Source organism: Streptomyces sp. NBC_00094 (assembly GCF_026343125.1).
Lineage (GTDB): Bacteria > Actinomycetota > Actinomycetes > Streptomycetales > Streptomycetaceae > Streptomyces.
Map to the genome: position 1 here is coordinate 1,722,262 of NZ_JAPEMB010000001.1, position 57,671 is coordinate 1,779,932.

At 70.3% G+C, this 57,671-nt stretch carries 47 protein-coding genes, 3 rRNA genes and 1 pseudogene (1 of these 51 running past the window's edge); 12 read left to right on the forward strand and 39 right to left on the reverse strand.

Features of this window, described 5'->3' with window-relative positions:
- A protein-coding gene (locus tag OG580_RS07380; protein ID WP_267042829.1) for a nucleotidyltransferase domain-containing protein crosses the window boundary here: on the forward strand, positions 1–18 show its 3' end. Its footprint begins 672 nt before the window's first position; the window shows 18 of its 690 coding nt (coding positions 673–690); its start codon lies beyond the left edge, outside the window; its stop codon occupies positions 16–18.
- A 70-nt stretch (positions 19–88) separates the two neighbouring features.
- Here OG580_RS07380 and OG580_RS07385 read toward each other — a convergent pair whose 3' ends face one another.
- From OG580_RS07385 to OG580_RS07435, 11 genes are all read right to left on the reverse strand, one after another.
- Positions 89–1,126 carry an ADP-ribosylglycohydrolase family protein gene (locus tag OG580_RS07385; protein WP_267042830.1) on the reverse strand — a complete coding sequence of 346 codons (1,038 nt, stop codon included), beginning with the start codon at positions 1,124–1,126 and terminating at the stop codon, positions 89–91.
- Entirely contained in the window at positions 1,123–1,872 is a 750-nt protein-coding gene (locus OG580_RS07390) for an NUDIX domain-containing protein (protein WP_267042831.1), read from the reverse strand. Before OG580_RS07390 ends, OG580_RS07385 begins: the two co-directional genes overlap by 4 nt.
- Positions 1,873–1,997: 125 nt before the next feature.
- Positions 1,998–3,353 (reverse strand): pseudouridine synthase, encoded by a 1,356-nt coding sequence (locus OG580_RS07395; protein ID WP_267042832.1) that lies wholly within the window; start codon positions 3,351–3,353, stop codon positions 1,998–2,000.
- Complete coding sequence (gene scpB / locus OG580_RS07400) at positions 3,353–3,946, reverse strand: SMC-Scp complex subunit ScpB (protein ID WP_267042833.1); 594 nt, start codon at positions 3,944–3,946, stop codon at positions 3,353–3,355. The genes OG580_RS07395 and scpB overlap by 1 nt, the downstream gene beginning before the upstream one ends.
- Positions 3,943–4,959, reverse strand: a complete 1,017-nt coding sequence (locus OG580_RS07405; RefSeq protein WP_267042834.1) for a ScpA family protein — start codon at positions 4,957–4,959, stop codon at positions 3,943–3,945. Before OG580_RS07405 ends, scpB begins: the two co-directional genes overlap by 4 nt.
- A gap of 46 nt (positions 4,960–5,005) precedes the next feature.
- On the reverse strand, positions 5,006–5,506 hold the full coding sequence (locus OG580_RS07410; RefSeq protein WP_267042835.1) for a hypothetical protein: 501 nt from the start codon (positions 5,504–5,506) through the stop codon (positions 5,006–5,008).
- Positions 5,491–6,516 (reverse strand): ParA family protein, encoded by a 1,026-nt coding sequence (locus OG580_RS07415; protein ID WP_267047927.1) that lies wholly within the window; start codon positions 6,514–6,516, stop codon positions 5,491–5,493. The genes OG580_RS07410 and OG580_RS07415 overlap by 16 nt, the downstream gene beginning before the upstream one ends.
- A gap of 449 nt (positions 6,517–6,965) precedes the next feature.
- Entirely contained in the window at positions 6,966–8,081 is a 1,116-nt protein-coding gene (gene ald / locus OG580_RS07420; RefSeq protein ID WP_267042836.1) for an alanine dehydrogenase, read from the reverse strand.
- Positions 8,082–8,228: 147 nt separating this feature from the next.
- Positions 8,229–10,214 carry an AAA family ATPase gene (locus OG580_RS07425; protein ID WP_267042837.1) on the reverse strand — a complete coding sequence of 662 codons (1,986 nt, stop codon included), beginning with the start codon at positions 10,212–10,214 and terminating at the stop codon, positions 8,229–8,231.
- 259 nt (positions 10,215–10,473) lie between these two features.
- Positions 10,474–11,100, reverse strand: a complete 627-nt coding sequence (locus tag OG580_RS07430; RefSeq protein ID WP_267042838.1) for an NUDIX hydrolase — start codon at positions 11,098–11,100, stop codon at positions 10,474–10,476.
- 120 nt (positions 11,101–11,220) lie between these two features.
- The gene (locus tag OG580_RS07435; protein WP_267042839.1) at positions 11,221–12,879 is read right to left on the reverse strand and encodes a CTP synthase; all 1,659 of its coding nucleotides are present in this window, start codon (positions 12,877–12,879) and stop codon (positions 11,221–11,223) included.
- Positions 12,880–13,455: 576 nt separating this feature from the next.
- Here OG580_RS07435 and OG580_RS07440 point away from each other — a divergent pair.
- On the forward strand, positions 13,456–15,219 hold the full coding sequence (locus OG580_RS07440; protein ID WP_267042840.1) for a glycoside hydrolase family 15 protein: 1,764 nt from the start codon (positions 13,456–13,458) through the stop codon (positions 15,217–15,219).
- A gap of 162 nt (positions 15,220–15,381) precedes the next feature.
- Positions 15,382–16,764: an FAD-binding oxidoreductase gene (locus OG580_RS07445; protein ID WP_267042841.1), complete on the forward strand. Its 1,383-nt coding sequence runs from the start codon at positions 15,382–15,384 to the stop codon at positions 16,762–16,764.
- A 23-nt stretch (positions 16,765–16,787) separates the two neighbouring features.
- Here the strand turns inward: OG580_RS07445 and OG580_RS07450 are convergent, their stop codons facing one another.
- Positions 16,788–18,443 carry an NAD(P)/FAD-dependent oxidoreductase gene (locus tag OG580_RS07450; RefSeq protein ID WP_267042842.1) on the reverse strand — a complete coding sequence of 552 codons (1,656 nt, stop codon included), beginning with the start codon at positions 18,441–18,443 and terminating at the stop codon, positions 16,788–16,790.
- Positions 18,444–18,471: 28 nt separating this feature from the next.
- Complete coding sequence (locus OG580_RS07455) at positions 18,472–19,986, reverse strand: APC family permease (protein ID WP_267042843.1); 1,515 nt, start codon at positions 19,984–19,986, stop codon at positions 18,472–18,474.
- 162 nt (positions 19,987–20,148) lie between these two features.
- Here OG580_RS07455 and OG580_RS07460 point away from each other — a divergent pair, with 162 nt between their 5' ends.
- Positions 20,149–21,771: a PucR family transcriptional regulator gene (locus OG580_RS07460; protein ID WP_267042844.1), complete on the forward strand. Its 1,623-nt coding sequence runs from the start codon at positions 20,149–20,151 to the stop codon at positions 21,769–21,771.
- A 142-nt stretch (positions 21,772–21,913) separates the two neighbouring features.
- Here OG580_RS07460 and OG580_RS07465 read toward each other — a convergent pair whose 3' ends face one another.
- The 6 genes from OG580_RS07465 to OG580_RS07490 form a co-directional block, all read right to left on the reverse strand.
- Positions 21,914–23,014, reverse strand: coding sequence for a glycosyltransferase family 4 protein (locus OG580_RS07465; RefSeq protein WP_267042845.1), 1,101 nt, complete (start codon positions 23,012–23,014; stop codon positions 21,914–21,916).
- Positions 23,015–23,122: 108 nt separating this feature from the next.
- Positions 23,123–23,866, reverse strand: coding sequence for a hypothetical protein (locus OG580_RS07470; protein ID WP_267042846.1), 744 nt, complete (start codon positions 23,864–23,866; stop codon positions 23,123–23,125).
- Positions 23,863–25,614: a DNA repair protein RecN gene (gene recN, locus OG580_RS07475; protein ID WP_267042847.1), complete on the reverse strand. Its 1,752-nt coding sequence runs from the start codon at positions 25,612–25,614 to the stop codon at positions 23,863–23,865. The genes OG580_RS07470 and recN overlap by 4 nt, the downstream gene beginning before the upstream one ends.
- A gap of 90 nt (positions 25,615–25,704) precedes the next feature.
- Positions 25,705–26,628, reverse strand: coding sequence for an NAD kinase (locus OG580_RS07480; protein ID WP_024757739.1), 924 nt, complete (start codon positions 26,626–26,628; stop codon positions 25,705–25,707).
- Complete coding sequence (locus OG580_RS07485; protein ID WP_267042848.1) at positions 26,625–27,440, reverse strand: TlyA family RNA methyltransferase; 816 nt, start codon at positions 27,438–27,440, stop codon at positions 26,625–26,627. The genes OG580_RS07480 and OG580_RS07485 overlap by 4 nt, the downstream gene beginning before the upstream one ends.
- A 7-nt stretch (positions 27,441–27,447) precedes the next feature.
- Positions 27,448–27,696, reverse strand: coding sequence for a hypothetical protein (locus tag OG580_RS07490; protein ID WP_267047928.1), 249 nt, complete (start codon positions 27,694–27,696; stop codon positions 27,448–27,450).
- Between the two features lie 72 nt (positions 27,697–27,768).
- Between OG580_RS07490 and OG580_RS07495 the strand changes: the two genes are divergently transcribed.
- Positions 27,769–28,116: an SCP2 sterol-binding domain-containing protein gene (locus OG580_RS07495; protein WP_267042849.1), complete on the forward strand. Its 348-nt coding sequence runs from the start codon at positions 27,769–27,771 to the stop codon at positions 28,114–28,116.
- Between the two features lie 26 nt (positions 28,117–28,142).
- On the opposite strand, the gene OG580_RS07500 is transcribed toward OG580_RS07495, so the two are convergent.
- The 4 genes from OG580_RS07500 to OG580_RS07515 all read right to left on the reverse strand — a co-directional run bounded on the left by OG580_RS07500 (position 28,143) and on the right by OG580_RS07515 (position 32,345).
- Complete coding sequence (locus tag OG580_RS07500; RefSeq protein WP_267042850.1) at positions 28,143–29,027, reverse strand: ABC transporter ATP-binding protein; 885 nt, start codon at positions 29,025–29,027, stop codon at positions 28,143–28,145.
- Positions 29,024–30,058 (reverse strand): iron chelate uptake ABC transporter family permease subunit, encoded by a 1,035-nt coding sequence (locus OG580_RS07505; RefSeq protein WP_267042851.1) that lies wholly within the window; start codon positions 30,056–30,058, stop codon positions 29,024–29,026. Before OG580_RS07505 ends, OG580_RS07500 begins: the two co-directional genes overlap by 4 nt.
- A complete protein-coding gene (locus tag OG580_RS07510) occupies positions 30,055–31,110 on the reverse strand; it encodes an iron chelate uptake ABC transporter family permease subunit (RefSeq protein ID WP_267042852.1) in 1,056 nt (351 codons plus the stop codon). Before OG580_RS07510 ends, OG580_RS07505 begins: the two co-directional genes overlap by 4 nt.
- A 146-nt stretch (positions 31,111–31,256) precedes the next feature.
- Positions 31,257–32,345, reverse strand: coding sequence for an HAD hydrolase-like protein (locus OG580_RS07515; protein ID WP_267042853.1), 1,089 nt, complete (start codon positions 32,343–32,345; stop codon positions 31,257–31,259).
- An 82-nt stretch (positions 32,346–32,427) separates the two neighbouring features.
- Between OG580_RS07515 and OG580_RS07520 the strand changes: the two genes are divergently transcribed.
- Positions 32,428–33,723 carry a DUF1015 domain-containing protein gene (locus tag OG580_RS07520; RefSeq protein ID WP_267042854.1) on the forward strand — a complete coding sequence of 432 codons (1,296 nt, stop codon included), beginning with the start codon at positions 32,428–32,430 and terminating at the stop codon, positions 33,721–33,723.
- A 64-nt stretch (positions 33,724–33,787) separates the two neighbouring features.
- Here OG580_RS07520 and OG580_RS07525 read toward each other — a convergent pair whose 3' ends face one another.
- The 6 genes and pseudogenes from OG580_RS07525 to OG580_RS07550 all read right to left on the reverse strand — a co-directional run bounded on the left by OG580_RS07525 (position 33,788) and on the right by OG580_RS07550 (position 42,617).
- The gene (locus OG580_RS07525) at positions 33,788–34,606 is read right to left on the reverse strand and encodes a tetratricopeptide repeat protein (protein WP_267047929.1); all 819 of its coding nucleotides are present in this window, start codon (positions 34,604–34,606) and stop codon (positions 33,788–33,790) included.
- 105 nt (positions 34,607–34,711) lie between these two features.
- Positions 34,712–36,157: pseudogene (locus OG580_RS07530) on the reverse strand (hypothetical protein); the annotation flags it as partial.
- Between the two features lie 136 nt (positions 36,158–36,293).
- A 5S ribosomal RNA gene (gene rrf, locus OG580_RS07535) occupies positions 36,294–36,410 on the reverse strand.
- A gap of 103 nt (positions 36,411–36,513) precedes the next feature.
- Positions 36,514–39,636 (reverse strand): 23S ribosomal RNA (locus tag OG580_RS07540).
- Between the two features lie 288 nt (positions 39,637–39,924).
- Positions 39,925–41,450: ribosomal RNA gene (locus OG580_RS07545) — 16S ribosomal RNA — on the reverse strand.
- Together the 16S, 23S and 5S rRNA genes form the textbook arrangement of a ribosomal RNA operon.
- 504 nt (positions 41,451–41,954) lie before the next feature.
- Complete coding sequence (locus OG580_RS07550) at positions 41,955–42,617, reverse strand: DNA-3-methyladenine glycosylase (protein WP_267042855.1); 663 nt, start codon at positions 42,615–42,617, stop codon at positions 41,955–41,957.
- Between the two features lie 87 nt (positions 42,618–42,704).
- On the opposite strand from OG580_RS07550, the gene OG580_RS07555 reads away from it, so the two are divergent.
- From OG580_RS07555 to OG580_RS07565, 3 genes are all read left to right on the forward strand, one after another.
- The gene (locus OG580_RS07555; RefSeq protein ID WP_267042856.1) at positions 42,705–43,487 is read left to right on the forward strand and encodes a sporulation protein; all 783 of its coding nucleotides are present in this window, start codon (positions 42,705–42,707) and stop codon (positions 43,485–43,487) included.
- Between the two features lie 56 nt (positions 43,488–43,543).
- Positions 43,544–44,083, forward strand: a complete 540-nt coding sequence (locus OG580_RS07560) for a YbhB/YbcL family Raf kinase inhibitor-like protein (protein WP_267042857.1) — start codon at positions 43,544–43,546, stop codon at positions 44,081–44,083.
- A 166-nt stretch (positions 44,084–44,249) separates the two neighbouring features.
- Positions 44,250–44,756, forward strand: coding sequence for an HNH endonuclease (locus tag OG580_RS07565; protein WP_267042858.1), 507 nt, complete (start codon positions 44,250–44,252; stop codon positions 44,754–44,756).
- Between the two features lie 91 nt (positions 44,757–44,847).
- Here OG580_RS07565 and OG580_RS07570 read toward each other — a convergent pair whose 3' ends face one another.
- From OG580_RS07570 to OG580_RS07585, 4 genes are all read right to left on the reverse strand, one after another.
- The gene (locus OG580_RS07570; RefSeq protein WP_267042859.1) at positions 44,848–45,621 is read right to left on the reverse strand and encodes a sulfite exporter TauE/SafE family protein; all 774 of its coding nucleotides are present in this window, start codon (positions 45,619–45,621) and stop codon (positions 44,848–44,850) included.
- A gap of 92 nt (positions 45,622–45,713) precedes the next feature.
- Positions 45,714–46,652, reverse strand: a complete 939-nt coding sequence (locus OG580_RS07575) for an SPFH domain-containing protein (protein ID WP_267042860.1) — start codon at positions 46,650–46,652, stop codon at positions 45,714–45,716.
- Between the two features lie 101 nt (positions 46,653–46,753).
- Positions 46,754–47,185, reverse strand: coding sequence for an NfeD family protein (locus OG580_RS07580; RefSeq protein ID WP_267042861.1), 432 nt, complete (start codon positions 47,183–47,185; stop codon positions 46,754–46,756).
- Between the two features lie 76 nt (positions 47,186–47,261).
- The gene (locus OG580_RS07585; RefSeq protein WP_267042862.1) at positions 47,262–48,059 is read right to left on the reverse strand and encodes an ABC transporter ATP-binding protein; all 798 of its coding nucleotides are present in this window, start codon (positions 48,057–48,059) and stop codon (positions 47,262–47,264) included.
- A gap of 136 nt (positions 48,060–48,195) precedes the next feature.
- On the opposite strand from OG580_RS07585, the gene OG580_RS07590 reads away from it, so the two are divergent.
- Positions 48,196–48,987, forward strand: coding sequence for a hypothetical protein (locus OG580_RS07590; RefSeq protein ID WP_267042863.1), 792 nt, complete (start codon positions 48,196–48,198; stop codon positions 48,985–48,987).
- A 115-nt stretch (positions 48,988–49,102) separates the two neighbouring features.
- On the opposite strand, the gene OG580_RS07595 is transcribed toward OG580_RS07590, so the two are convergent.
- The 3 genes from OG580_RS07595 to OG580_RS07605 form a co-directional block, all read right to left on the reverse strand.
- Positions 49,103–49,345: a chaplin gene (locus OG580_RS07595; protein WP_030322753.1), complete on the reverse strand. Its 243-nt coding sequence runs from the start codon at positions 49,343–49,345 to the stop codon at positions 49,103–49,105.
- 163 nt (positions 49,346–49,508) lie between these two features.
- Complete coding sequence (locus OG580_RS07600) at positions 49,509–50,153, reverse strand: response regulator transcription factor (RefSeq protein WP_267042864.1); 645 nt, start codon at positions 50,151–50,153, stop codon at positions 49,509–49,511.
- Entirely contained in the window at positions 50,146–51,291 is a 1,146-nt protein-coding gene (locus OG580_RS07605) for a GAF domain-containing sensor histidine kinase (protein WP_267042865.1), read from the reverse strand. The genes OG580_RS07600 and OG580_RS07605 overlap by 8 nt, the downstream gene beginning before the upstream one ends.
- Before the next feature lie 484 nt (positions 51,292–51,775).
- Here OG580_RS07605 and OG580_RS07610 point away from each other — a divergent pair, with 484 nt between their 5' ends.
- Positions 51,776–52,588, forward strand: a complete 813-nt coding sequence (locus OG580_RS07610; protein WP_267042866.1) for a transglycosylase SLT domain-containing protein — start codon at positions 51,776–51,778, stop codon at positions 52,586–52,588.
- 88 nt (positions 52,589–52,676) lie between these two features.
- Here the strand turns inward: OG580_RS07610 and OG580_RS07615 are convergent, their stop codons facing one another.
- On the reverse strand, positions 52,677–55,265 hold the full coding sequence (locus OG580_RS07615) for an FHA domain-containing protein (protein WP_267042867.1): 2,589 nt from the start codon (positions 55,263–55,265) through the stop codon (positions 52,677–52,679).
- A 199-nt stretch (positions 55,266–55,464) separates the two neighbouring features.
- On the opposite strand from OG580_RS07615, the gene serB reads away from it, so the two are divergent.
- Positions 55,465–56,679, forward strand: a complete 1,215-nt coding sequence (serB, locus tag OG580_RS07620) for a phosphoserine phosphatase SerB (RefSeq protein ID WP_267042868.1) — start codon at positions 55,465–55,467, stop codon at positions 56,677–56,679.
- 70 nt (positions 56,680–56,749) lie between these two features.
- Here the strand turns inward: serB and OG580_RS07625 are convergent, their stop codons facing one another.
- Both OG580_RS07625 and OG580_RS07630 read right to left on the reverse strand, forming a co-directional pair.
- Positions 56,750–57,268 carry a histidine phosphatase family protein gene (locus OG580_RS07625; RefSeq protein WP_267042869.1) on the reverse strand — a complete coding sequence of 173 codons (519 nt, stop codon included), beginning with the start codon at positions 57,266–57,268 and terminating at the stop codon, positions 56,750–56,752.
- A gap of 35 nt (positions 57,269–57,303) precedes the next feature.
- On the reverse strand, positions 57,304–57,507 hold the full coding sequence (locus tag OG580_RS07630) for a hypothetical protein (protein ID WP_267042870.1): 204 nt from the start codon (positions 57,505–57,507) through the stop codon (positions 57,304–57,306).
- Positions 57,508–57,671 lie beyond the last annotated feature (164 nt).

Below are 57,671 nucleotides of genomic sequence, written 5' to 3' on the forward strand. Positions count from 1 at the left end.
GCCCTGACCGAGCTCTAGAACGCCCTGGCCGAGCTCTAGGCCGGGTCCGGAAAGTCCCGCCTGAGTCGCGGCGTCCACGACCCATGGCTCAAGCGTCCCAGAGCGCGCCGAACGTCAGCAGGTCGCTCCGGTACTCGACGTGCTCCGCCCATTCCTTCGGCCAGGCGTCGGCGCCCAGGTGCGCGCCGGCGAAGGCGCCCGCGAGGGCGGCGATCGAGTCCGAGTCGCCGCGGGTGCAGGCCGCCCTGCGCAGGGCGGTGAGGGGCTCGTCGGGGAAGAGCAGGAAGCAGAGGAGGCCGGTCGCGAGGGCCTCCTCGGCGATCCAGCCGTCGCCGGTGTACGCGCAGGGGTCGAGCTCCGGGTCGGCCGTGCGCTGGACGGCGTCGAGGCGTTCCAGGACGGCCAGGCACTCGTCCCAGCCGCGCCGGATGAAGGAGAGCGCGGAGGGGTCCTGCGAGCGGGTCCAGAGGTCGCCGAGCCAGTGCTCGTGGTAGCGGGAGCGGTTCTCGTACGCGTACGAGCGCAGCTGTCCGACGAGTCCGGCCGGGTCCACTCCCTGGGCCAGGAGGTACACGGCGCGGGCGGTGAGGTCGGAGGCGGCGAGCGCCGTGGGGTGGCCGTGGGTGAGGGCCGCCTGGAGCTGGGCGGCGCCCGCGCGCTGCTCCTCGCTCAGCCCGGGGACGAGGCCGATCGGCGCGACCCGCATGTTGGCGCCGCAGCCCTTGGATCCGATCTGGCTGGCGTCCTGCCAGGGCCGGTCGCCGTCGAGGAGCATGCAGGCGCGCAGGCAGGTGTTGCCGGGGGCCCGGTTGTTCTCCGGGGAGTGGTACCAGTCGACGAACTCGTCCCGGACCGGCCGGGCGAGCCGCAGCGGGGCGAGCACGCCCCGGTCCATGGCCGTGCGGACGCCCCGGGCGAGGGCGAGGGTCATCTGGGTGTCGTCGGTGACGTACGCCGTCCCGCGGGTGAGCGGGAGCGGCATCTCCCGCCAGGGGCCGAACGCGGCGAGGATCGCCGGCACGTCCTTGAACTCGGTCGGGAAGCCCAGCGCGTCGCCGAGCGCGAGGCCGACCAGGGATCCGGTCGCGGCCTGCTTCACCGCGGTACGGGTCGGGGGCAGGGTCATGAGGAGTGTCCTTCCGGTCGCAGGAGGGGCGGATGGAGGGCCGTGGCCTCGCCCGCCCGGTAGAGAGCGGCCGGTTTCCCCCGTCCGCCGGTGCGGCGCGGCGGCCCTTCCACGGCCCGGACGAAGCCGGGCGTGGTGAGGACCTTGCGCCGGAAGTTGGGGCGGTCGAGTGCGACGCCCCAGACCGTCTCGTACACCTGCCGCAGCTCGCCGAGGGTGAACTCGGGCGGGCAGAAGGCGGTGGCGAGGCACGAGTACTCGAGCTTGGCGCCGACGCGTTCGCGGGCGTCGGCGAGGATCCGGTCGTGGTCGAAGGCCAGCGGCCCGTACGAGCCGTAGGGCAGCCACCGCGCCTCCGCCGCGTCGCCGCCGCCGCGCGGTTCGGGCAGGCCGGGGACGAGCGCGGTGAAGGCGACGGAGACGACCCGCATCCGCGGGTCCCGGTCGGGGTCGCTGTAGGTGCGGAGCTGTTCGAGGTGGAGTCCCGCGACGGTGGCCTCGGGCAGCCCGGTCTCCTCGGCGAGTTCGCGGCGGGCGGCGGACTCGGCGGACTCGCGGGGCAGGACGAAGCCGCCGGGCAGCGCCCACTCTCCCGCGTACGGCTCCTGGCCCCGCTGGACGAGGAGGACGTGCAGGCGCTCCTCGCGGACGGTGAGGACGGCGAGGTCGACGGTGACGGCGAAGGGCTCGAAGGCGTACTTGTCGTACCCCTCCGGCGTGGGAGGGGCGGCGTCCGCGAGACTCATGCCCGCCTCCTTAAAAGTCACTCTGACTATAAATGCCGAGGCGCCTCGGCCACAAGCACCCTCGAACACGCGAAAGGCCCGTGACCGACCTGCGGTCACGGGCCTCTCGCGGAGAGGGGTGGGAACTACATCCCGACTTCCTTCATCAGCATGCCGACCTCGGTGTTGGTCAGACGGCGCAGCCAGCCCGACTTCTGGTCGCCCAGACCGATCGGGCCGAAGGCCGTACGGACCAGCTTGTCGACCGGGAAGCCGGCCTCGGCCAGCATCCGGCGCACGATGTGCTTGCGGCCCTCGTGCAGCGTGACCTCGACCAGGTAGTTCTTGCCGGTCTGCTCGACGACGCGGAAGTGGTCGGCGCGGGCGTACCCGTCCTCCAGCTCGATGCCGTCCTTGAGCCGCCTGCCGACCTCGCGGGGCAGCGGGCCGGTGATGGCGGCGAGGTAGGTCTTCTTCACGCCGTACTTCGGGTGCGTGAGGCGGTGGGCCAGCTCACCGTGGTTGGTGAGCAGGATGATGCCCTCGGTCTCCGTGTCGAGCCGGCCGACGTGGAAGAGCCGGGTCTCGCGGTTGGTGACGTAGTCGCCGAGGCACTGGCGGCCGTCCGGGTCCTCCATGGTGGAGACGACGCCGGCCGGCTTGTTCAGCGCGAAGAACAGGTAGGACTGGGTGGCGACGGTCAGGCCGTCCACCTTGATCTCGTCCTTCTCCGGGTCGACGCGCTTGCCCTGCTCCAGGACGATCTCGCCGTTGACCTCGACCCTGGCCTGCTCGATGAGCTCCTCGCACGTACGGCGCGAGCCCATGCCGGCGCGGGCGAGCACCTTCTGTAGGCGCTCACCCTCCTGCTCGGCACCCGGGAACGTCTTCGGGGTCTTGATCTCGGGCCGGTCCGCGTACCGGTCCCGGTTGCGCTGCTCGATCTTGGCGTCGAGCTCGCGCGAGCGGGCCGGAGCCTGCCGCTGGCCGTGCGGCCCGCGACGGGGAGGGAGGCCCTGAGGGGCCTTGGGGCCGCCCTTGGCGCCTCCGCGGGCCGCGGCGCCGCGACCCTTCTTCGGGGCCTCGGTGGGCTCGCTCACGTCGTAGGAGCGCTCCTCGGGGCGAGGCCGGCGCGTGTTGCTCGGGCGCTTCTGGTCGTCACGACCGCCACCGCCCTGGTAACCACCGCCGCCACCGCCCTGGTAGCCGCCACCGCCGCCACCCTGGTAGCCGCCACCGCCGCCGCTGCCGCCGCGACCGGCACCGCTGCCGCCGCGACCGCCACCGGCGCCGCCGCCACCCTGGTAGCCGCCACCACCGCCGCTGCCGCCGCGACCGGCACCGCTGCCGCCGCGACCGCCGCCGGCGCCGCTGCCACCACGGCCGCCGCCGCCGGCGCTGCTGCCACCACGGCCGCCACCGCTGCCGCCGCGGCCGCCGCTGTTGCCACCACGGCTCCCGCCGTTGTTTCCGCTGCTGTTCCTGCCGCTGCTGCTTCGCATCAAATTTCCGTCTTGTCGTCTGCGTCTACGTCCGGATCGAACGACGGGACGCCTTCGAGGGAGTCCGGCTCGACCGCCTCCGCCTCGGGGAGGAAGGGCGCGAGCTCGGGGAGTTCGTCCAGGCCGCGCAGGCCCATCCGCTCCAGGAAGTAGTTCGTCGTCCTGTACAGGATCGCACCTGTTTCGGGTTCCGCGCCCGCCTCCTCCACCAGACCCCGCTGGAGAAGGGTCCGCATCACGCCGTCGCAGTTGACCCCGCGGACCGCGGAGACCCGTGAACGGCTGACCGGCTGGCGGTACGCGACGACCGCGAGGGTCTCCAGGGCCGCCTGGGTGAGCCGGGCGTGCTGGCCGTCGAGCACGAAGGCCTCGACGGCCGCCGCATGGGCGGCGCGGGTGTAGTAGCGCCAGCCGCCGGCCACGTGCCGCAGCTCGAAACCACGGTCCTGGGCGGTGTACTCGTCGGCCAGCTCGCGCAGGGCGTCGGCCACCTCGCTCGGGGTGCGGTCCAGGACCTTGGCGAGGTGCTGCTCGGTGGCGGGCTCGTCGACGACCATGAGGACGGCTTCGAGGGAGGGCTTGAGGTCGCTCACTCCTGGGCCTCCGTTTCTGGGGCGGATACGTGGACCCGGGCGGACCGCCGGTCCGAGGCGGGCACCCGGGCCGGGGCGGATTCCCGCCCCCCGGCGGACTCCGGGTCGAACTCGTCGGTGACCCGGGTCTCCCCGTCGCCGCCGGACCACGTGACGGTGAGCTCCCCGAGGGCGGTCTCCTGGTCGAGGGCGACGGCCTTCTCCCGGTAGAGCTCCAGCAGGGCGAGGAAGCGGGCGACGACGGTGAGGGTGTCGCCGGCGTCCTCGATCAGCTCGCGGAAGGCCGCCGTCCCGCGCTCGCGGAGCAGCGCGACGACCACGGAGGCCTGCTCGCGGACGCTGACCAGCGGGGCGTGGATGTGGTCGACGTACACCTGGGGCTCGGCCTTGGGCTGCATGGCCTTGACGGCCAGCTTGGCGAAGCCCTCGAGGCCGAGGGAGATGACGACCTCGGGGAGCAGCTCGGCGTGGTGCGGTTCGAGACCGACGGTACGGGGGTGGCGGTGCCCCTCGGCCTCCCAGCGCTCCTGGAAGATGTCCGCGATCCGCTTGTACGCGCGGTACTGGAGGAGGCGGGCGAAGAGCAGGTCGCGGGCTTCCAGGAGGGCGAGGTCGGCCTCGTCCTCCACCTCGGCCACGGGCAGCAGCCGGGCGGTCTTGAGGTCGAGCAGGGTGGCGGCGACGACGAGGAACTCGGTGGTCTGGTCGAGGTCTCCGTCCGGCCCCAGGGCACGGAGGTGCGCCATGAACTCGTCGGTGACCTGGGAGAGGGCGACCTCGGTGACGTCCAGCTTGTGCTTGGTGATCAGCTGGAGGAGCAGGTCGAAGGGCCCCTCGAAGTTCGCGAGCCGTACGGTGAACCGCCCGCCGCCGGGCTCGGCGGCCTCCGCCACGCCCTCCCCCGCCGCCTTCACCGGTGCCGCGAGGGAAACGGGCTCCGGCGTCTCGCCCGGGCCGCTGCCCAGGGGGCGGCGGCCCGGCGGGCGGGACGTTTCGGCAAAGGCCTTGTGCATGGGGGTCCAGGGGGAACGGGGAAGCTCGGCAGCCCGCAGGCTACCGTCAGCGGCCGCGCAGACGGCGCACGAGGATGCTCGCGTCGCCGCGGGATTCCAGGTCCGCCAGGACGACGGCGACCGCTTCCCGGACGATCCTGCCCCGGTCGACGGCGAGGCCGTGCTCGCCCCTGAGTACGAGCCGGGCGTGCTCCAGGTCCATGAGCTCCTCGGCGGAGACGTAGACCGTGATCTTCTCGTCGTGGCGCTCACGGCCGCTGGGCCGTCGGTTCGGGGTACGGCCGCCGCGCCGCCGGGTCGCCGGGGCCGGCACCGTCGCGGCGTTCGCCGGCTTCGGGGCCTGACCCTCCGGCTCCACCGTCCGGGCGCGCGGTTCGGCCGCCTCGGAGTCCGCCGCCGTATGCTCCGCGGAGCCCTCGGCCGCCGTCTTGTCGCTCTCGCCCGCCGGTGCCGGGACGCCCCGGCGGGGTGAGGACGACTGGAGCGCCGTCCCCCCGGTCGTACGGAAGAGTTCGTCGGCGCCGGGCAGACTCACTCGGCGTGACACCGGGCGAGCACCTCCCTGGCGAGCTGGCGGTAGGCGGCGGCGCCCACGGAGTTGGAGGCGTAGGTGGTGATGGGCTCGCCGGCGACCGTGGTCTCCGGGAAGCGCACCGTCCGCCCGATGACCGTGTGGTAGACGTGGTCGTCGAAGGCCTCGACGACGCGCGCCAGGACCTCACGGCTGTGCACCGTCCGCGAGTCGTACATCGTGGCGAGGATGCCGTCGAGCTCCAGGTCGGGGTTGAGCCGCTCCTGGACCTTCTCGATCGTCTCGGTCAGCAGCGCCACTCCGCGCAGGGCGAAGAACTCGCATTCCAGCGGCACGATGACCTTGTGAGCCGCCGTCAGGGCGTTCACGGTCAGCAGGCCGAGCGAGGGCTGACAGTCGATCACGATGTAGTCGTAGTCGTTCAGCAGCGGCTTCAGGGCGCGCTGGAGCGTCGACTCGCGCGCGACCTCGCTGACCAACTGGACTTCGGCGGCCGAGAGGTCGATGTTGCTCGGCAGCAGGTCCATGTTGGGCACGGCGGTCTTGAGGAGGACCTCGTCCGCCGACATGCCCCGCTCCATGAGCAGGTTGTAGACGGTGAGGTCGAGCTCCATCGGGTTCACGCCGAGGCCGACCGACAGGGCTCCCTGCGGGTCGAAGTCGACGAGCAGCACCCGTCGTCCGTACTCGGCGAGCGCGGCACCCAGGTTGATGGTCGACGTGGTCTTGCCGACGCCGCCCTTCTGGTTGCACATCGCGATGATCGTCGCGGGTCCGTGGTCGGTCAGGGGACCCGGGATCGGGAAGTACGGCAGCGGCCGTCCGGTGGGGCCGATCCGCTCGCGGCGCTGGCGGGCAGCGTCGGGTGCGAGGGTGGCCGCGTACTCCGGGTCGGGCTCGTACTCGGCGTCGGGGTCGTAGAAGTGCCCCTCGGGCACCTCGTCATAGGCGGCGAAGTGGGTGGACTCTCGGCCCATCTCGTTGCCGGCCGTGGCGTTCACGTGTAGGCCGTCCATCGTCTTCATCGTGTGGGCTGTCGTCATGGGCTGGTGCGTCGCGAAGGTCCGCACCGCGACGGAGCCGATCGGAGCACCTGGCGCACCGCTCCCGGGAGTAATTGTCGACTCATTCACAAGTCGTCTTACCTCCTTGGATGTCACCAGGAACATTTATCGATAGGTCAGCGTGGCACCATGCCGACGGTTGGCGACTCTATGGCGTGTCACCGCTCCGCAGCAACACAATCCGCCGTACCCGGCCCGATGTGTCGGCAACCGAACACGTCTCTGTCAAGGGTGCGCAGGCATGCATCCACACGTTTCAGGGGTGTGCGAAACGGTTAAAGGGTTACGTTCGAGGCGAGTTGCCCGAGCCCCCGGACATGGCCGGACGCACAGCCGGCCGGACCTTGTCGAACAAGGTCCGGCCGGGTGTGTGGCATTGACGGCACGCGTTGACGGCGGTGCCGCGGGGATCAGCCCAGGAGGGTCTGGAGCTCCAGGTGCTCGAGGCCGTGCGCCTCGGCGACCTCCTTGTAAACCACCTTGCCGTCATGGGTGTTGAGGCCCAGGGCGAGCGCGGAGTCGCGGCGCAGCGCCTCGACCCAGCCGTTGTTCGCCAGCGACACGATGTAGGGCAGCGTGGCGTTGGTGAGGGCGTAGGTGGAGGTGTTCGGGACGGCGCCCGGCATGTTGGCGACGCAGTAGAAGACCGAGTTGTGGACCTGGAAGGTCGGCTCGGCGTGGGTGGTCGCGTGGGAGTCCTCGAAGCAGCCGCCCTGGTCGATCGCAATGTCGACAAGGACACTTCCGGGCTTCATCTTGGCGACGAGCTCGTTGGTGACCAGCTTCGGGGCCTTGGCGCCCGGGATGAGGACGGCACCGATGACGAGGTCGGCCTCGACGACGGCCTTCTCCAGCTCGTAGGCGTTGGAGACGATCGTCTTCACCTTGGTGCCGAAGATCTTGTCGGCCTCGCGGAGCTTGTTGATGTCACGGTCGAGCAGGGTCACGTGGAAGCCCATGCCGACGGCGATCTGGGTGGCGTTCCAGCCGGAGACGCCGCCGCCGATGACGACGCACTCGCCGGCGTGGGTGCCGGGGACGCCGCCGGGGAGGACGCCACGGCCGCCGACCGAGCGCATCAGGTGGTAGGCGCCGACCTGCGGGGCCAGGCGGCCCGCGACCTCGGACATCGGGGCGAGCAGCGGCAGGGCGCGGTTCGCGGTCTCGACGGTCTCGTAGGCGATGGCCGTGGTGCCGGACTCCAGCAGCGCGTCCGTGCACTCGCGGGAGGCGGCGAGGTGCAGGTACGTGAAGAGGGTCTGGTCCTTGCGAAGGCGGTGGTACTCCTCCGCGATGGGCTCCTTGACCTTGAGCAGCAGGTCGGCGGTGGCCCAGACCTCGTCGGCGGTGACGAGGATCTCGGCACCGGCGGCGACGTACTCCTCGTCCGTGATCGAGGAGCCGACACCGGCGTTCTGCTCGATGAAGACCTGGTGGCCGTGGCGGACGAGCTCGTGGACACCGGCAGGGGTGATGGCCACGCGGAACTCGTTGTTCTTGACCTCGCGGGGGATGCCGACCTTCATCGTCGATCACGGTCCTTGAATCTGGGGGGATAACTGGGGCACTGCGATACATACCCGGATGCACTGCGGCGCACCGGGGCAGACCACGTTCGAACGCGGCGGACCCAGTCTAATGAAGGAGTTCCCGGTGTCTAGCCTTTCAAAGTACTAATCTTTCTCGAACCCACTGCGGATTTCGTAGGCTGCGGCTTGGGTTTCCAGCAATCGTTCGGCTGCGGCCCTGTGCAGCCTGGCGGCGGCCGGGTCGCCGAGCCGGTCGAGGGTGTCGGCGAGCCGCATCTGGAGCGCCGCCTGGAGCCTGGCGTCCTCCGCCCGACGGGCCCACTCCACCGCTTCCTCGCAGGTCCGCAGCGACTCCTCGGGCCGCCCCGCGTACTCCTGGACCCGGGCCACCTCGCTCAACGCCCGCGCATGGCCCGGGAGATCGGCGAGCCGGCGATATCCGGCCGCGGCGGCCCGCCAGTTCCGCAGGGCCTCGCCGTACCGTCCGGCGTAGGTGTGTACGGCGCCGAGGCGGGCGTACAGACGGGCCTGGTCGGCGCGCTCGTCCCGGGCCAGACGCTGGGCGAGCGCCCGCCCGAACCAGTCGCCGGCCCGCTGCCAGTCCCCCAGCTCCTGGTAGGAGCCACCTACGGATTCCATCGCTCGACCGGTCGCGTACGGATCATTTGCTGCCCTTCCGGCCTCCAATGCCAACCGATATCGCAGCAGAGCGTCCTTCGTCCGTCCGGTCCGGGCGTCGAGATCGGCCAGGTTCAGCAGGGCGGCGGCCCGCTCTCGGTGCAGTCCGCGGCGCTCGGCCACGTCCAGGACCAGCTGATGGAGGCCGTACAGCTCGGGGGCCGCGGCCTCGGCGCCCCGGTGGGCGGCGAGCGCCCTGACCAGGGAGGCGATGAGGCGGCGGGCCAGGGTGTCGAGCTCCCCGTCGGCGACGGCGAGGCGGGCGGAGGCGAGGAGGACGGGCTGCCGGGAACGCAGCCAGTCGGCCCCTGCGGCCCTGGCCGGGAAGCGCAGGGCGCGCGGCAGCCCGGCCAGCTTCCGGCGGGCCGGCGAGCCCTCGGGTTCGGTGACCGCACGGCACGACTGGAGGAGCCGTACGGTCCGCTCCAGCATCCTGGCCCGGGCGAGCTGCACCTCGGCGGGCCGGTCGCGCTCCTCCAGCTGGGCGCGAAGGAGGGGGACGAGATGGCCGGGGACCTCGTACTGCCCGTCGTCACCGCCGGAGACGAGCCCCATGGCGGCGAAGTCGGCGAGGGTGGTGGCCGCCGCGGAGACCGAGCAGCCGGCCAGGGCGGAGGCGGTGTGGGCGTCGGCCCGGCCGAGCGGGGCCAGGGAGAGGAATCGCAGTATCCGGGCGGCGGTCGCCGGCAGCGCCTCGTGGGCGAGCACGAAGGCCCGGGTGAGCGGGTCGCCGGTCAGCCCGCGCAGCTGCTTCGAGAGGTCGGCGACGGAGGCCTTGGGACGGGCGGCGAGCCAGCCCCCGGCGAGGACGACCGCGCCGGGCATCCCGCCGCACGCCTCGACCAGCGTCTCGGCGGCCTGCGGGTCGACCGTGATGCGGACGGAACCGGTGAAGGCGGTGAGCAGCTCGATGGCCGACTTGGGGTCGAGTCCGCCGAGCGTGCAGGGCCGTACGTCGGGGATGCCGGTGAGCGGCCCCTTGGAGACCCCGACGACCAGGGTGTCGGGGTTGTCGGGGATCAGCGGGTCGGCCTGGGCGGCGTCGACGGCGTCGTCGAGGATCAGGACGGCCCGGCGCCCGGCGAGCGCGTGGCGGACCAGCTCGGTCAGCTCGTCCTCGGCGGCGCCGGGGGGTTCGGCCACGCCCAGCGCGGCCAGGAGCTCCTGGGCGACGCGGGCGGTGGGGACGGGATCGCCGCCGGGCTCGGTGAGCCGGGCGCGGAAGACCCCGTCCGGGTACCGGTCGGCGAGCCCGCCGGCCAGTTCCTCGGCGAGGGCGGTACGGCCGGAGCCGGGTTTCCCGGCGACGAGGAGGACCCGGGCGCGGGGTGCCTTGCGGCCCGTGAGGGTGTCGAGGCCCGTCCGCTCGATGTCGGCGCGCAGAGCCTTGAGCTCCCGCTGCCGGCCGAAGAACCGCCGGTCCACGGCCGCCGCCACCGCCTGATCCGTCACGGGCCACGCTCCCGTCCACCTGCGCACGAGCCGATCCCGCGGGGGGCTCCGCACGGGCGTTTCCGAGCGTAGTTCAGGGCACGGCACGGACTCGGTGGAGCGCGGCGGACGCATCCCCCGATCGGATCAGCGGATGGTCACACCGCAGGGTCACGGGCGGGCGCCCCGGCGGGACGCACGCCCGGACCCCGGCGGGTCTAGGGGGTGTCTTGTCGATCAGGCCCCGCGAGCCCGGCCTGATCGGCAAGACGCCCTCCCTCTAGGAAGCGAACGGGCGGGCCGGCCAGGGCGCGTCCGCCGGGCGCAGCGCCTCGACGCCCTCGCCCGCCCGCGCGGTGGCCAGCGCCAGGGCGGCCACGACCAGGCAGTTGTTGTGCAGCTCGCCCGCGAGGACCGCGCGGACGAGCTCCGCGAGCGGCACCCGCGCCAGCTCCATGTCGGCCTCCTCGTCGGCGACCTCGTAGCGCTCGCCCTCCGCCTCCGAGAGATCCCTGGCGAGGAAGATCCGTACGGCCTCGTCGCAGCCGCCCGGGGTCGTGTAGACGTCGGTCAGGACCCTCCAGTCCTCGGCCTTGACGTGGGCCTCCTCGTACAGCTCGCGCTGGGCGGCGTGCAGCGGGTTCTCGCCGGGCACGTCGAGGAGCCCCGCGGGGATCTCCCAGAGCCTCTGCCGCACCGGGTGCCGGTACTGCTTGAGCAGCAGGACCCGGTCCTGCCCGTCGAGGGCCAGGACGGCCACCGAGCCGGGGTGGACCTGGTAGTCGCGGCGGGCGACCGTGCCGTCCGGCATGACCACGTCGTCCGTGCGGACACTGGTCTTCTTTCCCTGGAAGGGGGTCGTCGTCGCGACGACCCGCCACTCCTCCGGGGTGTCCTGCAACTCCATCTGGGTCCTCCCACCATGCGAACCACATACGAACCACATACGAAATGCTACGAACCGCATACGAAAGCCGGGGTACGCGTCCGTGAGGACCCGTACCCCGGCAACGTTAACGCCCGGGTGCTACTTGGCCGGCTTGCCCGTCTTGCGCTCGACGGCCGCCTTGACGAGGCCCGCGAAGAGCGGGTGCGGGCGGGTCGGGCGGGAGCGGAGCTCCGGGTGCGCCTGGGTGGCGACCAGGTAGGGGTGGATCTCGCGCGGGTACTCGACGTACTCGACGAGCTTGTTGTCCGGGGAGGTGCCGGAGAAGACCAGGCCGGCCTTCTTCTCCAGCTCCGCGCGGTAGGCGTTGTTCACCTCGTAGCGGTGACGGTGGCGCTCGTCCACGTACGGCTGGTCGTCGTAGACCTCGCGGACGATCGAGCCCTCGGCGAGCTTCGCCGGGTACAGGCCCAGGCGCATCGTTCCGCCCAGGTCACCGGCGCCCTCGACGTACGCGAGCTGCTCCTCCATCGTGGAGACGACGGGGTGCGCGGTGGCCGGGTCGAACTCGGTGGAGTTGGCGTCCGGGATGTCCGCCAGGTTCCGCGCGGCCTCGATGACGATGCACTGCAGACCGAGGCAGATGCCGAGCAGCGGCACCTTGTTCTCACGGGCGTACTGGATCGCGCCGATCTTGCCGTTCACACCGCGGTCGCCGAAGCCGCCGGGGATGAGGATCGCGTCGACGTCGCCGAGCTGCTTCTTGGCGCCGGCCGGCGTCTTGCAGTCGTCGGAGGTGACCCACTTGACCTTGACGCGGGCCTTGTTGGCGAAGCCGCCGGCGCGCATGGCCTCGGTGATCGAGAGGTAGGCGTCGGGCAGGTCGATGTACTTGCCGACGAGCGCGACCGTGACCTCGTGGTCGGGGTTGTGGACGCGGTCCAGCAGGTCGTCCCAGGTGGACCAGTCCACGTCGCGGAACGGCAGGTCGAGCTTGCGGACGACGTAGGCGTCCAGGCCCTCGGTGTGCAGCACCTTCGGGATGTCGTAGATCGACTTGGCGTCGATCGCGGCGACGACCGCGGCCTCGTCGACGTCGCACATCAGCGAGATCTTGCGCTTGATGGCGGTCGGGACCTCGCGGTCGGCGCGCAGCACGATCGCGTCCGGCTGGATGCCGATGTTGCGCAGGGCGGCGACCGAGTGCTGGGTCGGCTTGGTCTTCAGCTCGCCGGACGGGCCGATGTACGGCAGCAGCGAGATGTGCACGACGAAGACGTTGTCGCGACCGACCTCGTGGCGGACCTGGCGGACGGTCTCCAGGAACGGCAGGGACTCGATGTCGCCGACCGTGCCGCCGACCTCGGTGATGACGACGTCCACGTCGTCCGTCGCCATGCGGCGGATCCGGGACTTGATCTCGTTCGTGATGTGCGGGATGACCTGCACGGTGTCGCCGAGGTACTCACCGCGCCGCTCCTTGGCGATGACCTGCGAGTAGACCTGGCCGGTGGTGACGTTGGCCGAGCCGTCGAGGTCGACGTCGAGGAAGCGCTCGTAGTGACCGATGTCCAGGTCGGTCTCGGCGCCGTCGTTGGTGACGAACACCTCGCCGTGCTGGAAGGGGTTCATCGTGCCCGGGTCGACGTTCAGGTACGGGTCGAGCTTCTGCATCGTGACCCGCAGGCCGCGGGCCTTGAGGAGCGCACCCAGGCTGGAGGCGGTCAGGCCCTTGCCGAGGGAGGACGCGACACCCCCGGTGACGAAGATGTGCTTGGTCGTCGTGGTGTTGGGCGGCATCGCCAAGAGGGGGCTCCCGTGGTCGCGTTCTGGAGGTGCGTACCGGCTTCCCCTCCGGAAGAATCGGGGGGTGCCGTCGCTGCGGTTTCGGGGTCCTCGGCTGTCGCCGTTTCCCACCGGTCCACGGGGTACCAGGGTATCAGCGACATCGGGAGACCGCTTCCGGCCACACGCGGCAGTCGGGTGTTCACGGACGGCTACGGAGGGACGGGGCGGGTCCTGTTCGACGAGGTGCGGTGGGGTGGCCGGCACGGGAATCCTGTTCACCCGATCGGAGCAGCGGCGTTACCCGCGTGATCACCGTGTCACTAGGGTGCGACGTATCCTGCACGGACATGGCCCGCCGAGCAGGCCGGCCGGCGGCACCCCGCCCTCCACCCCCAGGGCTCGGTGCCCGGGAGAGATCCCCGACCGGACCGACAGCTCGTCGACGATCCCTAGACCGCTGACACACACAGGCCCGGCTGACACCCAGCCGGCGCAGCTGGAGCAAGCGCCCCACGGGGCGGACGTGGCCGTTCGACTGGAGTGAAGCACGTGGCCGGGCGCATCGAGGATTACGCACTCATCGGAGACATGCAGACCGCCGCCCTGGTCTGCCGGGACGGCAGTGTCGACTGGCTGTGTCTCCCACGCTTCGACTCCCACGCGGTCTTCGCGGGGCTGCTCGGTACGGAGGAACACGGGTTCTGGCGGGTCGGCCCCGCCGGACCCGAGGACGCCGAGGCTGCCCCCGCCGACCGGCGTCGGTACGTGGGCGACTCGCTCGTCCTGGAGTCCGAGTGGGACACCCCGCGCGGCACGGTCCGGGTGACCGACTTCATGCCGCCGCGTGACGGCGCCCCCCAGATCATCCGGATCGTGGAGGGCGTCACCGGCCGCGTGGCGATGCGCTCCGCGCTGCGGATGCGCTTCAGCTACGGCCGGATCGTGCCCTGGGTCCACAAGGTGGGCGAGCGCACGGTGGCCGTCGCCGGGCCCGACTCCGTATGGCTGGACACGGACGCGGAGACGCACGGCGAGGACCTCACCACGTACTCCGAGTTCACCGTCTCGCCCGGCGACCGGATCACCTTCACGCTCTCCTGGCAGCCCTCTCACAAGGAGCCGCCGGCGCTGCCCGACCCGGAGGGCTCGCTGGAGGCGACCGCCGACTTCTGGCGCGAGTGGGTCGAGCACTGCACGTACCACGGCCCCTACCGGGAGGCGGTCGTCCGCTCGCTGATCACCCTGAAGGCGCTGACGTACGCGCCGACCGGCGGGATCGTGGCCGCGCCGACCACCTCGCTGCCCGAGGAGATCGGCGGCGTCCGCAACTGGGACTACCGCTACACCTGGCTGCGGGACGCGGCGATCACCCTCTCCTCCATGCTGCGCACCGGCTACCGCGAGGAGGCCCGTGCCTGGCGGGACTGGCTGCTCCGCGCCGTCGCCGGCGACCCCGAGAACCTCCAGATCATGTACGGCATCGCCGGCGAGCGGGAGCTCGGCGAGGCGGAGCTCGACTGGCTCCCGGGGTACGAGAACTCCGGCCCCGTCCGGGTCGGCAACGGCGCCGCCAACCAGCTCCAGCTGGACGTCTACGGCGAGGTCACCGAGGCCCTCCACCTCGCGCACATGACGGGACTCTCCCGCAACGACTACGCCTCGCTGCTCCAGCTGAAGCTGATCCGGTACCTGGAGACCCACTGGGACCAGCCCGACGAGGGCATCTGGGAGGTCCGCGGCCCGCGCCGCCACTTCACCCACTCCAAGGTGATGGCCTGGGTCGCCGTCGACCGCACCATCAAGCTCATCGAGTCCGGGGACGCCGACGGCCCGCTGGAGCGCTGGCGCGAGCTGCGCGACGAGATCCACCGGGACGTCTGCGAGAAGGGGTACGACAAGGAGCGGAACACCTTCACGCAGTCGTACGGCTCCAAGGAGCTGGACGCCTCGCTGCTCCTCATCCCGCAGATGGGCTTCCTGCCGCCGGACGACAAGCGGGTCATCGGCACGATCGAGGCGATCCAGCGGGAGCTGTCCACGGAGGACGGCTTCGTGCTGCGCTACCCGACGGCCGGCGAGGAGGCCGGGGTCGACGGCCTGGAGGGCGACGAGGGCGCGTTCCTCGCCTGCTCGTTCTGGCTCGCCGACGACCTGGCGATGATCGGCCGGGTCGACGAGGCCCGCACGCTCTTCGAGAAGCTGCTCTCCCTCCGCAACGACCTCGGGCTGCTCGCCGAGGAGTGGGACCCCCGGCTCCAGCGCCAGGTGGGCAACTTCCCCCAGGCGTTCAGCCATGTCCCGCTGATCGACACCGCGCTGCGTCTGACGGCGAGCGGGGCGTACGGCGGCTAGCGGGGCGCCAGGCGGCCCAGGCCCTGACCCACCGGACAGGCCCTGGCGCCGCGGCCCAGGCCCTGATCCGCCGGACAGGGGCCCTGGGCGGCCCCGCGCGGGGGACGGAACCCGGACCTACGATGAGAAGGTCCCGTCCCCCCGTACGAAAGGGGGGCTCCCATGGGTCCCCATGTCTCCGAAAGCGCCCTGGCCGGACTCGTCGAGGACCTGGCCGGTGAGGTGATCACCCCCGGCGATCCGGTCTACGACGAGGCACGGGCGCTGCACAACGGCATGATCGACCGGCGCCCGTCGGTGATCGCCCAGTGCGCCACCCAGGCCGACGTGTCCAACGCGATCCTGTTCGGCCGCGAGGCGGAGCTGCCGATCGCGGTACGCGGCGGCGGGCACAGCGTCGCAGGGACCTCCATGATCGACGGCGCGCTGGTCGTCGACCTCCGCCGGATGCACGGCGTCGTCGTGGACCCGGAGGACATGACGGTACGGGTCGAGGGCGGGGCGACCATGGCCCACCTGGACCACGCGTGCCAGCCGTTCCACGTGGCGACCACCGGCGGGCGGGTGTCCACCACGGGCGTCGGCGGCTTCACGCTGGGCGGCGGCTCGGGCTGGCTGGAGCGGAAGTTCGGTCTTGCCAGCGACAACCTGCTCGCCGCCGACCTGATCACCGCCGAGGGCAAGCACGTCCACACGGACGCCGAGGAGAACCCGGAGCTGTTCTGGGCGCTGCACGGCGGCGGCGGCAACTTCGGGGTGGCGACCTCACTGACGCTGCGGCTGCACCCGCTGCCCCGGATGAGCGTCGCGATGCTGTTCTTCCTGCCCGACGACGCGCCCGAGGTGGTGCGCACCTTCCGCGATCTCGGCGCCCGCGCGCCGGACGAGATGGGCGGCGGCGCCATCTACATGCCGGCGCCCCCGGAGCCGTTCGTCCCCGAGGAACTGGTCGGCAAGCTGGTCTGCGGGGCCCTGTTCACGTACACCGGCCCGGTCTCCGAACTCCGTGAGTTCGCGGCGCCGCTGTTCGCGCTGAAGCCGGTGGTCGAGGTCGTCACGGACATCCCGTACGTGGACCTGCAGACGATGCTCGACGACCCTCCCGGGCTGCGGAACTACTGGTCGGCCGAGTATCTGACGGACTTCCCCGACGAGGCCGTGGACACCTTCTGCGACCGCGGCGCGCGGATCCCGGCGTCGACCGCCACCCAGCACGTGCTGTTCCTGATGGGCGGGGCCGTGGCCGCCGGGGCCTCCCGGTACCCGCAGCCGTGGCGCACCGCCCCCTGGGCGGTGCACCCGTTCGCGACCTGGGAGGACCCCGCGTACGACGAGCAGGCGAAGCAGTGGGTCCACGACGTGCGGGCCGACGTGCGACCGTGGGCCCTCGACGCGACGTACCTGAACTTCATCGGTGCCGAGGGCGAGCAGCGGATCGTCTCCTCCTTCGGTGAGGAGAACTACCGCCGGCTCGCCGCCGTGAAGGCCGCGTACGACCCCGGCAACGTGTTCCGTTTCAACCAGAACATCGCGCCGGCCGGCTGAGGCTCACCCCCGGCATCCGAGGCTCACCTCAGCGCGTCGATCACCTCCTTGGCGGCGCGCTCGCCCTCCGTGGCCCCGCCCTCCATGAAGCCCTGGAAGTCGTAGCTGCAGTGCTCGCCGCCGATGTGGACGTTGCCCTGGGCCTTGCCCTCGTACCCGGCGTACCGGTGGAGATAGCCGACGGGCCAACAGGAGTACGCCCCGAGCGCGTACGGGTTCTTGTGCCAGGCGGAGAGCTGGGCCCGGCCGTTGTACGCCCTGGAGGTGCCGGGGAAGAAGGCGTCGATGCCCGCGAGGTAGCGGGTGACGAGGCTGCGCACGTACGGGTCGGACTCGGTGGAGAACGGCCCGGCCGGGTTCAGGTTCCTGGCCAGGCTGCCGCCGCCGTACTGGATGAGGATGCCGCCGGTGCCGCCCTGGACCTTGGTGGTGTCCCAGGTCTGCTGGACCTCGCTGTCGGTGAAGCAGTCTCCGGCGGAGACGCCGGGCCAGGGGCCGGTGCCGCGCCAGGGACGGGTGCCGAACTGCATGTTGAGCTTGGTGCAGTCGCCCATGCGGGCGTCCCGCAGCAGGTTCCGCATGAGCGGGTCGAAGCCCGCGAGGGACAGGTCGAGCTGCTTGAGGACCGGCAGCGGGAGGCAGAGGATCGTGTGGTCGGCGGTGACCGTCCGGGTGGCGCCGGCCTCGTTGAAGGTCAGCGTCTGGGTGCCGTCGGCGTTGGCCCGTACGGCGGTCAGGGACCAGCCCCGGCGCAGGGTGCCGGACGTGAGGGCCCCGGCGATGGCGTTCGGGAGCTGGTCGTTGCCGCCGACGATGTGGTACCGCTCGTTGGACAGGCCCCAGATGTTGAAGTTGCCCGGATTGGTCTGGTAGCCCATCAGCAGGACGAGCGCGAGCGAGGACTGTTCGGTGGTGTCGGCGCCGTACTCGACGTTGTAGGCGACGTCGATGAACTTGCCGAGCGGCGAGGAGTGGCCGCCGGGGACGCGGGTCTCGATCCACTCGTACACGGACATGTTGTCGAGGGCGGTGCCGGTGGGGGTGGTCTGGTTCCAGAAGACCTCGCCCGCCTCGGAGAGGTCGCGGCGCAGTGCCTGGTAGACCCCGTTGAAGTCCTCGTCGGCCTGGTGGCGCGGGTAGTAGGCGCCGTCGAACCAGAGGACCTCCTCGGCCCCGTTGGGCCCGCCGCCGAGGAAGTCCTCGACGTCGAGGTCGAATCGGCGGCAGAGCTCCAGGATCTTCTTGTGGCTGGTGTCGATCAGCTCGCCGCCGATCTCGGAGGTCTGGCCGTAGGCCCAGTGGCTTCGCTGGGTCCACATGCGGCCGCCGACCCGGGACGGGTTGGCCTCGTAGAGCGTGGGGCTGAGGCCGGCGTCCTGGAGGGTGAGGGCGGCGGTGAGGCCGGAGATACCGGCGCCGACGACGGCGATCCGGGCGGTGCTCTGGACCGGCGGGTCCAGGGTGGCGGCGGCGTGGGCGGGTGCGGCCCCGCCCAGGCCGACGGCCCCGCCGGCGCCGACGGCGACACCGGCGGCGGCCGCGTACTTGAGCAGGGACCGGCGCCCGAGGGCGTCCGCTCTCATGCCTCTGAGTTCGTCGACGGGGATGTCGAGCCGACGGGCATCGGCGTGCTCGGCGGCGAGGCGCTTCAGGAGGTGCATCGGGTTGGTGCGTGCCATGGGGCGCTCCTGGGAGGAAGAGGGGGATTCAGCTCTGGGGTACGGCGGCGGGGACGGGAACCTCTTCGTCGGCGCGCTCGGTGGCGTCCTCCAGGACGACGCGGCCGATGATCTCGTACCGCTCGGGCCGCTTGGCCTTGAGGTAGAAGCCGAGGCCGAGGCCGCCGAAGAAGACCGTGCCGACGATCCAGGGGATCGCCTTGAAGAAGAGGGAGTCGGCGGCGAGACCGGCCGCGGTCTCCAGGTTCATGATCAGCAGGACGACGACGGCGATCATGCCGATGCCGCCGAGGAGCGGCGCGGTGAGGGTCCTGAACCAGTGCCGGTCCTCGGGGTGGTTCTTGCGGAAGTAGCCGATGACGGCGAAGGAGCAGAGGGTCTGGACGATGAGGATCGCCATCGTGCCGAGGATCGCGAGCAGCGTGTACAGGTGGATGTAGGGGTCCTGGCCGGTGAGCCAGAAGGCGACGACGAGACCCACCGCGATCGCGCTCTGCACGTAGGAGGCGATGTACGGCGAGCCGTGCTTGGCGTGGGTGCGGCCGAGCGCCGGGTGGAGGAAGCCCTCGCGGCCGATGGCGTACAGGTAGCGCGAGGCGCACTGGTGGAAGGCCATGCCGCAGGCGAAGGAGCCGGTGAGCAGAAGCCACTGGAAGGCGTCGACGGCCCAGGCGCCGATGAAGGACTGGGTGGGGGCGAAGAAGAGGTCGAGCGGGCTGGCGGAGGCCGACAGCTTCACCGACTCGGTGAGGCCGTTGCCGGCGATCGTCATCCAGGAGACGTAGATGTAGAAGAGGCCGACGCCGATGACGGATATCAGGGTGGCGCGCGGGATGACCTTCTTCGGGTTGCGCGACTCCTCTCCGTACATCGCGGTCGACTCGAAGCCGACCCAGGACCAGAAGGCGAAGAAGAGGCCGAGTCCCGCGGAGGTGCCGGTGAAGGCGTTCATCGGGTTGATGGGCTCGACCGGGATGCCGTCGGGGCCGCCGCCGGCGATCAGCACGGCGGTGGCGACCGCGAAGAGGACCGCGATCTCGGCGATCAGCATCACTCCGAGCGCCTTGGCGGTCAGGTTGATGTCGAAGTACGAGAGGACGGCCGTCACGGCCAGCATGACCGCCGCGTACAGGATCCACGGGAGGTCGACACCGAGCTGGTCGGCGACCGTCGTCTTGGTGAAGTACGCGAAGACACCGACGATCGAGGCCTCGAAGACGATGTACGCGAGGACCGCGAGCATGCCGGAGGCCATGCCGGCGATCCGGCCCAGGCCGTGCGAGATATAGCCGTAGAAAGCGCCGGCGGCCGTGATCCGCTTGGCCATGGCGACATAGCCGACCGAGAAGACGGTCAGGACGAGCGTCGCGAAGAGATATCCGGCGGGCGCGCCGGTGCCGTTGCCGAAACCGACGGCGATGGGGAGGTTGCCCGTCATCGCGGTGATCGGGGCCGCGGTGGCCACGGCCATGAAGACGACGCCGACAAGACCGACGGAATTCGCCTTCAGTCGGTGGACCTCTGGGGTGGAGTTCTTTGCCATGGCGCGAGAGCATCCTCGCGTGTGACGCAGGCCACAATCGACATGAGGTCGCACAATTCACGCCACGGGGCGACGAGTTGTCGCCCTGGTGTACGAAGTGTCCGGTCCCGTAACCCTGGGGTGATGTCACGGGAACACGGACGCGGGGTAGCGTCCGGCCCCATGGACAATCAGGGCGGGATCACCGTGCAGCGGGCCCTCGAACTTCCGGGGCTGCGCAGCGGGCTCCCGGAGGTCGTCGCCGGGGCGGACCGGCTGCACCGCACGGTGCGCTGGGTGCACGCCGGTGAGGTACCGAACATCGCGTCGCTGCTCAAGGGCGGCGAGCTGCTGCTGACCACGGGGCTCGGCCTCGGGACCCGGCCGGCCGAGCAGCGGGCCTTCGTCCGCCGGCTCGCGGACCGGGGCATCGCGGCGCTCGTGGTGGAGCTGGGCCCGCGCTTCGCCCGGCTCCCGGCGACGATAGTGGAGACCGCGCGGGCGTCGGGTCTGCCCCTGGTGCAGCTGCACCGCGAGGTCCCCTTCGTGGCCGTCACGGAGGAGATCCACACCGAGATCGTCAACGGCCACTACGCGCTCCTCCGCCAGGCCGAGGAGGTCCACCGGCAGTGCACGGAGGCCCTGCTCGGCGGCGGCGGGGTCCCGCAGGTCCTGCGCATCCTCTCCGACTTCGCCGCGAACCCGGTCTTCCTGGAGACCGCCGACGGACAGCTCCTGTACGCGGCGGGCACCGAGTCCGGCCCCGCCGACCCGCTCCAGGTCTGGGACGGACTGCGCGGCCAGCGCGCGGCCCGCGAGTCCGGCCCGCCCACCGGTACGGTCCTCGTCGACGTGCCGGGCGGCGGTCCCGGTACGGGTTCGGTCCGGGCCCGTCTGGTCCTCCTCGCGGTCTCCGGCGCCCTCTCCCCCGTCCACCGGATGGCGGCCGAGCGGGCGGCCGGCATCCTCGCGGTCGTCCTCATGCAGGCGCGCCAGGAGGAGGAGCTGGCCGCGCGCGGCCGGGGCGACTTCCTGACGGACCTGGCGGAGGGCCGGATCACGGCCGAAGCGGCACCGGCCCAGGCCCGCGTCCTCGGCTTCAAGCCGGGCGACGGCCCCCTGCTGCCGGTCGTCATGCGCCTGGCCTCGGAACTCTCCCCCTCCGGCAACTGGGCCCTCCTGGCCCGAGCGGTCCTCGAAGAACTCTCCTCCGTCGGCGTCCCGGTCCTCCTGGGCGTCCGCCCGGTGGAGGGCCGGGTCCCCCTCCTCCTCGGCCTGCGCTCGGAGTCGGAGCGCACGGCCGTCGCGGACCGGGTCGCGGCGGCGCTCCGCGCGGGCGTGGAGCGGGCAGGCCTGGAACGCGCCGGCGTCCACCCTCCGGTGGTCGTCGTGGGCGTCGCCGGAAGCTGGGCGGCGGCCTCGGCGGGCCTGCGGCACGCGGCGGAGACGGCGACGGCCGCGCAGGGCCTCTCGGAGCTCCCCTGGTACGACGCCCGCCGCCTCGACATCGACCTGCTGCTGTGGCGCCTCCGGGACCACCCGGACCTCGCGGCCTTCGTGGACCGAGCGATCGGCCCGCTCCGCGACCACGACCGCACCTCCCGCCCTCCGCTGCTCCCCACCCTGGAGACGTACCTGGCCCACGCGGGCCGCAAGGCGGAGACGGCCCGCGAACTCCACCTCAACCGCCAGACCCTCTACAACCGCCTGGCCCGCATCTCCGAACTCCTGGGCACGGACCTGGACGACCCGCAGACGGTCCTGGCCCTGTCCCTGGCCCTCAGAGCCCGCCGCCACGCGACGTAACCGCACCCGCCGGAGGACCGGAGGCGCGTGAAGGGTGCGGGCACGGTCTCGTCAGAGCTCAGAGCTCAGAGCTTCGGGCAGGGGTCGGGCAGGGGTGGGGCGGGGCGGGGCGGGGGAGAAGAACCCTCCCCGCCCCACCAGGTCACCGCCCCGCCAACTCGTCGTACACGCTCAGCACATGCGCGACCGTGTCGTCCTCCGTCGGCCACGTCCCCGCCTGCACCCGCCCCGCCGCCGCCAGATCCATCCGCCGGTCCGCGTCCTCCAGCAGCCCCCGCACGGCCCCCGCGAGCGCGCCCGCGTCCCCGTACGGCACGAGTTCCGCCGCGTCCCCGACGAGTTCCGGCACCCCGCCGACGGCCGTCGCGACCAGCGGCACACCGAGCCGCAGCGCCTCCTGCGCGAGCAGGGAGCGCGCCTCCCGACGCGACGGGAGCACCGCGACGTCCGCCGCGGCAAGCAGCTCCGCGACGTCGTCGCGCCGCCCGATCAGCCGCACCGCGAGCCCCTCCGCCGCGATCCGCCGCTGGAGCGCGGCCCGTTCACGCCCCTCCCCCGCGATGACGAGCAGCGGCTGCGGATCGAGGTCCCGCCACTCCCGCGCCGCGTCGAGCAGCGTCCCGTACCCCCGCCCTCGTTCGAGCGCCCCGACCGCCATCAGCAACGGCCGGTCGACCGCGCCGAGTTCGGCGCGGGCCTTGCCGTCGTGGAGGCAGACCGGCCCGCGTGCGGCCGGCACGGTGACGGGCGCGAGCCGGGCGTCCCGGGCCCCGCGCCGCCGGGCCCGGTCGACGAGTTCGGAGGACGTGCCGAGGACGACGGACGCGGCCCGCACCGTCCTCCGTTCCAGGAGCCGCTGCACCCCGCCCCGCGCCCCGTCCAGATGGTTCCGGCTGTGCCAGGTCGTCACGAGAGGCGTACGCCCGCCACCGGAGGCCCCGCAGGGCGGCGCCGACAACGCGAGCGCGGCTCGCACAGAGGCCTGCAGCCCGTGCGCGTGCACCACGTCCGCGCCGATGCAGGCGTTACGGAGCGCGGTGACGGTCGCGGGGTCGCCGAGGCGCGGCAGGGGCACGAAGTGCGCGCCGGCGCCGAGGTAGTCGTAGAGACGGTCGAGTCCTGCCGGGGCGCACACGGTCACCCGCACGCCCCTCGCCACCAGCCCCGAGGCGAGTGATCGGACGTGAGAGCTGCTGCCCGCGCTGCCGCCGCCCAGCACTTGGACCGTACGGAGCTGAGTCACGCGCCCAAGGATGCCAGCCCGGACCCCCGACCGTACGCACGTTCCGGCACCGATGTGGCGTCGTTCCCCTGTACGGAAGGCGTTCACCGTCCCGGACCGGCCCAGGGTTCACTCACATGGGTGAGCGCACGAGGCGGCGCCCCGCTCCCCCCACACCGCGGCGGCGACCAGCCCCACCGCGTGCGCGGCAAGCCCGAACCGCCCGTTCCCGGCCGCGATCGCACCACCGACGCCCGCACCGAGCGCGTGCGCCCCCATGTCGCCGAGCATCGTACGCTCCCCGAGGTCCTCACCCAGGACCGCCGCTGCGGCCCCCATCGGGGCGGCGGCGAGCGACCCTCGCAGCAGCCCCGGCGCGCCGAGCGCGAGCACGGTCAGACCCGCCCGCCCCGGCCGTACGTCCACGAGGTTCACCAGGTGGGCACTGCCGGCGATGACGACTCCGGCGAGGACCTTGTCCAGGGGCCGTTCCTTGAGCAGCGCCCCGGCCACCAGGGAGGCCGCGCCGATGCCGAGGAGCTTGACGGCCCCGCTGGTCACCTCGCCGTCCCGAAGCGCCGTCAGATGTGCCCGGAAGCCGCGCCGATGGTCACCCCGCAGGTCGTCGTACCGCCCGCAGACGGCTGACGCGGCGACGGCCAGCGCCGCGCCCGGCGCGAGGGGCGCGACGGCGACCGCCGAGCCGAACGCGGCCGCCGCACCGGCCTGGAGGACGACCGGCCGGCCCGCGTGGTTGACCCGCTCCCAGCTCCGCGGGTTCCCCGGCGGGCGCCGCCTCAGCTGCCCGTACGCGAGTCGGGTCGCGCCGAAAGCCGCGGCGAACGTACCGATCCGCCCCAGGTCACGCCTCACGCGTCCGCCCGGGCCGTGGCGAGGAGCTCCTCGGCATGCGCCCTGGCCGTCTCGGAGTCCTCCTGGCCTGCGAGCATCCGGGACAGCTCCCGTACGCGCTCCTCGCCCTCCAGGACGGTGACGCCGGACCGGGTCACGGAGCCGTCGTTGGTCTTCTCGACGAGCAACTGCCGGTCGGCGAAGGCCGCGACCTGCGGAAGGTGGGTGACGACCACGACCTGCGCGGTCTTGGCGAGCTTGGCGAGCCGGCGCCCGATCTCCACGGCCGCCTTGCCGCCGACGCCCGCGTCGACCTCGTCGAAGAGGTACGTCGGCACGGGATCGGTCCCCGCGAAGACGACCTCCACCGCGAGCATCACCCGGGACAGCTCACCGCCCGAGGCGCCCTTGGCGATCGGCCGCGGCGGCGCGCCGGGGTGCGGGGCGAGCAGCAGCTCGACCTCGTCGGCCCCGGACGGCCCGTAGACGACCCGCCGCCCGCCGACCTCGACGCCCTCCGGGTCCTCGGTCTGGCTGATCTCGAAGGACACGCGCGCGTGCGGCATGGCGAGCGAGGCGAGCTCGGCGGTGACCGCGTCGGCGAACAGGTCGGCGGCCTCCGTACGGGCGTCGGTGAGCCGCTGGGCGAGGACGGACAGCTCGTCGCGCAGCCGGTCCCGTTCGGCGGTCAGTTCCTCGATGCGGTCGTCGTCGCCGTCCAGCTCCCCGAGCCGGTCCGCGCCCTCCTCCGCCCAGGCCAGGACGGCCGCCGTATCCTCGCCGTCCCGCCCGTACTTCCGGGTGAGCTGGGTGAGGGCCGCGCGCCGCTCCTCGACGGCGGCGAGCCGCAGCGGGTCGGCGTCCAGGTCGTCGGCGTACCCGGCGAGCTCCCCTGCCACGTCCCCGAGCAGGATGGAGATCTCCCCCATCCGGTCGGCGAGCGAGGCGAGCGCCGCGTCGTGTGTCCGTACGGCCTCCAGGGCCCGGACCGCACCCGCGACCAGGGTCGTCGCGTCGACGGCCTCCGGGTCCTCCGGGTTGCCCGCGAGCGCGCCGTGCGCGAGCGCGGCGGCGGAGGCGAGGGCCTCGGCGTGACCGAGCCGCTCCGCCTCGGCGGCGAGTTCGACGTCCTCTCCGGCGCGCGGGGCGACGGCCTCGATCTCGCCGAGCCCGAAGCGCAGCAGATCGGCCTCCTGGGCCCGCTCGCGGGCCCGGGTGGTGATCTCGTCCAGCTCACCGGTGACGGCGCGCAGCCGCCGGTACGCCTCGCCGTACGCGGCGAGGGGGCCGGCGACGGCCTCGCCCGCGTACCGGTCGAGCGCACCGCGCTGCCGGGCGGGCTTGAGCAGGCCCTGCTGGTCGGTCTGGCCGTGGACGGCGACGAGCTCGTCGGCGAGCTCCGCGAGCAGCCCGACGGGCACGGAGCGCCCGCCGAGGTGGGCCCGTGAGCGTCCCTCGGCCGAGACCGTGCGGCTGACGAGGAGTACGCCCTCGTCGAGCTCCGCTCCGGCCTCCTCCGCGCGTACGGCGGCGGACCCGCCCGCGGGCACCCTGATCCGGCCCTCGACGACGGCCGAGGCCGCGCCGATCCGCACCAGGGCCGGGTCGGCCCGTCCACCGAGCAGCAATCCCAGACTGGTCACGACCATGGTCTTGCCCGCACCGGTCTCACCGGTCACCGCGGTGAAGCCGGGCGACAGCTCGACCACCGCGTCGTCGATGACCCCGAGCGACCGTATCCGCATCTCCTCCAGCACGCCCCAGACCATACGAGGTTTCCCCGGTCCGATGCGACATCGCCCCGGGCGTAACTCCCCGGCGCGCCGATCGTTCGGGACCGGGGAGTCCCGGGAGGTACGTCAGTGCGGAGCGCCCCGCCACCCCGACACCGGGAGGGCGAACTTGGCGACCAGCCGGTCCGTGAAGGAGGCGTGGTGCAGTCGGGCCAGCCGAACCGGCACGGCGCCCCGCCGCACCTCGACCCGCGCGCCCGCCGGAAGCTCCACGGTCCGCCGCCCGTCGCACCACAGCACGCCGTGCGGGGTGTGCGGCTCGACCTCGACGGCGAGGACCGACTCGGGGGTGGTGATCAGCGGCTTGGCGAACAGCGCGTGGGCCCCGATCGGGACCATGAGCAGGGCCTCGACCTCCGGCCAGACGACCGGCCCGCCCGCCGAGAAGGCGTACGCGGTGGAGCCCGTCGGTGTCGCGCAGATCACCCCGTCGCAGCCGAAGCCCGTCACCGGGCGGCCGTCGATCGCGAGGACGACCTCCAGCATCCGCTCCGGGGACACCTTCTGGACGGCCGCCTCGTTGAGGGCCCAGTCGCGGTGCAGGACGTCGCCGTTCTCGTACACGACGACGTCGAGCGTCATGCGCTCCTCGACCTCGTACGCCTTCGTCACGACCCGGTCGACGACCTTGTCGAGGTCGTCCCGCTCGGCCTCCGCGAGGAAGCCGACCCGGCCCAGGTTGACGCCGAGCATCGGCACCCCGGAGGCCCGGGAGAACTCGGCGCCGCGCAGCAGCGTGCCGTCCCCGCCGAGGACGACGAGCAGCTCACAGCCGTCGAGCGCGTCGGAGCAGGCCTCCGGCACCTTCTCGACGGACGGCGGCAGTGGCAGGTCCGAGGCCTCCGCCTCCAGGACGCGGACGCCGATGCCGCAGCGCAGCAGCCCCAGGACGACCAGTTCGGCGCTGCGCACGGCGGCGGGTCGGCCGGTGTGCGCGAGCAGGAAGACGGTGCGTGATGTTCCCGATGGTGCTGCTGCCGTTGAGCTCAACGAGGTCCCTCCGCCACGGCGCGGTCGACGTCCGCCGGATCGAGCGCGGGCGCGCCTGCCCGCAGCCACAGAAAGTACTCGACGTTCCCGGAGGGGCCGGGCAGCGGGCTGGCGGTGACGCCGAGGACACCGAGCCCGAGCTCGGCGGCCCGCCGGGCCACGTTCTTCACGGCGTCGGCCCGGAGTTCGGTGCTCCGCACGACTCCGCCCGTACCGAGCCGCTCCTTGCCCACCTCGAACTGCGGCTTGACCATCAGGACGAGGTCGGCGTCGGGCGCGGTGCACGCCACGAGGGCGGGCAGGACGAGGCCGAGCGGGATGAACGACAGGTCGCCGACGACGAGGTCGACCGGGACGCCGTCGATCGCGTCGACCGTCAACTCGCGGACGTTCGTCCGGTCCTTCACGGTGACGCGCTCGTCGCTCTGCAGCGACCAGGCCAGCTGGCCGTAGCCGACGTCGACGGCGACGACATGGGCGGCGCCCGCGCGCAGCAGTACGTCGGTGAAGCCGCCGGTGGAGGCTCCGGCGTCCAGGGCGCGCCGGCCCTCGACCCGCAGCCCCTGCGGTACGAAGGCTTCGAAGGCCCCGGCGAGCTTGTGGCCGCCGCGCGAGACGTAGTCGGGATCGTCGTCGTCCTGGACGACGACGATGGCCGCGGCGGTCTCGACCTGGGTGGCGGGCTTGGTGGCGACGGTCTTGCCGACGGTCACCCGGCCCGCGGCGATCAGCTGGCTGGCGTGCTCGCGCGAGCGCGCGAGCTTGCGCCGTACCAGCTCGGCGTCGAGACGGCGGCGTGCCACTCCTGCCACGTTCGGTTCAGCTCCTGTTGTCGTGCGGACGGGGTGCGGGATGCGCGTCGAGCGAGGTCAGCTCGGCGCGCAGGCCACGGTGTACATCCTCGTACACCGCCAGGTGTCCGTCCGCCGGGAGGTGGTCCACCTCGCCGAGACGCGCCAGGTGGGCGTCGACGGCGGCGTGGCCGGTGAGCTCCCGGTCGACGCCGAGCGGCGCGGGCGCGGCGGGTTCGTGGCCGGCTTCGGCCACCTCCCCGGTCTCCCGCTCCATCGGTCCCGGCTCCGTCGTCGCATCGCTCATCCCCCGACGCTATCGCGAAGCCCTGGGGTACGGTCGACCGCGATGGCGACGATCACCGAGTGCCGTGGCGCACTGGACAGACTTTCGGACAATCTCGCGCGGGCCGACGGCGACGTGCGGAGTGCGACCGCGCTCGACCGCAGCCTGAGCTGCCACATCACGGACCTCGACACGACCTTCACGGGCCGTCTCGCGGGTGGCCGGATCGAGGTCGTGGACACGGTGGCCGGCCCGCCGCCGTCCAAGGCGCAGATCCGGCTCGCGATGACCGGTGACGATCTGGTGGCCATGGTGGGCGGCGAGCTGAACTTCGCGAAGGCGTGGGCCTCCGGCCGGGTCAGGCTGGAAGCCGGTTTCCGTGACCTGCTGAAGCTGCGCTCGCTCCTGTAGCACCGCTGCGGCATGGCACCGACGGCCTACTTCCGCAGGACGGGCACGGCCTCGGCCGCACCCTCGGCCTTCCGGGCCCGTGCCGTGCGCCCGGCCGGTACGACGAGCGGCGTCCCGGTCTCCGGGTCCTCGATGACCTGGCAGCGCAGCCCGAAGACCCGCTCGACCAGTTCGGCCGTCACGACCTCGGACGGCGGGCCCTCGGCGACGACCTCGCCGCCGCGGACGGCGATGAGGTGGGTCGCGTACCGGGCCGCGTGGTTGAGGTCGTGCAGGACGGCGACGAGCGTCCGGCCCTGCGTCTCGTGCAGCTCGGCGCAGAGGTCGAGGACGTCGATCTGGTGCTGGATGTCGAGGAACGTCGTCGGCTCGTCGAGGAGCAGCAGCGGCGTCTGCTGGGCGAGCGCCATGGCGATCCAGACGCGCTGCCGCTGTCCGCCGGAGAGCTCGTCGACGTACCGCTCGGCCAGCTCGGCGACGCCGGTCGAGGCCATCGACTCCTGGACGATCCGCTCGTCCTCCGGCGACCACTGCCGCAGCAGCCCCTGGTGCGGGTAGCGGCCGCGGGCGACGAGGTCGGCGACGGTGATGCCGTCGGGGGCGATCGAGGACTGGGGCAGCAGGCCGAGGGTCTTGGCGACCTTCTTGGCGGGCAGGGAGTGGATCGACGCCCCGTCGAGCAGGACCCGCCCCTCGGAGGGCTTCAGCATCCGGGAGAGGGCGCGCAGCAGGGTCGACTTGCCGCAGGCGTTGGGTCCGACGATGACGGTGAAGGAGTTGTCGGGGATCCCGACGGACAGGTCGCGTGCGATGACCCGCTGCTCGTACGCGAGGGTGACCGACTCCGCACTCAGACGCTGCTTCTGCCGACCGCCCATACCCGTACTCCCGTTGTCCTTGTTCGTGGTCATATCCGGCCCGCCTTGCGTTCGGTGACGAGCAGCCAGAGCAGATAGCAGCCGCCGAGGATGCCGGTGACGACGCCGACCGGGAGCTGGCGCTCCCCGAAGGCGTTGGTGGCGATCCAGTCGGCGATGAGCAGCAGCGCCGAGCCCATGAGGGCGGAGGCGGCGAGGTTGGGGCCGGGCGCCCGGGTCAGCCGGCGGGCCAGCTGGGGCGCGCTCAGCGACACGAAGACGATCGGTCCTGCGGCGGAGGTGGCGACGGCGACGAGCAGCACGGCCGAGGCCATGAGGACGATCCGGGTCCGCTCGACCTTCACCCCGAGGGCGTACGCGGCGTCGTCGCCCATCTCCAGCATGCGCAGGGCCCGGCCGTGGCCGAGGACGAGCGGCAGCAGGAGGCAGCAGACGGCGAACAGCGGCCAGAACTGGGACCAGTCGCGCCCGTCGAGGGAGCCGGTCATCCACACGGTGGCGCGAGTGGCGTCCGCCAGGTTGGCCTTGGTGATCAGATAGTGGATGACGGAGGTGAGCATGGCGGCGGCGCCGATGCCGACGAGGACGAGCCGGTAGCCGTGCACGCCCTTCTTCCACGCCAGCAGATAGATCGTGACACCGGTGACGAGCCCACCGACGACGGCCCCGCCGGCCGCGGCGGCGGCGCTGCCCTGGAAGAGCACGATGACGGCGAGCGCGCCGACGGTGGCGCCCTGACCGAAGCCGATGACGTCGGGACTGCCGAGCGGGTTGCGGGAGACCGACTGGAAGACGGCCCCGCCGACGGCGAGCGCGGCGCCGACGAAGACGGCGACGAGGACCCGCGGCAGCCGCAGGTCCATGACGGCGAACTCCTGGACGACGGTGCCCTTGCCGAGGAGGGTGTCGACGACCTCGCCGGGCGACATGGGGAAGTCCCCGGTGCCGATGAGGACGACGGCGACGGCGAGCGTGAGCACGAGGAGGCCGAGGACGGAGAGCGCGGCCCGGGGCTCGTACCGTACGGAGAACCCGCCGCCGGCCCGCAGGGTCTTGGTGGTCACAGCTGGGCCATCCTCTTGCGGCGTACGAGTCGGATGAAGACGGGCCCGCCGATGAGGGCGGTCACGATGCCGACCTGGAGCTCGGAGGGCCGGGCCACGAGCCGCCCGACGATGTCGGAGCCGAGCAGCAGGACCGGCGCGAGGACGGCCGCGTAGGGCAGGATCCAGCGCATGTCGGGCCCGGTGATCGCCCGCACCATGTACGGGACCATCAGCCCGAGGAAGACGATGGGGCCGCAGGCCGCGGTGGCGGCGCCGCACATCAGGGTCACGGACACCATGGCGATGACCCGGGTCCTGTTGATGTTCGCGCCGAGGGCCCGGGCGGTGTCGTCGCCCATCTCCATGGCGTTCAGGGGCCGCGAGATGAGCAGCGCGAGGACGGCGCCCCCCAGGATGAAGGGGGCGACCTGCCGGATGGTCTCCATGTCGGCGGAGGCGAGCGACCCGACGGTCCAGAACCGCAGCCGGTCGAGGGCGGCGGAGTTGAGCAGCTGGACGGCGTTGACGTACCCGTAGAGCGCGGCGGTGGCGGCGGTCCCGGCGAGCGCGAGACGCACGGGGGTGGCACTGCGGCTACCCCCGAGGAGATAGACGACGACCGCGACGACCGCGGCCCCCACGAAGGCGAACCAGACGTAGTCCTTGACGTCGGACACCCCGAGGAAGGCGATGGCCGAGACGACCGCGGCAGCGGCCCCCGCGTTCACGCCGAGCAGCCCGGGCTCGGCGAGCGGATTACGGGTCAGCCCCTGCATCACGGCCCCGGAGAGCCCGAGGGCGAGCCCCACGAGCAGCCCGAGCAGGGTACGGGGGACGCGTACGTCATGGATGACGACGTCATTGCCGACGCCGCTGTTCCGGAACAACCCGTGCCACACGTCCCCGAGCGGCACCGGCTTGGCACCGATCATGATGCTCAGGACACAGACCAGCAGCAGGACGAAGACGGCCGCTCCCAACCCGACGGCACGCACGGAATTCCGGCGCGTCGGAGACTGGGCGGCAGACGTCGACTCCGCGCTCGCTCGGGAGGGACTCTCAACCAACACGGAGTTAGGTTAGCCTACCCAACTTTCCCGCCAACACCCCTGCCCCCGACGCTCACCACGCCCCGAAGCCACCACCGGCCCCGGGGACCGACCCCGCTCTCGTCACGGTTTCCGGAACGGACGGAGCTGCGGGAATGGAGGAATCCTCACCACCCCAACCGCGCCAGCGCCTTCCCCGCGTCCGCCTCACACGCCCCGTCCCCCGCAGCCGACCACGCCGCCCCGCACAACGCCCGCACCCCGTCCATCACATCCGCACCGGCGTCGCCCCCGTCCCCACCGACCGACTCGAGCACCAGCTCACCCCCGCCGACCGACGCACGCCATCCCCCGCACACGAACGCTCCCCCATCCCCCGCGACAACCTCCGGCTGCCCCACCAGCAACCCCCGCAGATCCGCCGCCACATACGTCGGCCGATGCTCCGGCACCGCGGCGAGCAGCTGCGGGACATCCGTCACCCCGGTCAGGACCAGCAGCGAGTCCACCCCACCGTTGAACGCGCCCTCGATGTCCGTGTCCAGCCGGTCCCCCACCACCAGCGGCCGCGCCGCCCCCGTCCGCAGCACCGTCTCACGGTGCATCGGCGGCAGCGGCTTCCCCGCGACCTTCGGCTCGGCACGACCCCCCGTCGCGATCCGCACGACCTCCACCGCCGCCCCGTTCCCGGGCCCGATCCCCCGGGCGCCGGGAATCGTCAGGTCGGTGTTCGAGGCGTACCACGGCACGCCCCGCCCCACCGCGTACGCCGCCTCCGCGAACCGCGCCCACGGCAACTCCGGCCCCCCGTACCCCTGCACGACCGCCGCGGGGTCGTCGTCCGCCGACTCCACGGGCACGAGCCCCCGCTCCCGCAGCGCCACCCGCAGCCCTTCGCCCCCGACGACCAACACCCGTGACCCCGACGGAACTTCGTCGGCGATCAGCCGCGAGACCGCCTGCGCGGAGGTGACGACGTCCCCGGCCACCGCCGGGACTCCCAGCTCGGTGAGGTGCTCCGCGACCTCCTCCGGCGTCCGGAGCGCGTTGTTCGTGACGTACGCCAGGTGCATCCCGCCGGCCCGCGCCGTCCCCAGCGCCTCCACGGCGTACGGGACGGCCACCCCACCCGCGTACACGACACCGTCCAGGTCGAGGAGCGCGGTGTCGTACGCCTCGCTCAACGGCACGGCACTGCCTCCCGGCAGCGTCCTGCCGCCGTCGCCCTGCTGCCCCTGCCCGCTCCGCACCGTCACCGCTCGCTCCTCGCCTCACCGGGTGAGAATTCCCCCGCTCCCCCGATCATCGCTCATGCCCACGCACACATACGATGTCGAGATGAACACCTCAGGTCACGCGGCCGCCGACGTCCGCGACGACTCCGCAGGGCTGCGTCTGGCCCCGTTCCGTGGACTCCGTTACGTCCCCGAGCGGGTCGGCAGCCTCGCCGCCGTGACGTCTCCCCCCTACGACGTCGTCGTCCGACCTGACGGACTGCTCCATCTGGAGTCCGCGGACCCGCACAACATCGTCCGGCTGATCCTCCCGCAGGCGATCACCGCCGGCACCCGCCACCGCAAGGCCGCCGTCACCCTCGACCGCTGGCTCGCGGACGGCGTCCTCGCCCCGGACCCGGAACCCGCGCTCTACGTGTACGAGCAGCAAGGCGACGGCATCCTCCAGCGGGGCATCATCGGGGCCCTGGAGCTCTCCACCCCGGACGAGGGCGTGGTCCTCCCCCACGAGGACGTCATGCCGCACGTGGTCGAGGACCGCGCCGCCCTCATGCGGACCACCGCCGCCAACCTGGAGCCCCTGCTCCTCACCTACGTCGGTGACCGCGACGGCGGCGCCGACGCGGTCGTCGAGCGCGCGGTCCGCAGCGAGCCGCTGCTCTCCACCACCACGGAGGACGGCTTCCACCACCGCCTCTGGGCGGTGACCGACCCGTCCGAGCAGGCCGTCGTCGCCACCGAACTCCGCCGCCACCAGGCGCTGATCGCCGACGGCCACCACCGCTGGGCGACGTACCTGCGTCTGCGCGAGGAGCACGCCGTTCCCGGCCCGTGGAACTACGGCCTGGTCCTGCTCATCGACACCGCCCGCTACCCCCTGCGGGTCCGCGCCATCCACCGCCTCCTCAACCGCCTGCCGGTCGCCGACGCCCTCACGGCCCTCGGCGACTCCTTCCGGGTACGCCGGATCGACCAGCCCCTGCCGGCGGCCCTGGAGGCCCTCGCGACGGCGGCGGCCGACGGGAACGCCTTCCTCCTCGCGGGCGACGGCGCCTTCCACCTCGTCGACCGCCCCGACCCCGACCTGCTCCACCGCACGATCCGCACGGACCGCCCCGAGGCCTGGCGCACCCTGGACGCGACGGTCCTGCACTCCACTCTCCTGGAGCATGTCTGGCACATCCCGGACGCGCCCGAGGACATCTCCTACATCCACGACACGGAGGCGGCGGTCGCCCAGGCGGAACGCCGCGGCGGCACGGCCGTTCTCATGCATCCGGTACGAGAGGACGTCGTCCGGGACCTCGCCCGGCAGGGCGTCACGATGCCCCGCAAGTCGACCTCGTTCGGCCCGAAGCCCGCGACCGGCCTGGTCCTCAGAAGCCTCGCGCTGGACTGAAAGACCCCGGAAACGACGAAAGGGCGGCACCCCCCGGGGGTGCCGCCCTTCTCATATGCCCACGTCAGCGAACGTCGCCGTCGTAGTCCTCGTCCTCGTCTTCGTCCTCGTCGTCAAGGTCGTCGATCTCGTCCTCCACGGACACGTCCTCGACCGACACGTCCTCGACGCCCTCGACAGCCTCGAGAACCTCGTCCTCCGAGTCGTCGAACGCGTCCACGAACTCGACCCCGTCCAGCTCGGCGAGCCGGTCGGAAGCGTCCGTGGCGCCGTCCTTGTCGGCCTCCAGGGCCTTGGCGAACCACTCACGCGCCTCGCTCTCACGACCGGCGGCGAGCAGCGCGTCGGCGTAGGCGTACCGCAGGCGCGCGGTCCACGGGTGGACGGCACCGGACGCGAGCTCGGGGCTCTGCAGCGTCACGATGGCGGCGTCCAGCTGATCCATGTCGCGACGGGCGCCGGCGGCCACGAGCCGCATCTCCACCTGTCCGGCCTTGTCGAGCTTCTGCACCTCGGGCTCGCCGGCCATCGCCAGCGCGCGCTCGGGACGGCCCATGCCGCGCTCGCAGTCGGCCATGACGGGCCACAGCTCGACACCACCGCTCATCCGACGCGCGGCCCGGAACTCGGCCAGCGCCTCGGAGTACTTCTGCGTGGCGTACGCGGCGAACCCGGCCGCCTCACGCACGGCCGCGACACGCGACGCGAGCCGCAGGGCGACCCGGGAGTACTCGTACGCCCTCTCCGGCTCCTCGTCGATCAGCTGGGCGACCATGACGAGGTTGCGGGAGACGTCCTCGGCCAGCCCCTTGGGCAGGCTCATCAGCTCCTGGCGCACATCCGGGTCGATCTCCTCACCGGTGACGTCGTCCGGGATCGGCAGACGCTTGATCGGCGCGCGGTCACCACGGTCCCGGTCACGGTCGTCCCGACGCCCGAAGCCACCCCGGTCGTCCCGCCCACGGAACCCACCACGGTCGCCGTCCCGCCGGTCATCCCGCCGGAACCCGCCACGGTCGCCACCACGGCTGTCGTCCCGCCGGTCGTCACGCTGGTACGAAGGCCGCTCGTCGCGACGGAAACCGCCACGGTCGCCACCGCCACCACGGTTGTCGTCCCGACGCTCATCGCGACGGAACGCGGGCCGCTCGCCACGGCTGTCGTCACGACGGAACCCACCACGGTCGCCGCCACCACGGTTGTCATCGCGGCGGTCGTCACGCTGGTACGAAGAAGGCCGCTCATCGCGACGGAAACCGCCACGGTCGCCGCCACCACGGTTGTCATCGCGGCGGTCGTCACGCTGGTACGAAGAAGGCCGCTCATCGCGACGGAAACCGCCACGGTCGCCGCCACCACGGTTGTCGTCCCGCCGGTCGTCACGCTGGTACGAAGGCCGCTCGCCACGGCTGTCGTCACGACGGAACCCACCGCCAGTGCCACCACCACGGTTGTCATCACGACGGAAACCGCCACGGTCGCCACCGCCACCACGGCTGTCGTCACGACGGAACGCGGGCCGCTCGCCACGACTGTCGTCGCGACGGAACCCACCACGGTCGCCGCCACCACGGTTGTCGTCCCGACGCTCATCACGCTGGTACGAAGGCCGCTCGCCACGGCTGTCGTCACGACGGAACCCACCGCCAGTGCCACCACCACGGTTGTCATCACGACGGAAACCGCCACGGTCGCCACTGCCACCACGGCTGTCGTCGCGACGGAACCCACCGCCGGCGCCACCACCGCGGTTGTCATCACGACGGAACCCACCGCGGTCGCCGCCACCACCACGGCTGTCGTCACGACGGAACCCACCGCCGGCGCCACCACCGCGGTTGTCATCGCGACGGAACCCACCGCCAGTGCCACCACCGCGGTTGTCGTCCCGACGGAACCCACCGCCAGTGCCACCGCCACGGTTGTCGTCACGACGGAAGCCACCACGGTCGCCACCGCCACCACGGTTGTCATCCCGACGCTCATCACGACGGAACGCGGGCCGCTCGCCACGGCTGTCGTCACGACGGAAACCACCGCCAGTGCCACCACCACGGCTGTCGTCACGACGGAAGCCACCACCGGTACCGCCACCACCGCGATTGTCATCGCGACGGAAGCCACCACCGGTGCCACCACCGGCACCGCCACCGCGGTTGTCGTCCCGACGGAAGCCACCGCCGGCGCCGCCGCCACGGTTGTCGTCACGACGGAAGCCACCACGGTCGCCACCGCCACCGCGGTTGTCATCGCGGCGCTCGCCACGACGGTCATCGCGCTGGTAGGACGGCCGGTCGTCTCGACGGAACCCGCCAGCGCCGCCGCCTCGGTTGTCGTCACGGCGCGGCCCGCGGAAGCCGCCCCGGTCGCCACCGCCACCGTCGTTGCGACGCGGCTCGCGCTCCGGACGGTCGTCGGGAGAGTTGGTGGACATGTGGGTGACTCCTGTCTTCGGGTACTGCAGTCATTCTCGCGCAGCGGACACTCTGCCGCGCATCGGGAAAATCAAGCAAAAACAAAAGGACCCCTGGTTCCAGCGTGAACGCTGGGACCAGGGGTCCTGAAATATTGTTCGGCGGCGTCCTACTCTCCCACAGGGTCCCCCCTGCAGTACCATCGGCGCTGAAAGGCTTAGCTTCCGGGTTCGGAATGTAACCGGGCGTTTCCCTAACGCTATGACCACCGAAACCCTATCGGTTTCGAGCGAACAAGCACACTTTGTAGTTGTGTTCTGCTCAAAGCCAGCAACTGTTCGTTGCTTCAGAACTAACACAGTGGACGCGAGCAACTGAGGACAAGCCCTCGGCCTATTAGTACCGGTCAGCTCCACCCATTACTGGGCTTCCACATCCGGCCTATCAACCCAGTCGTCTACTGGGAGCCTTACCCTCTCAAGGAGGTGGGAATACTCATCTCGAAGCAGGCTTCCCGCTTAGATGCTTTCAGCGGTTATCCCTCCCGAACGTAGCCAACCAGCCATGCCCTTGGCAGGACAACTGGCACACCAGAGGTTCGTCCGTCCCGGTCCTCTCGTACTAGGGACAGCCCTTCTCAATATTCCTGCGCGCGCAGCGGATAGGGACCGAACTGTCTCACGACGTTCTAAACCCAGCTCGCGTACCGCTTTAATGGGCGAACAGCCCAACCCTTGGGACCGACTCCAGCCCCAGGATGCGACGAGCCGACATCGAGGTGCCAAACCATCCCGTCGATATGGACTCTTGGGGAAGATCAGCCTGTTATCCCCGGGGTACCTTTTATCCGTTGAGCGACGGCGCTTCCACAAGCCACCGCCGGATCACTAGTCCCGACTTTCGTCCCTGCTCGACCCGTCGGTCTCACAGTCAAGCTCCCTTGTGCACTTACACTCAACACCTGATTGCCAACCAGGCTGAGGGAACCTTTGGGCGCCTCCGTTACCCTTTGGGAGGCAACCGCCCCAGTTAAACTACCCATCAGACACTGTCCCTGATCCGGATCACGGACCGAGGTTAGACATCCAGCACGACCAGAGTGGTATTTCAACGGCGACTCCACCATGACTGGCGTCACGGCTTCAAAGTCTCCCACCTATCCTACACAAGCCGAACCGAACACCAATATCAAACTGTAGTAAAGGTCCCGGGGTCTTTCCGTCCTGCTGCGCGAAACGAGCATCTTTACTCGTAGTGCAATTTCACCGGGCCTATGGTTGAGACAGTCGAGAAGTCGTTACGCCATTCGTGCAGGTCGGAACTTACCCGACAAGGAATTTCGCTACCTTAGGATGGTTATAGTTACCACCGCCGTTTACTGGCGCTTAAGTTCTCAGCTTCGCCACACCGAAATGTGACTAACCGGTCCCCTTAACGTTCCAGCACCGGGCAGGCGTCAGTCCGTATACATCGCCTTACGGCTTCGCACGGACCTGTGTTTTTAGTAAACAGTCGCTTCTCGCTGGTCTCTGCGGCCACCCCCAGCTCACGGAGTAAATCCGATCACCAGTGATGGCCCCCCTTCTCCCGAAGTTACGGGGGCATTTTGCCGAGTTCCTTAACCATAGTTCACCCGAACGCCTCGGTATTCTCTACCTGACCACCTGAGTCGGTTTAGGGTACGGGCCGCCATGAAACTCGCTAGAGGCTTTTCTCGACAGCATAGGATCATCCACTTCACCACAATCGGCTCGGCATCAGGTCTCAGGCTTAATGTGTGACGGATTTGCCTATCACACGCCCTACACCCTTACCCCGGGACTACCACCGCCCGGGCTGGACTACCTTCCTGCGTCACCCCATCGCTTACCTACTACAAGTCTGGTTCGCCGGCTCCACCACTTTCCTTTCCCCGAAGGGTCCGGAACGGCTTCACGGGCTTAGCATCGCCTGATTCGATATTGGGCGTTTCAAAGCGGGTACCGGAATATCAACCGGTTGTCCATCGACTACGCCTGTCGGCCTCGCCTTAGGTCCCGACTTACCCTGGGCAGATCAGCTTGACCCAGGAACCCTTAGTCAATCGGCGCACACGTTTCTCACGTGTGTATCGCTACTCATGCCTGCATTCTCACTCGTGAACCGTCCACAACTCGCTTCCGCGGCTGCTTCACCCGGCACACGACGCTCCCCTACCCATCACAGCGGGCGTTGGCCCTATTGCTGCAATGACACGACTTCGGCGGTACGCTTGAGCCCCGCTACATTGTCGGCGCGGAATCACTTGACCAGTGAGCTATTACGCACTCTTTCAAGGGTGGCTGCTTCTAAGCCAACCTCCTGGTTGTCTCTGCGACTCCACATCCTTTCCCACTTAGCGTACGCTTAGGGGCCTTAGTCGATGCTCTGGGCTGTTTCCCTCTCGACCATGGAGCTTATCCCCCACAGTCTCACTGCCGTGCTCTCACTTACCGGCATTCGGAGTTTGGCTAAGGTCAGTAACCCGGTAGGGCCCATCGCCTATCCAGTGCTCTACCTCCGGCAAGAAACACACGACGCTGCACCTAAATGCATTTCGGGGAGAACCAGCTATCACGGAGTTTGATTGGCCTTTCACCCCTAACCACAGGTCATCCCCCAGGTTTTCAACCCTGGTGGGTTCGGTCCTCCACGAAGTCTTACCTCCGCTTCAACCTGCCCATGGCTAGATCACTCCGCTTCGGGTCTTGAGCGTGCTACTGAATCGCCCTATTCGGACTCGCTTTCGCTACGGCTTCCCCACACGGGTTAACCTCGCAACACACCGCAAACTCGCAGGCTCATTCTTCAAAAGGCACGCAGTCACGACCCATTGGGTAAACCCAATGAGCGACGCTCCCACGGCTTGTAGGCACACGGTTTCAGGTACTATTTCACTCCGCTCCCGCGGTACTTTTCACCATTCCCTCACGGTACTATCCGCTATCGGTCACCAGGGAATATTTAGGCTTAGCGGGTGGTCCCGCCAGATTCACACGGGATTTCTCGGGCCCCGTGCTACTTGGGTGTCTCTCAAACGAGCCGTTAATGTTTCAGCTACGGGGGTCTTACCCTCTACGCCGGACCTTTCGCATGTCCTTCGCCTACATCAACGGTTTCTGACTCGTCTCACAGCCGGCAGACTGTGAAAGAGAGATCCCACAACCCCGCATGCGCAACCCCTGCCGGGTATCACACGCATACGGTTTGGCCTCATCCGGTTTCGCTCGCCACTACTCCCGGAATCACGGTTGTTTTCTCTTCCTGAGGGTACTGAGATGTTTCACTTCCCCTCGTTCCCTCCACATGCCCTATGTGTTCAGGCATGGGTGACAGCCCATGACGACTGCCGGGTTTCCCCATTCGGAAACCCCCGGATCAAAGCCTGGTTGACGGCTCCCCGGGGACTATCGTGGCCTCCCACGTCCTTCATCGGTTCCTGGTGCCAAGGCATCCACCGTGCGCCCTTAAAAACTTGGCCACAGATGCTCGCGTCCACTGTGTAGTTCTCAAACAACGACCAGCCACCCATCACCCTGCTCCATAAAGAAGCAAGTTCACTGGGGCCGGCATCACGAAGGCAACGACCATACGGCCGTACCCTCAGATACCCAACAACGTGCCAAGCACAGCCGATTCATCGATCCCGTTTTCCACGCCGAAGCAGTACTCACGATCTCTCAGACAGCGACTGTGCCAACTAATCAACGTTCCACCCATGAGCTGACCGTGCAGAACGTTTGTCTGCAATCGGTACTGTGCTCCTTAGAAAGGAGGTGATCCAGCCGCACCTTCCGGTACGGCTACCTTGTTACGACTTCGTCCCAATCGCCAGTCCCACCTTCGACAGCTCCCTCCCACAAGGGGTTGGGCCACCGGCTTCGGGTGTTACCGACTTTCGTGACGTGACGGGCGGTGTGTACAAGGCCCGGGAACGTATTCACCGCAGCAATGCTGATCTGCGATTACTAGCAACTCCGACTTCATGGGGTCGAGTTGCAGACCCCAATCCGAACTGAGACCGGCTTTTTGAGATTCGCTCCGCCTCGCGGCATCGCAGCTCTTTGTACCGGCCATTGTAGCACGTGTGCAGCCCAAGACATAAGGGGCATGATGACTTGACGTCGTCCCCACCTTCCTCCGAGTTGACCCCGGCGGTCTCCTGTGAGTCCCCATCACCCCGAAGGGCATGCTGGCAACACAGGACAAGGGTTGCGCTCGTTGCGGGACTTAACCCAACATCTCACGACACGAGCTGACGACAGCCATGCACCACCTGTATACCGACCACAAGGGGGGCACTATCTCTAATGCTTTCCGGTATATGTCAAGCCTTGGTAAGGTTCTTCGCGTTGCGTCGAATTAAGCCACATGCTCCGCTGCTTGTGCGGGCCCCCGTCAATTCCTTTGAGTTTTAGCCTTGCGGCCGTACTCCCCAGGCGGGGAACTTAATGCGTTAGCTGCGGCACCGACGACGTGGAATGTCGCCAACACCTAGTTCCCAACGTTTACGGCGTGGACTACCAGGGTATCTAATCCTGTTCGCTCCCCACGCTTTCGCTCCTCAGCGTCAGTAATGGCCCAGAGATCCGCCTTCGCCACCGGTGTTCCTCCTGATATCTGCGCATTTCACCGCTACACCAGGAATTCCGATCTCCCCTACCACACTCTAGCCTGCCCGTATCGGATGCAGACCCGGGGTTAAGCCCCGGGCTTTCACACCCGACGTGACAAGCCGCCTACGAGCTCTTTACGCCCAATAATTCCGGACAACGCTTGCGCCCTACGTATTACCGCGGCTGCTGGCACGTAGTTAGCCGGCGCTTCTTCTGCAGGTACCGTCACTTTCGCTTCTTCCCTGCTGAAAGAGGTTTACAACCCGAAGGCCGTCATCCCTCACGCGGCGTCGCTGCATCAGGCTTTCGCCCATTGTGCAATATTCCCCACTGCTGCCTCCCGTAGGAGTCTGGGCCGTGTCTCAGTCCCAGTGTGGCCGGTCGCCCTCTCAGGCCGGCTACCCGTCGTCGCCTTGGTAGGCCATTACCCCACCAACAAGCTGATAGGCCGCGGGCTCATCCTTCACCGCCGGAGCTTTTAACCAGCCTCCATGCGGAAGCCGGTGTTATCCGGTATTAGACCCCGTTTCCAGGGCTTGTCCCAGAGTGAAGGGCAGATTGCCCACGTGTTACTCACCCGTTCGCCACTAATCCACCCCGAAGGGCTTCATCGTTCGACTTGCATGTGTTAAGCACGCCGCCAGCGTTCGTCCTGAGCCAGGATCAAACTCTCCGTGAATGTTTACCCGTAATCGGGTCGACACCACGAGAGCGGAACGATCGAGTCGGAATAAGACCGATCGTTCACAGCGTCCTCGCTGTGCGCCACCCGGCTAAGGGTGGACTTTTTCAAAGGAACCTCGACCATCCGAAGATGGACGGGGTATCAACTAATCTGGCGTTGATTTTTGGCACGCTGTTGAGTTCTCAAGGAACGGACGCTTCCTTTGTACTCACCCTCTCGGGCTTTCCTCCGGGCTTCCCTTCGGTCTTGCGTTTCCGACTCTATCAGATCTTTCCGATCCGATTTCCTCGGTGCTTTCCGGTCCCATTCGCTTTCGCTCCGGGCCCTTCCGGCGTGTTCACTACTTTAGCTGATTTCCCCGGTGACTCATAATCGAGTCATTCGAAACGAATTTCGGGAATGCCGAAATACGCCCCTGCTGGGGAGTCATCGTGAGTAGTGGGTGGCCGCAACGGGGCGCTTGAACAAGCAGGCCCGTTTCCAGCGGCTCGGGCTACGTTAGGCGGTCGGGCGGCCGGAGTCAAGGCGGCGCTTCCGTGGTGTGTGGGCTCGGTACGGGCTGACCGTCGGGTCGTCGGTGATCCAGAAGCGCCAGGGGTGGGGGGCGCCGTCGCCGCCCACGCCCGTGCGGGGGCCGCTGCTGATGCGGTCCGGGGTGGCGGGGGTGCCCGTGAGCAGGGACAGCGGGGCTTCGGGGCCCGCGCAGATGTCGGTGCCGTTGAGGGAGAGGGCCACGTCGAGGGCCGTGGCCAGGCGGGCGGGGCCCCTGGCCAGCTCGGTGTCGTGGCGGGCCGAGCGGCGGCGGGCTCGGGCCTGGTCGGTGCCCGACAGAATCTCGCCCGCACGGAGCAGTACCCCGCTCGCCTCGCCCTCCGGGCCGCAGACCAGGTTGAGGCAGTGCCACATGCCGTAGGTGAAGTAGACGTACGCGTGTCCGGGCGGGCCGAACATGACGGCGTTGCGTGCCGTGCGGCCTCGGAAGGCGTGCGAGCCGGGGTCGATCGCGCCGGCGTACGCCTCCACCTCCGTAAGGCGGAGTGCGATCCGTCCTTCGGGCGAGTCGCGGACGAGGGTGCGGCCGAGGAGGTCGGGGGCCACCTCCAGGACGGGGCGGTCGAAGAAGGACCGCGGGAGCGGCGTACGGGAGGGGCTCTCGCTCATGGCGTCCGAGCGTAGTGGCGGCCGACGGGGAACCGGTTACCGTCGTCGCGCGTATGTAGAGGTCAGTACCGAGAAGGAGTGGAAGTCATGGGATTCAAGAAGCTGCTCGCGAGCCTGGGTGCCGGTGGGGCCACCGTGGAGACCGTGCTCTCCGAGGAGAACGTGGTTCCGGGCGGTGTCGTCCAGGGTGAGGTGCGGATCCAGGGCGGCAGTGTCGACCAGCAGATCGAGGCGCTGTCCGTCGGGCTGCAGGCGCGGGTCGAGGTCGAGGGTGGCGACCAGGAGCACAAGCAGGACATCGAGTTCCTCAAGGTCCGGCTGGGTGGTGCCTTCGAGGTGAAGGCCGGCGCGGTGCACGTGGTGCCGTTCGGTCTCGAGGTTCCGTGGGAGACGCCGGTGACCTCTGTCGCCGGTCAGCAGCTGCGGGGCATGAACATCGGTGTGGTCACCGAGCTGGAGATCGCCCGGGCCGTGGACTCCGGCGACCTGGACCCGATCAACGTGCACCCGCTGCCGGCGCAGCAGGCGATCCTGGACGCCTTCATCGGTCTGGGCTTCCGCTTCAAGAGCGCGGACATGGAGCGGGGGCACATCCGGGGGACGCGGCAGAAGCTGCCCTTCTACCAGGAGATCGAGTTCTTCGCGCCGCAGCAGTACCGCGGGCTCAACCAGGTCGAGATCACCTTCGTCGCCGACGAGCGCGAGATGGACGTCGTCCTGGAGATGGACAAGAAGCCGGGTCTGTTCGGTGAGGGCAGCGACTCCTTCCGTGCGTTCAAGGTCGGGCTGAACGACTTCCACACCACCGACTGGGCGGCGTACATCAACCAGTGGCTCGCCGAGGTCGGCGGCCGTCGCAACTGGCTCTAGGCTCGGCCGGGACAGGCTGCTGAGGCAGTAGGTACGGGCGATACGGAGGTTTCCACGTGTCCGAGGCCAAGAGGGCGCCGCTCCCCCACGACTTCCATCCGCCGGTGGCGGCGTTCACCGTGGTGAGCGACGACATCACGCCGGGCGGGGTCCTGAAGGACGCTCAGGTGTACGCGGCGGGGAACACCTCGCCGCAGCTGCGCTGGGAGGGGTTCCCGGCGGGGACGAAGAGCTTCGCCGTCACCTGCTTCGACCCGGACGCCCCGACGGGGAGCGGGTTCTGGCACTGGGTGTTGTTCGACGTCCCGGTGTCGGTGACCGAGCTGCCGGCCGGTGCCGGGTCGGGGTCGTTCGAGGGGCTGCCGGACGGGGCCGTGCACGTGCGGAACGACTACGGGTCGAGGGACTTCGGCGGGGCCGCTCCCCCGCCCGGGGATCCGGCGCACCGCTATGTCTTCACGGTGTACGCCGTGGACAGCGAGAAGCTCGGGCCGGACGCGGACGCCTCGCCGGCGGCCATCGGCTTCAACCTTCGCTTCCACACGCTGGGCCGTGCCCAGTTGGTCGGTGAGTACGCGGCTCCCGCGGCGGTCTGATCGTTCGTTTGTTGTTTGCCCGCTTCTGGTCTTGGAGAGATCAGAAGCGGGCATCTTTTGTTGCGCGGGAAAATTGCGTTGTCCGACCCCGGCCGGCCCGGCCATCGTTGATCCAGGCCCCCACGCCCCGCTCCGGGGCGGGGCCGGCACACGGGAGGTGGGCACAATGCGGGACACGCTGGTACTGAACGCGAGCTTCGAGCCGCTGTCGACGGTGACACTCAACCGTGCGGTGGTGCTTGTCCTACAGGACAAGGCCGTCGTCGAGCAGGCGCATCCCGATCTTCGGATGCGGGGTGCCGCCGTCGACCTTCCGGTGCCGCGGGTGATCAGGCTGTGCCGTTACGTACGGGTGCCCTTCCGAAGACACGCACCGTGGTCGAGGCGGGGGGTCCTGATCCGGGACCAACACAGGTGCGCGTACTGCGGGAGGCGGGCGACCACGGTCGACCATGTCGTGCCGCGTGCCCAGGGGGGTGGGGACAGCTGGCTGAACACCGTCGCCTCCTGCGCCGAGGACAACCACCGCAAGGCCGACCGAACGCCGGAGCAGGCGGGGATGCCGCTGCTGCACGACCCGTTCGTACCGTCGCCGGCGGACGCGATGCTGCTGGCGCTGCGGGCGGGTGAGCGTTCCGAGCTGCCGGAGTGGCTGGCGAACTCGGCCGCGTAGACCGTCTCGTACGGGTCCTGCCGTCACGTACGAAGGAGCCCGCCTCCCCCGGTGTGGGGAGGCGGGCTCCTTCGTGCGCCTGGCCGGGGCGCTACTTCAGCGTCAGCTGGAGGATCGCGACGATGCCGACCGCGATGATCACTCCGCGCAGGACGGTGGGCGACAGTTTGCGGCCGACCTTGGCGCCGATCTGGCCGCCGATGGTCGAGCCGACGGCGATGAGGAGGACGGCCGTCCAGTCGAAGTCGGCGACGAAGAGGAAGAAGACCGCGGCGACCCCGTTGACCAGGGCGCCGAGGATGTTCTTGACGGCGTTGATCCGCTGCAGGGTGTCGTGGAGCAGCAGGCCCATGAGCGAGAGGTAGAGGACGCCCTGGGCGGCGCCGAAGTATCCGCCGTACATGCTGGCGAAGAAGAGGCCGCCGAGGAGGACGGGGCCGCCGTCGGGGTGGGCCTCGGTGCCGGACTGCTCGCGGCGGCGCTTCACCGCGGCGGCGATGCGGGGTTGGAGGAGGACCAGTACGAGCGCGAGGCCGATGAGGACGGGGACGATCGCGTCGAAGGCGTCCGACGGCAGCGCGAGGAGCAGGATCGCGCCGATGAGGCCGCCGAGGAGGGCGACGGCGCCGAGGCGGAGGATGCGGGCCTTCTGGCCCTTGAGCTCGCGGCGGTAGCCGATGGCTCCGCTGATGGAGCCGGGGACGAGGCCGAGGGCGTTGGAGACGTTCGCGGTGATCGGAGGGAGTCCGGTCGCGAGGAGGACCGGGAACGTGATCAGCGTTCCCGATCCGACGATGGTGTTGATGGTGCCGGCGCCGATGCCGGCGGCGAAGACCGCCAGTGCTTCCCAGATGGACAACGCCATCTCCTTACATGATCAGTGAGTCGCCTCCCCGCTCTGAGGTCGTCAGGGTCGAGGGGCTCGCACTGATCATGCACGAGATTTAGGTGTACGTGTCAGTCAACGGGGGGCTCTTCTCGCCGGTCGGACCGGCTGTCCTTCGTGTCGAAGCCGGGGGCGCCGCCGGGCATGTTGCCGAAGGCGCCCGAGAGGCCCTTGAGGGCGTCGCCGATCTCGCTGGGCACGATCCAGAGCTTGTTGGCGTCGCCCTCGGCGATCTTCGGGAGCATCTGGAGGTACTGGTACGAGAGGAGCTTCTGGTCCGGGTCGCCGGCGTGGATGGCCTCGAAGACCGTGCGGACGGCCTGCGCCTCGCCCTCGGCGCGGAGTGCGGCGGCCCTGGACTCGCCCTCGGCGCGGAGGATCGCGGACTGCTTCTCGCCCTCGGCGGTGAGGATCGCGGACTGGCGGGTTCCCTCGGCGGTGAGGATCGCGGCGCGCTTGTCGCGCTCGGCGCGCATCTGCTTCTCCATCGAGTCCTGGATGGAGGTCGGCGGCTCGATCGCCTTGAGCTCGACGCGGTTGACGCGGATGCCCCACTTGCCGGTGGCCTCGTCGAGGACGCCGCGCAGGGCCGCGTTGATGTCCTCGCGGGAGGTGAGGGTCCGCTCCAGGTCCATGCCGCCGATGATGTTGCGCAGGGTGGTGACGGTGAGCTGCTCGATCGCCTGGATGTAGCTGGCGACCTCGTAGGTCGCGGCGCGGGCGTCGGTCACCTGGTAGTAGATGACCGTGTCGATGTTGACGACGAGATTGTCCTGGGTGATCACCGGCTGCGGCGGGAACGGGACGACCTGCTCGCGGAGGTCGATCCGGTTGCGGATCGAGTCGATGAACGGGACGACGATGTTCAGTCCGGCGTTCAGCGTGCGGGTGTAGCGGCCGAAGCGCTCCACGATCGCCGCGCTTGCCTGCGGGATGACCTGGATCGTCTTGATCAGGGCGATGAAGACGAGCACCACCAGAATGATCAGGACGATGATGACTGCTGACATCGTGTTCCCCCGTGCCCTTCGCTACCGGTTGTCTGCCGGATGGCTTTTCGATGATCCAGATCGAGTTTCCCAGACGGCGGAACGTCATGGGTGAGGTTCGGTCACATGACGACGGCCGTCGCTCCGTCGATCTCCACGACGTCGACCTGGTCGCCCGGTTCGAAGGTCTGTCCGCTGTCGAGTGCGCGGGCTGACCAGATCTCGCCGGCGAGCTTGATGCGGCCCCCGCCGGTGCCGTCGACCCGTTCCAGGACGACGGCCTGACGGCCCCTCAGGGCGTCGACGCCGCTGGCCAGTCGGGGCCGGTCGTCGCGGTGGCGGGCGGCGATCGGGCGGACCACCGCGATCAGTGCCACGGAGACGACGGCGAAGACGATCACCTGGGGGACGACGCCGAAGCCGAGCGCGGCGGTCACCGCCCCGGCGACCGCTCCGACGGACAGCATGCCGAACTCCGGCATCGCGGTCAGGACCAGCGGAATGCCGAGCCCCACCGCGCCGATCAACCACCAGATCCACGCGTCGATGTCCACGTGGTCATGGTAGGGCGGTGGGGTCCCTCCGGGACAGGGCGCGGGCGGCTGTGCGGGACGCCGGCGCTCGGGTCCGCTACTTCAGGGGCAGGCCGTGGGCGGTCCAGCGGTCGCCGACGCGCTCGACGAGGAGCGGGAGGCCGAAGCAGAGCGAGAGGTTGCGGGAGGTGAGCTCGGTCTCCACGGGGCCGGCGGCGAGGACCTTGCCCTGGCGGATCATCAGGACGTGGGTGAAGCCGGGGGCGATCTCCTCGACGTGGTGGGTCACCATGATCATGGAGGGGGCGTACGGGTCGCGGGCGAGACGGCCGAGCCGGCGGACGAGGTCCTCGCGGCCGCCGAGGTCGAGACCGGCGGCGGGCTCGTCGAGGAGGAGGAGCTCGGGGTCGGTCATCATCGCGCGGGCGATCAGGGTGCGCTTGCGCTCGCCCTCGGAGAGCGTCCCGAACTTGCGGTCCAGGTAGTCGTTCATACCGAGGCGGTCGAGGAAGGCCTTCGCGCGCTCCTCGTCGACCGGGTCGTAGTCCTCGTGCCAGGTGGCGGTCATGCCGTACGCGGCGGTGAGGACGGTCTCCAGGACGGTCTGGCGCTTGGGCAGCTTCTCCGCCATGGCGATGCCGGCCATGCCGATGCGGGGGCGGAGTTCGAAGACGTCGGTGCCGACGCCGCCGAGCTGCTCGCCCAGGACGTGGGCGGTGCCCTTGGTGGGGAAGAGGTAGCTGGAGGCGATGTTCAGAAGGGTGGTCTTGCCGGCGCCGTTGGGTCCGAGGATCACCCAGCGCTCGCCCTCCTTGACCGACCAGGAGACCTCGTCCACCAGAGCCCGTCCGTCGCGGACCACGGATACGTCCACCAGCTCCAGTACATCGCTCATGAGCGCGTTGTCTCCCCTTGCGGTCGAGTCGTGTCGTCGCCTTGCACCGATGGGCGCGGCGTCCAGGGGAAAACCTACGTTATCGGCGGAGCGGGCCGGTCCCTAGGGCCCTGTCGTGAGTCCCTAGTCTGGGGGGATGCTTTCGGAACCACGTTCAGGACGCCTGGCCGCTTGGGGCAATGCCCTGCTGGCCGGGGCGGTGTCGCCGGACGACGCGGCGCTGGCCATTGTCGGGGAGGACGCGGTGCACCGCGTGGAGGGGCTGCCGGGTGAGGCGGGCCCGGTGGGGCTGACGCTGGCGCTGGGCCGGCTGCGGCGGCTCGGAGTCACCGGGTGGCGGGTGGCGCTGCCCGCGCCGGGGCATCCGCTGGGGCTGAGCGGGCCGCCGGAGTTCAACGCGCGCGCGTTGGAAGCGGAGGAGGCGGTGGTGGGCTTCGGCGCGCCGTACGGCCTCGTGCCGGAGGTCTCGGAGGCGGGCTCGGCGGGTGACCTGCATGTGGAGGTCGTCTGGCGCTGTCTCGGAGTGCGGGAGGCGCCGCCCGCGGACGTGCCGTCGCTCGGCGAGGCGGAGCGGGAGCTCGCGGAGGCCCTGCGGGACGCGACGAAGGTGCTGACGCGGCTGGACGTGGCGGCGTCGGGCCCTGTGGCGGACGCGGCGCGGGAGGCGTACCGGGCGCGGGCGGAGGTGGGCCGCGAGGTCCTGGCCCCCGGGTACCCGCCGCGGGCGGTGCGGGTTCTGGAGCTGGCCCAGCGGGTGGGGCTGATGGTGGACCTGGCGTACGACCACGGGCACGGGGGCGCGGTCAGCGCGTCGGAGATGGCTGCGCGGGGGGAGGCGCTGCGGCCGGTGGAGCGGGTGGCTCGGCGGGCGCAGGTCGCCGCGTACAACGCGTACGTCGAGGAGCGGGAGCGGGAACGGGGCGTCTGAGACCCGGGGCTGAGGGCGGCCGGGGGCTGAGGGCGGAGGCCCGGGGTCTGAGGGTGTTTCGGAAATGGGGCCGGCCCCCGGGGGGATCGTCCGGGGGCCGGTGGTTTCGGGGTGCTCAGCCGTTGAGGGCGTGGTTGCCGAAGGCCGGGTTGAGCAGGCCGATCACGTTGACCGTGTTGCCGGAGACGTTCACGGGGACGTGGACCGGGACCTGCACCAGGTTGCCGGAGGCGACGCCCGGCGAGTTGAGGGCCTGACCCGTGGCCTCGGCGCCGTGCGCCGAGGCGACACCCGCACCGGCGGCGACGATGCCACCGGCGACCATGGTGAGGGCAGCGGCCTTCTTGAGGTTCTTCACTTGGTACATCCTCCTGGTCATCGCTGCGGCCGGTCCGCCGCAGCACGTCATGGAGAACGCCGCCACACCCGTGAGGTTGCGCCGAACGGGGGATATACACACGACGGTATGAAGGACTGAACGGTCGTGCGCCCGGCGCACTGGGGGGGCGCCTTCGCGCACGTCAGTCGGTGAGGCCGTGGCGGACCGCCCAGAGGGCCGCCTGGGTGCGGTCCGCCAGGTCCAGTTTCATCAGGATGTTCGAGACGTGTGTCTTGACCGTCTTCTCCGAGAGGACGAGCGCGCGGGCGATCTCGCGGTTGGACCTGCCGTCCGCGATCAGGCCGAGGACCTCGCGCTCGCGCTCCGTGAGGGTCGAGCCCCGGCCCGTACCCCCCGGGGAGTCCTCCTGGCTGAGGAGCGCGTCGGCGACCTCCGGCTGGAGCAGGACGTGGCCGGCGTGGACGGAGCGGATGGCGCCGGCCAGGGCGTCGGGGTCGATGTCCTTGTAGACGTATCCGGAGGCACCGGCGCGGAGCGCGGGGACGACCGTGCGCTGCTCGGTGAAGCTGGTGACGATGAGGACCCTGGCCGGGTTGGCGAGCCGGCGGAGCCGCTTCAGTGCCTCGATGCCGTCGGTGCCGGGCATCTTCACGTCCATGAGGACCACGTCGGGGCGGAGCTCCTCGGCCCGGGCGACGCCTTCGGCGCCGTCGGAGGCCTCCCCCACCACCTCTATGTCGTCCTGTACCTCAAGGAAGGTGCGCAGGCCTCGGCGGACGACCTGGTGGTCGTCGACCAGCAGGACACGGATGGGCTTGTCAGCCACCGGGAACCTCCATCTCGATCGTGGTGCCCTCGCCCGGGGCCGAGGTCACGGTGAGGCCGCCGCCGACGCCGCCGGCCCGGTCCCGCATGGAGACCAGACCGAGGTGGCGCCCGGCGCTGCGGACCGTACGCGGGTCGAAGCCCTTGCCGTCGTCGCCGACGGTGAGCCGCGCGCCCTGGCCGCTGCGGGTCAGGGTGACGGTGACATGCTCCGCGTCGGCATGGCGCAGGGCGTTGTGCAGGGCCTCCTGGGCGACGCGGAGCACCGCCTCTTCCTGAGCGGCGGGGAGGGCACGTACCCCATGGCTCTCGAAGGTCACCCGGGCCGCGTGGGCGCGGTCCATGACCTGGATCTGGGTGCGCAGGGTGTGGACGAGGCCGTCCTCGTCGAGGGCGGCGGGGCGCAGCTCGACGACGGCGGCGCGCAGCTCCTCGGCGGCCTCGGCGGCGAGCGCGGCGACCTGCTGGAGCTCACCCTTGGCCCGGGCGGGATCGCGGTCGACGAGGGTGGCGGCGGCCTGGGCGGTCAGCCGGAGGGAGAAGAGCTTCTGGCTGACGGCGTCGTGGAGCTCGTGGGCGAGGCGGGAGCGTTCCTCGGCGATGGTGAGCTCGCGGCTGCGCTCGTACAGCCGGGCGTTGGTGAGGGCGATGGCCGCGTGCTGGGCGAGGATCGCGAGGAGTTCCTCGTCCTCGGCGGTGAAGGCGCAGCCGTCGCTCTCCTTGGGGCAGCGTTTGTTGGCGAGGAAGAGGGCGCCGAGGATCTCGTCGCCGTCCCTGACGGGGAGGCCGAGGAAGTCGGACATCTCGGGGTGGGCGGCCGGCCACCCCCCGAAGCGGGGGTCCTCACGGACGTCGGCGAGCCGCTCGGGCTCGGCCTTGTGGAGCATCGCGTCGAGGATGCCGTGCTGCCGGGGCAGCGGGCCGATCGCCTTCCACTGCTCGTCGCTGACGCCGTCGACGACGAACTGGGCGAAGCCACCGTGGTCGTCGGGGACGCCCAGGGCCGCGTACTCGGCGTCGAGGAGCTCGCGGGCGGAGACGACGATCGTCTTGAGGACGTCGCGGACCTCCAGGTGGCGGCTCATCGCGAGGAGGGCGGTGCTCACGGCGGCGAGGCCGGAGCTCGGTCGGTGGCTCATGTCCTCACCGTACCGGCGGGGTGTGACCGTACGTATCCGCCCGGAGACGGCCTCGGGAGGGACCCGGGACCTAGGTCGAAGTGCCCTGCGGCGGGTGGGACGTACCGGGGAACGAGGTGCCGGGCGACTCTGGCGGGGGTCTGGCGGGGGTCGGCTCCTCCTTGGGGAGGAGCTACCTCACGGTATGCATTGCTGACGCAACGCCCGGTGAGTTTGTTACGTGCCCGATGTGAGCCCGCGCATAGGACACACGTCACTTACGAAGTCCCCTAGTGGATACCGAGAGGCCAGGTGAGCGGGGCCTGGACCGGCCACAGGGGGTACTCGGTGGCCCGTGCACGGGCCCCTGATCCACTACCCGGGATCGTACGTCACACCTTTGCCACGCCATTTTGCGGCCGCTAAGAATTGCCCCGTCGCCGCCGAGCAGGCGCAGCGCCGCCCCCGGCGAGCGACCCCCAGCGATTCGAAGAGGTAGTCCTGCATGTCTGCGAACACCCCTGGCCACAGTCGTGGTCTGAAGAAGACCCACAAGGCCACGATCGCCGGCGTCGCCGCTCTGGGCGCCGCAGCCCTCACCCTCTCCCTCGTGCCGGGCAACGGCTCCACCGAGACCGAGCCGCAGGCCCTGTCCGGTACACAGCAGGTCGCCTGGTCGTACGACGCCGCCAGCCCGCAGGCGAAGGCGTTGGCCGCCAGTGTCACCGAGCAGCACACCACCATCGGCCTGAAGGCCCAGCAGGAGGCGGCGGCCAAGGCCAAGGCCGACGCGAAGGCCAAGGCCGATGCCAAGGCGAAGGCAGACGCCAAGGCCAAGGCCGACGCGCAGGCGAAGGCCGACGCCAAGGCGAAGGCTCAGGCGAAGGCCAAGGCCGACGCGAAGGCCAGGGCCGCGGCCAAGGCGAAGGCCGACGCGAAGAAGCGCGCCGCGGAGAAGACGGCCGCGAGCCGTTCCGTCGCCCGTACGCCGGTCTTCGCGAACAACCTCGACGGCTGGATCCGCGAGGCGCTGTTCATCATGGACAAGCACGACATCCCGGGCAGCTACAACGGCCTGCACAAGAACATCATGCGTGAGTCCAGCGGCAACCCGCGGGCCATCAACAACTGGGACATCAACGCCATCAACGGCGTGCCCTCGAAGGGCCTGCTCCAGGTCATCTACCCGACCTTCAAGACGTACCACGTCGCCGGCACGCCGTTCGACCAGTACGACCCGGTCGCCAACATCGTCGCCGCCGCCAACTACGCGGCCGACCGCTACGGCTCGATCGACAACGTCAACAGCGCCTACTGATCCTCGCTGCTCGCGGATCCTCCCGGCGTACGCCGAAGGGCGGCACCCCCTGTGCGGGGTGCCGCCCTTCGGCGTACTGCCTACGGGGTCACTTGCGCATGACCTCGGGCTCGTGGCGGCGCAGCAGCCGTGCCACGACGAAGCAGCAGACGGCCGCCATGAGCAGCTGGACGCCCAGGTCGAAGCCCCACTGGCCGGCCGTGTGCTCCCACAGCGGGTCGGTGTTCGTGGGGTTCTTCGGGTCCCACGGCGGCATGAGGCGGGCCAGGTCGAGGGTGGCGCCGGCGCCGGCGATGCCCCAGCGGGAGGGCATCAGCCAGGCGAACTGCTCCAGGCCGGGCGAGCCGTACACCTGGAAGAGGATGCCGGTGAAGACGACCTGGATGATCGCGAACATGACCAGCAGCGGCATGGTCTTCTCGGCGGTCTTCACCAGGGCGGAGATGACCAGGCCGAACATCATCGAGGTGAGACCCAGGGCGATGACCTGGATGCACAGCTCGACGGCCGGCGGCATGAGGAGACCCTCGGCGGGCAGCGCGCGGGTGGAGAAGCCGATGCCGCAGATGATGACGCCCTGGAAGGCCGTGATCAGGCCGAGGACGATGACCTTGGACATCAGGTACGCGGAGCGGGAGAGGCCGGTGGCGCGCTCCCGTTCGTAGATGACCCGTTCCTTGATCAGTTCTCGTACGGAGTTGGCGGCGCCGCTGAAGCACATGCCGACCGCGAGGATCAGCATGATGGTTCCGGCGTCGCCGTTGAAGCGGGACGGCGGTGTCGGCGAGCCGAGGCCGAAGTCCGCGGGGATGACGACCGAGACCGCGCCGAGGACGGCGGGCAGGATCACCATCAGGCCCAGGAAGCCCTTGTCGGACGCGATCACCGAGACGTAGCGGCGGATCAGCGTCCACAGCTGGGAGCCCCAGCCCTGCGGCTTCGGCGGGCGGGCCATCGCCTGCTGCGGCATCTGAACGGGCTGCGCGGCGACGGCGTCGATGTCCGCGGCGTACATCTGGTAGTGCTGCGAGCCCTTCCAGCGGCCCGCCCAGTCGTAGTCGCGGTAGTTCTCGAAGGCGGAGAAGACGTCGGCCCAGGTGGAGTAGCCGAAGAAGTTCAGCGCCTCCTCCGGCGGGCCGAAGTACGCCACCGAACCGCCGGGCGCCATGACGAGGAGCTTGTCGCACAGGCCCAGCTCGGCCACCGAGTGGGTGACGACGAGGACCGTGCGGCCGTCGTCGGCGAGGCCGCGCAGCAGCTGCATGACGTCGCGGTCCATGCCCGGGTCGAGGCCGGAGGTCGGCTCGTCCAGGAAGATCAGCGACGGCTTGGTGAGGAGCTCCAGGGCGACGGAGACACGCTTGCGCTGGCCACCGGAGAGGGAGGTGACCTTCTTCTCCTTGTGGATGTCGAGCTTGAGCTCGCGCAGCACCTCGTCGATACGGGCCTCGCGCTCGGCCGTGGCGGTGTCGCCCGGGAAGCGGAGCTTGGCCGCGTAGCGCAGCGCCTTCTGGACGGTCAGCTCCTTGTGCAGGATGTCGTCCTGCGGGACCAGACCGATGCGCTGGCGCAGCTCGGCGAACTGCTTGTAGAGGCTCCGGTTGTCGTAGAGGACGTCGCCCTCGTTGGCCGGGCGGTAGCCGGTCAGCGCCTTGAGCAGCGTGGACTTTCCGGAGCCGGACGGGCCGATGACACCGATGAGCGACTTCTCCGGGACACCGAAGGAGACGTCCTGGAGGATCTTCTTGCCGCCGTCGACCGTCACCGTGAGGTGGCTGGCCGAGAAGGAGACCGAGCCGGTGTCGACGAACTCCTCGAGCTGACCGCCGACGATCCGGAACGTCGAGTGACCGACGCCGACGATGTCCTGCGGGCCGAGGACGGCGGTGCCGCCCTTCGGGATCGGCTGGCCGTTGACGTACGTGCCGTTGTGCGAGCCGAGGTCGCGGATCTCGAAGCGGCCGTCGGGCGTCGCGTGGAAGTCGGCGTGGTGCCGCGAGACCTGGAGGTCGGAGACGACCAGCTCGTTCTCGAGGGCACGGCCGATGCGCATGACGTGGCCGAGGTTCAGCTGGTGGAACGTGGTGGGGCTGCGGTCGGCGTAGGCCGACGACGCCCCCGCGGCGGCGCCTGCCTGGCCGTGCCCCTGGTGCCCGTGGGGGCCCTGGGGGCCGCCCTGCTGGTGCGGGACCTGCGGCTGCGCGGGCTGCTGGGCCTGCTGCTGCCAGCCCTGCTGCTGCGGCGGAGCCTGGTGCGTCGCCCAGTCGGCCTGGGCGGCGGCCTGCGCCGGTCCGGCCTGGTGGGCGGCGGCGGGCTGGGCCACCGGCGCCTGGGCCTGGGCCGGCGGCTGGTGGGCCTGCTGCGCGGCCTGGGCTCCGGCGGCGAGATTCAGCCGGGGGCCGTCGGTCGCGTTGCCGAGATGGACGGCCGATCCGGGGCCGATCTCCATCTGGTGGATCCGCTGCCCCTGGACGAACGTGCCGTTCGTGGAGCCGTGGTCCTCGATGACCCAACTCCGGCCGCCCCAGCTGACGGTGGCGTGCCGCCACGAGACCCGGGCGTCGTCGATGACCAGGTCACCCTGCGGATCGCGGCCCAGGGTGTACGACCTGGACGGATCGAGGGTCCAGGTCCTTCCATTCAATTCCAGTACGAGTTCTGGCACTCCATGCCCCACTACTTGTCCCCCGATGCACCCCCGACGTCGGGAGTCTAGGGATGGCGAACATCGTGGGGAACTATTTCAGGCCCGGTCCCCTCTCCGAAAGTCGGGCCGTGTGAAGAGCCGTGCGCAGACAAGTCCGCGACCACTCGGGTGTCCGCTGGGCGGGACGGGGGGTCAGGTGGCACGAGGTGCCCGATACGGTGGAACCACCATGAGCGCATCGCAGACCTCAGACGTTCCCACCCTTCTCGTCAAGATCTTCGGGAAGGACCGTCCCGGGATCACCGCCGGACTCTTCGACACCCTCGCCGCCTACTCCGTCGACGTCGTAGACATCGAGCAGGTCGTCTCCCGCGGCCGCCTCGTCCTGTGCGCGCTCGTCACCGAGCCGACCGTCGCCTCGCAGGGTGAGCTACGGGCCACCGTGCACAGCTGGGCCGAGTCCCTGAAGCTCCAGGCCGAGATCATCTCCGGTACGGGTGACAACCGGCCCCGCGGCGAGGGACGCTCGCACGTCACCGTGCTCGGCAACCCGCTCACCGCGGAGCAGACGGCGGCCATAGCGGCGAGGATCGCGGAGACGGGCGGCAACATCGACCGTGTGTTCCGCCTCGCGAAGTATCCGGTGACGGCCGTCGAGTTCGCCGTGTCGGGCTGCGAGACGGAGCCACTGCGGACCGCGCTGGCGACCGAGGCCCACAGCATCGGGGTGGACGTGGCCGTGGTCTCCGCCGGGCTGCACCGGCGGGCCCAGCGGCTCGTCGTCATGGACGTCGACTCGACGCTGATCCAGGACGAGGTCATCGAGCTCTTCGCGGCGCACGCGGGGTGCGAGGACAAGGTCGCCGAGGTGACGGCGGCGGCGATGCGCGGCGAGCTGGACTTCGAGCAGTCGCTGCACGCCCGGGTGGAGCTGCTCGCCGGGCTCGACGCCTCGGTGGTCGACAAGGTCCGCGCGGAGGTGCGGCTGACGCCGGGGGCCCGGACCCTGATCCGTACGCTCAAGCGGCTCGGCTACCAGGTGGGCGTCGTCTCCGGCGGGTTCACCCAGGTCACCGATGATCTGAAGGAGCGGCTCGGGCTCGACTTCGCCTCGGCCAACACCCTGGAGATCGTGGACGGCAAGCTCACCGGCCGGGTGACCGGCGAGATCGTGGACCGCGCGGGCAAGGCGCGGCTGCTGCGCCGGTTCGCCACCGAGGCGGGGGTCCCGCTGGCGCAGACGGTGGCCATCGGCGACGGCGCCAACGACCTGGACATGCTGAACGCGGCCGGCCTCGGGGTGGCGTTCAACGCGAAGCCGGTGGTGCGCCGGGCCGCCGACACCGCGGTGAACGTGCCCTTCCTGGACACCGTGCTCTACCTGCTGGGCATCACGCGCGAAGAGGTCGAGGCCGCGGACGGCGGCGAGGACCTGCTGCACTGAGCCACCGGTACGGAAGAGGGCCCGGTCGTCGGAGGACGGCCGGGCCCTTTCGCGTACGCGGCGACCGGTGTCAGGGGTGCGGGGTCCAGAAGTCCACGAGCCGTGCGACGCCGTGCTCCAAGGACTTCCAGGAGCCGTTGAAGCCGAGGACGGCGAAGGCGGAGGTCGGGAAGCCGCTGCGGTTCAACCGGGGCAGGACGTCTCCCTCGGCCTCGCCCGCGAGGGCGTCGGCGAGGGCGTGCATCCCGGGGTTGTGGCCGATCACGAGGAGGTCGGAGACCTCGTCCGAGGTCTCGTTGAGCAGGGCGATGAGCTCGCCGAGCGAGGCCTCGTACAACCGGTCCTCGTACACGGTCCTGGGGCGCTCCGGCAGTTCCTGCACGGCCAGCTTCCAGGTCTCGCGGGTTCTGAGGGCGGTCGAGCAGAGGGCCAGGTCGAAGCCGATGCCGGTCCCGGCGAGCCTGCGGCCCGCCACGGGGGCGTCCGCGCGGCCGCGCTCGGCCAGGGGCCGCTCGTGGTCGGACGCCTCGTTCCAGTCTGCCTTCGCGTGTCGGAGCAGCACGATCCTGCGGGGTGTATCGACGCTCATGGTCAACAGCTTTGCACGAAACGGCTCTCGGTGACTCAGAGAGCGAGCGTTTGCTGGAGCCGCTCCAGGACCTGCCCGACCCCCAGGTCACCAGCGGTCGCATGGGCCCCGCCAGGCCCCGCTATGAGCATCAGAAGGACGCCGAAGGCCACCACGGGGAGGGCGAGCGCCCACCAGGGCAGCCGGGTGTCGACGCCGGTCGGCAGGGGCCGGGTGCTGGTGTGCGTACGGGCCGACATGAGGGCCTCCGAGGGGTGGGGATCCGTTTTCCGTCTCCGGCGGTGTTCTCCGACGGCGTGTTCTCCAACGTACGGATCGGGCGCCCTCCGGCCCATCGGGTGATCCACCCACTTCACCCTGACACTCGCCCCCTAGGGGATACGGGGGCTGTCCCCACCCCCGG

Bases quoted from the DNA above. Each gene is read 5' to 3' on its own strand.
- OG580_RS07385 (WP_267042830.1), bottom strand. From the start codon at position 1,126: ATGACCCTGCCCCCGACCCGTACCGCGGTGAAGCAGGCCGCGACCGGA.
- OG580_RS07390 (WP_267042831.1), bottom strand. From the start codon at position 1,872: ATGAGTCTCGCGGACGCCGCCCCTCCCACGCCGGAGGGGTACGACAAG.
- OG580_RS07395 (WP_267042832.1), bottom strand. From the start codon at position 3,353: ATGCGAAGCAGCAGCGGCAGGAACAGCAGCGGAAACAACGGCGGGAGC.
- OG580_RS07405 (WP_267042834.1), bottom strand. From the start codon at position 4,959: ATGCACAAGGCCTTTGCCGAAACGTCCCGCCCGCCGGGCCGCCGCCCC.
- OG580_RS07415 (WP_267047927.1), bottom strand. From the start codon at position 6,516: ATGAAGACGATGGACGGCCTACACGTGAACGCCACGGCCGGCAACGAG.
- ald (WP_267042836.1), bottom strand. From the start codon at position 8,081: ATGAAGGTCGGCATCCCCCGCGAGGTCAAGAACAACGAGTTCCGCGTG.
- OG580_RS07430 (WP_267042838.1), bottom strand. From the start codon at position 11,100: ATGGAGTTGCAGGACACCCCGGAGGAGTGGCGGGTCGTCGCGACGACG.
- OG580_RS07435 (WP_267042839.1), bottom strand. From the start codon at position 12,879: ATGCCGCCCAACACCACGACGACCAAGCACATCTTCGTCACCGGGGGT.
- OG580_RS07440 (WP_267042840.1), top strand. From the start codon at position 13,456: ATGCAGACCGCCGCCCTGGTCTGCCGGGACGGCAGTGTCGACTGGCTG.
- OG580_RS07445 (WP_267042841.1), top strand. From the start codon at position 15,382: ATGGGTCCCCATGTCTCCGAAAGCGCCCTGGCCGGACTCGTCGAGGAC.
- OG580_RS07450 (WP_267042842.1), bottom strand. From the start codon at position 18,443: ATGGCACGCACCAACCCGATGCACCTCCTGAAGCGCCTCGCCGCCGAG.
- OG580_RS07455 (WP_267042843.1), bottom strand. From the start codon at position 19,986: ATGGCAAAGAACTCCACCCCAGAGGTCCACCGACTGAAGGCGAATTCC.
- OG580_RS07460 (WP_267042844.1), top strand. From the start codon at position 20,149: ATGGACAATCAGGGCGGGATCACCGTGCAGCGGGCCCTCGAACTTCCG.
- recN (WP_267042847.1), bottom strand. From the start codon at position 25,614: ATGGTCTGGGGCGTGCTGGAGGAGATGCGGATACGGTCGCTCGGGGTC.
- OG580_RS07490 (WP_267047928.1), bottom strand. From the start codon at position 27,696: ATGGAGCGGGAGACCGGGGAGGTGGCCGAAGCCGGCCACGAACCCGCC.
- OG580_RS07495 (WP_267042849.1), top strand. From the start codon at position 27,769: ATGGCGACGATCACCGAGTGCCGTGGCGCACTGGACAGACTTTCGGAC.
- OG580_RS07500 (WP_267042850.1), bottom strand. From the start codon at position 29,027: ATGACCACGAACAAGGACAACGGGAGTACGGGTATGGGCGGTCGGCAG.
- OG580_RS07520 (WP_267042854.1), top strand. From the start codon at position 32,428: ATGAACACCTCAGGTCACGCGGCCGCCGACGTCCGCGACGACTCCGCA.
- OG580_RS07550 (WP_267042855.1), bottom strand. From the start codon at position 42,617: ATGAGCGAGAGCCCCTCCCGTACGCCGCTCCCGCGGTCCTTCTTCGAC.
- OG580_RS07555 (WP_267042856.1), top strand. From the start codon at position 42,705: ATGGGATTCAAGAAGCTGCTCGCGAGCCTGGGTGCCGGTGGGGCCACC.
- OG580_RS07565 (WP_267042858.1), top strand. From the start codon at position 44,250: ATGCGGGACACGCTGGTACTGAACGCGAGCTTCGAGCCGCTGTCGACG.
- OG580_RS07570 (WP_267042859.1), bottom strand. From the start codon at position 45,621: ATGGCGTTGTCCATCTGGGAAGCACTGGCGGTCTTCGCCGCCGGCATC.
- OG580_RS07575 (WP_267042860.1), bottom strand. From the start codon at position 46,652: ATGTCAGCAGTCATCATCGTCCTGATCATTCTGGTGGTGCTCGTCTTC.
- OG580_RS07585 (WP_267042862.1), bottom strand. From the start codon at position 48,059: ATGAGCGATGTACTGGAGCTGGTGGACGTATCCGTGGTCCGCGACGGA.
- OG580_RS07590 (WP_267042863.1), top strand. From the start codon at position 48,196: ATGCTTTCGGAACCACGTTCAGGACGCCTGGCCGCTTGGGGCAATGCC.
- OG580_RS07605 (WP_267042865.1), bottom strand. From the start codon at position 51,291: ATGAGCCACCGACCGAGCTCCGGCCTCGCCGCCGTGAGCACCGCCCTC.
- OG580_RS07610 (WP_267042866.1), top strand. From the start codon at position 51,776: ATGTCTGCGAACACCCCTGGCCACAGTCGTGGTCTGAAGAAGACCCAC.
- serB (WP_267042868.1), top strand. From the start codon at position 55,465: ATGAGCGCATCGCAGACCTCAGACGTTCCCACCCTTCTCGTCAAGATC.
- OG580_RS07625 (WP_267042869.1), bottom strand. From the start codon at position 57,268: ATGAGCGTCGATACACCCCGCAGGATCGTGCTGCTCCGACACGCGAAG.
- OG580_RS07630 (WP_267042870.1), bottom strand. From the start codon at position 57,507: ATGTCGGCCCGTACGCACACCAGCACCCGGCCCCTGCCGACCGGCGTC.